The organism is Haemophilus parainfluenzae T3T1 (assembly GCF_000210895.1).
Classification (GTDB): Bacteria; Pseudomonadota; Gammaproteobacteria; order Enterobacterales; family Pasteurellaceae; genus Haemophilus_D; species Haemophilus_D parainfluenzae_A.
On the sequence record NC_015964.1, the window covers coordinates 115,343 to 173,013 of the forward strand.

General features: G+C 40.1%; 55 protein-coding genes and 1 other RNA gene (1 of these 56 cut by a window edge). 28 read left to right on the forward strand and 28 right to left on the reverse strand.

Annotated features, from left to right (window positions below; genetic code table 11):
• The 10 genes from PARA_RS00595 to lipA all read left to right on the forward strand — a co-directional run.
• A protein-coding gene (locus PARA_RS00595) for a putative transporter (RefSeq protein WP_014064071.1) crosses the window boundary here: on the forward strand, positions 1-347 show its end. It extends 1,306 nt beyond the left edge of the window; 347 of the gene's 1,653 nt are visible here — the last part of the coding sequence; its start codon lies beyond the left edge, outside the window; the stop codon is at positions 345-347.
• A gap of 153 nt (positions 348-500) precedes the next feature.
• Positions 501-809, forward strand: coding sequence for a ribosome silencing factor (gene rsfS / locus PARA_RS00600; RefSeq protein WP_005695495.1), 309 nt, complete (start codon positions 501-503; stop codon positions 807-809).
• 39 nt (positions 810-848) lie between these two features.
• Positions 849-1,316 carry a 23S rRNA (pseudouridine(1915)-N(3))-methyltransferase RlmH gene (gene rlmH, locus PARA_RS00605; protein WP_014064072.1) on the forward strand — a complete coding sequence of 156 codons (468 nt, stop codon included), beginning with the start codon at positions 849-851 and terminating at the stop codon, positions 1,314-1,316.
• A gap of 15 nt (positions 1,317-1,331) precedes the next feature.
• Entirely contained in the window at positions 1,332-3,308 is a 1,977-nt protein-coding gene (mrdA, locus tag PARA_RS00610) for a penicillin-binding protein 2 (protein WP_014064073.1), read from the forward strand.
• Positions 3,308-4,423: a rod shape-determining protein RodA gene (gene rodA, locus PARA_RS00615; protein ID WP_014064074.1), complete on the forward strand. Its 1,116-nt coding sequence runs from the start codon at positions 3,308-3,310 to the stop codon at positions 4,421-4,423. Before mrdA ends, rodA begins: the two co-directional genes overlap by 1 nt.
• 53 nt (positions 4,424-4,476) lie before the next feature.
• The gene (locus PARA_RS00620; protein WP_014064075.1) at positions 4,477-5,337 is read left to right on the forward strand and encodes a septal ring lytic transglycosylase RlpA family protein; all 861 of its coding nucleotides are present in this window, start codon (positions 4,477-4,479) and stop codon (positions 5,335-5,337) included.
• 21 nt (positions 5,338-5,358) lie between these two features.
• Positions 5,359-6,546 (forward strand): D-alanyl-D-alanine carboxypeptidase family protein, encoded by a 1,188-nt coding sequence (locus tag PARA_RS00625; RefSeq protein WP_014064076.1) that lies wholly within the window; start codon positions 5,359-5,361, stop codon positions 6,544-6,546.
• 107 nt (positions 6,547-6,653) lie between these two features.
• Complete coding sequence (gene ybeD, locus PARA_RS00630) at positions 6,654-6,932, forward strand: DUF493 family protein YbeD (protein WP_014064077.1); 279 nt, start codon at positions 6,654-6,656, stop codon at positions 6,930-6,932.
• Between the two features lies 1 nt (position 6,933).
• Positions 6,934-7,575 carry a lipoyl(octanoyl) transferase LipB gene (gene lipB, locus PARA_RS00635; RefSeq protein ID WP_014064078.1) on the forward strand — a complete coding sequence of 214 codons (642 nt, stop codon included), beginning with the start codon at positions 6,934-6,936 and terminating at the stop codon, positions 7,573-7,575.
• A 62-nt stretch (positions 7,576-7,637) separates the two neighbouring features.
• Complete coding sequence (lipA, locus tag PARA_RS00640) at positions 7,638-8,600, forward strand: lipoyl synthase (protein WP_014064079.1); 963 nt, start codon at positions 7,638-7,640, stop codon at positions 8,598-8,600.
• A gap of 70 nt (positions 8,601-8,670) precedes the next feature.
• Here lipA and PARA_RS00645 read toward each other — a convergent pair whose 3' ends face one another.
• The 4 genes from PARA_RS00645 to galE form a co-directional block, all read right to left on the reverse strand.
• Positions 8,671-10,695, reverse strand: coding sequence for a hypothetical protein (locus PARA_RS00645; protein ID WP_014064080.1), 2,025 nt, complete (start codon positions 10,693-10,695; stop codon positions 8,671-8,673).
• A gap of 97 nt (positions 10,696-10,792) precedes the next feature.
• Complete coding sequence (gene adk / locus PARA_RS00650; RefSeq protein WP_005695482.1) at positions 10,793-11,437, reverse strand: adenylate kinase; 645 nt, start codon at positions 11,435-11,437, stop codon at positions 10,793-10,795.
• 98 nt (positions 11,438-11,535) lie between these two features.
• Complete coding sequence (locus PARA_RS00655) at positions 11,536-12,810, reverse strand: MFS transporter (protein WP_014064081.1); 1,275 nt, start codon at positions 12,808-12,810, stop codon at positions 11,536-11,538.
• Positions 12,811-12,890: 80 nt separating this feature from the next.
• A complete protein-coding gene (gene galE / locus PARA_RS00660) occupies positions 12,891-13,907 on the reverse strand; it encodes a UDP-glucose 4-epimerase GalE (RefSeq protein WP_014064082.1) in 1,017 nt (338 codons plus the stop codon).
• Between the two features lie 204 nt (positions 13,908-14,111).
• Between galE and PARA_RS00665 the strand changes: the two genes are divergently transcribed.
• On the forward strand, positions 14,112-17,417 hold the full coding sequence (locus PARA_RS00665; protein ID WP_014064083.1) for a S8 family serine peptidase: 3,306 nt from the start codon (positions 14,112-14,114) through the stop codon (positions 17,415-17,417).
• Between the two features lie 587 nt (positions 17,418-18,004).
• Here PARA_RS00665 and PARA_RS00675 read toward each other — a convergent pair.
• A complete protein-coding gene (locus PARA_RS00675; protein WP_005695476.1) occupies positions 18,005-18,535 on the reverse strand; it encodes an inorganic diphosphatase in 531 nt (176 codons plus the stop codon).
• 197 nt (positions 18,536-18,732) lie between these two features.
• Between PARA_RS00675 and PARA_RS00680 the strand changes: the two genes are divergently transcribed.
• The 9 genes from PARA_RS00680 to secF all read left to right on the forward strand — a co-directional run bounded on the left by PARA_RS00680 (position 18,733) and on the right by secF (position 28,225).
• On the forward strand, positions 18,733-20,049 hold the full coding sequence (locus tag PARA_RS00680; RefSeq protein WP_005700018.1) for an NCS2 family permease: 1,317 nt from the start codon (positions 18,733-18,735) through the stop codon (positions 20,047-20,049).
• 179 nt (positions 20,050-20,228) lie between these two features.
• Complete coding sequence (gene yegQ, locus PARA_RS00685; protein ID WP_005695474.1) at positions 20,229-21,608, forward strand: tRNA 5-hydroxyuridine modification protein YegQ; 1,380 nt, start codon at positions 20,229-20,231, stop codon at positions 21,606-21,608.
• A gap of 193 nt (positions 21,609-21,801) precedes the next feature.
• Entirely contained in the window at positions 21,802-22,893 is a 1,092-nt protein-coding gene (queA, locus tag PARA_RS00690) for a tRNA preQ1(34) S-adenosylmethionine ribosyltransferase-isomerase QueA (RefSeq protein ID WP_014064084.1), read from the forward strand.
• A gap of 111 nt (positions 22,894-23,004) precedes the next feature.
• Complete coding sequence (gene tgt, locus PARA_RS00695) at positions 23,005-24,177, forward strand: tRNA guanosine(34) transglycosylase Tgt (RefSeq protein WP_014064085.1); 1,173 nt, start codon at positions 23,005-23,007, stop codon at positions 24,175-24,177.
• A 52-nt stretch (positions 24,178-24,229) separates the two neighbouring features.
• Positions 24,230-24,742 carry a hemerythrin domain-containing protein gene (locus PARA_RS00700; RefSeq protein WP_014064086.1) on the forward strand — a complete coding sequence of 171 codons (513 nt, stop codon included), beginning with the start codon at positions 24,230-24,232 and terminating at the stop codon, positions 24,740-24,742.
• A gap of 3 nt (positions 24,743-24,745) precedes the next feature.
• Positions 24,746-24,973, forward strand: a complete 228-nt coding sequence (locus tag PARA_RS00705; protein WP_014064087.1) for a sulfurtransferase TusA family protein — start codon at positions 24,746-24,748, stop codon at positions 24,971-24,973.
• 102 nt (positions 24,974-25,075) lie between these two features.
• Entirely contained in the window at positions 25,076-25,366 is a 291-nt protein-coding gene (gene yajC / locus PARA_RS00710) for a preprotein translocase subunit YajC (RefSeq protein ID WP_005695468.1), read from the forward strand.
• A 23-nt stretch (positions 25,367-25,389) separates the two neighbouring features.
• Positions 25,390-27,240, forward strand: coding sequence for a protein translocase subunit SecD (gene secD, locus PARA_RS00715; RefSeq protein ID WP_041918188.1), 1,851 nt, complete (start codon positions 25,390-25,392; stop codon positions 27,238-27,240).
• Positions 27,241-27,250: 10 nt separating this feature from the next.
• Positions 27,251-28,225, forward strand: coding sequence for a protein translocase subunit SecF (gene secF, locus PARA_RS00720; protein ID WP_014064089.1), 975 nt, complete (start codon positions 27,251-27,253; stop codon positions 28,223-28,225).
• 82 nt (positions 28,226-28,307) lie between these two features.
• Here the strand turns inward: secF and PARA_RS00725 are convergent, their stop codons facing one another.
• The 7 genes from PARA_RS00725 to PARA_RS00750 all read right to left on the reverse strand — a co-directional run bounded on the left by PARA_RS00725 (position 28,308) and on the right by PARA_RS00750 (position 34,779).
• Positions 28,308-29,348: an AI-2E family transporter gene (locus PARA_RS00725; RefSeq protein WP_014064090.1), complete on the reverse strand. Its 1,041-nt coding sequence runs from the start codon at positions 29,346-29,348 to the stop codon at positions 28,308-28,310.
• The gene (gene glnB / locus PARA_RS00730) at positions 29,348-29,686 is read right to left on the reverse strand and encodes a nitrogen regulatory protein P-II (protein ID WP_005697836.1); all 339 of its coding nucleotides are present in this window, start codon (positions 29,684-29,686) and stop codon (positions 29,348-29,350) included. Before glnB ends, PARA_RS00725 begins: the two co-directional genes overlap by 1 nt.
• A 1-nt stretch (position 29,687) precedes the next feature.
• Positions 29,688-30,281: a molybdopterin adenylyltransferase gene (mog, locus tag PARA_RS00735; protein WP_014064091.1), complete on the reverse strand. Its 594-nt coding sequence runs from the start codon at positions 30,279-30,281 to the stop codon at positions 29,688-29,690.
• 111 nt (positions 30,282-30,392) lie between these two features.
• Positions 30,393-32,963 (reverse strand): ATP-dependent chaperone ClpB, encoded by a 2,571-nt coding sequence (gene clpB / locus PARA_RS00740; RefSeq protein WP_014064092.1) that lies wholly within the window; start codon positions 32,961-32,963, stop codon positions 30,393-30,395.
• Between the two features lie 135 nt (positions 32,964-33,098).
• Positions 33,099-33,671, reverse strand: a complete 573-nt coding sequence (locus PARA_RS00745) for a 5-formyltetrahydrofolate cyclo-ligase (RefSeq protein WP_014064093.1) — start codon at positions 33,669-33,671, stop codon at positions 33,099-33,101.
• Positions 33,672-33,697: 26 nt separating this feature from the next.
• A non-coding RNA gene (gene ssrS, locus PARA_RS10215) (6S RNA) lies at positions 33,698-33,895 on the reverse strand.
• Between the two features lie 92 nt (positions 33,896-33,987).
• Entirely contained in the window at positions 33,988-34,779 is a 792-nt protein-coding gene (locus PARA_RS00750) for an outer membrane protein assembly factor BamD (protein WP_014064094.1), read from the reverse strand.
• A gap of 109 nt (positions 34,780-34,888) precedes the next feature.
• Between PARA_RS00750 and rluD the strand changes: the two genes are divergently transcribed.
• The gene (gene rluD / locus PARA_RS00755; protein WP_014064095.1) at positions 34,889-35,863 is read left to right on the forward strand and encodes a 23S rRNA pseudouridine(1911/1915/1917) synthase RluD; all 975 of its coding nucleotides are present in this window, start codon (positions 34,889-34,891) and stop codon (positions 35,861-35,863) included.
• Between the two features lies 1 nt (position 35,864).
• A complete protein-coding gene (gene pgeF, locus PARA_RS00760) occupies positions 35,865-36,602 on the forward strand; it encodes a peptidoglycan editing factor PgeF (RefSeq protein WP_014064096.1) in 738 nt (245 codons plus the stop codon).
• 48 nt (positions 36,603-36,650) lie between these two features.
• Here the strand turns inward: pgeF and ruvX are convergent, their stop codons facing one another.
• Genes ruvX through fadR form a run of 4 tightly spaced genes read right to left on the reverse strand, consistent with a single transcriptional unit; the run spans position 36,651 to position 39,151 of the window.
• Positions 36,651-37,070: a Holliday junction resolvase RuvX gene (gene ruvX, locus PARA_RS00765; protein WP_014064097.1), complete on the reverse strand. Its 420-nt coding sequence runs from the start codon at positions 37,068-37,070 to the stop codon at positions 36,651-36,653.
• Positions 37,070-37,630: a YqgE/AlgH family protein gene (locus PARA_RS00770; RefSeq protein ID WP_014064098.1), complete on the reverse strand. Its 561-nt coding sequence runs from the start codon at positions 37,628-37,630 to the stop codon at positions 37,070-37,072. The genes ruvX and PARA_RS00770 overlap by 1 nt, the downstream gene beginning before the upstream one ends.
• On the reverse strand, positions 37,630-38,364 hold the full coding sequence (rsmE, locus tag PARA_RS00775; RefSeq protein ID WP_014064099.1) for a 16S rRNA (uracil(1498)-N(3))-methyltransferase: 735 nt from the start codon (positions 38,362-38,364) through the stop codon (positions 37,630-37,632). The genes PARA_RS00770 and rsmE overlap by 1 nt, the downstream gene beginning before the upstream one ends.
• Before the next feature lie 58 nt (positions 38,365-38,422).
• Positions 38,423-39,151 (reverse strand): fatty acid metabolism transcriptional regulator FadR, encoded by a 729-nt coding sequence (gene fadR / locus PARA_RS00780; RefSeq protein ID WP_014064100.1) that lies wholly within the window; start codon positions 39,149-39,151, stop codon positions 38,423-38,425.
• A 134-nt stretch (positions 39,152-39,285) separates the two neighbouring features.
• Here fadR and nhaB point away from each other — a divergent pair, with 134 nt between their 5' ends.
• Both nhaB and dsbB read left to right on the forward strand, forming a co-directional pair.
• Positions 39,286-40,824 (forward strand): Na(+)/H(+) antiporter NhaB, encoded by a 1,539-nt coding sequence (nhaB, locus tag PARA_RS00785; protein WP_014064101.1) that lies wholly within the window; start codon positions 39,286-39,288, stop codon positions 40,822-40,824.
• Positions 40,825-40,843: 19 nt separating this feature from the next.
• Positions 40,844-41,377, forward strand: coding sequence for a disulfide bond formation protein DsbB (gene dsbB, locus PARA_RS00790; protein ID WP_014064102.1), 534 nt, complete (start codon positions 40,844-40,846; stop codon positions 41,375-41,377).
• A gap of 74 nt (positions 41,378-41,451) precedes the next feature.
• On the opposite strand, the gene PARA_RS00795 is transcribed toward dsbB, so the two are convergent.
• The 10 genes from PARA_RS00795 to PARA_RS00840 all read right to left on the reverse strand — a co-directional run bounded on the left by PARA_RS00795 (position 41,452) and on the right by PARA_RS00840 (position 53,293).
• The gene (locus PARA_RS00795; RefSeq protein ID WP_014064103.1) at positions 41,452-41,727 is read right to left on the reverse strand and encodes a DUF1294 domain-containing protein; all 276 of its coding nucleotides are present in this window, start codon (positions 41,725-41,727) and stop codon (positions 41,452-41,454) included.
• Positions 41,728-41,830: 103 nt separating this feature from the next.
• Positions 41,831-43,537 carry a tetratricopeptide repeat protein gene (locus tag PARA_RS00800; RefSeq protein WP_014064104.1) on the reverse strand — a complete coding sequence of 569 codons (1,707 nt, stop codon included), beginning with the start codon at positions 43,535-43,537 and terminating at the stop codon, positions 41,831-41,833.
• Positions 43,538-43,886: 349 nt separating this feature from the next.
• Positions 43,887-45,152: a serine hydroxymethyltransferase gene (glyA, locus tag PARA_RS00805; RefSeq protein WP_014064105.1), complete on the reverse strand. Its 1,266-nt coding sequence runs from the start codon at positions 45,150-45,152 to the stop codon at positions 43,887-43,889.
• Positions 45,153-45,267: 115 nt separating this feature from the next.
• A complete protein-coding gene (locus PARA_RS00810; RefSeq protein ID WP_014064106.1) occupies positions 45,268-45,837 on the reverse strand; it encodes a hypothetical protein in 570 nt (189 codons plus the stop codon).
• Positions 45,838-45,933: 96 nt separating this feature from the next.
• Entirely contained in the window at positions 45,934-46,479 is a 546-nt protein-coding gene (locus PARA_RS00815) for a hypothetical protein (protein WP_014064107.1), read from the reverse strand.
• A 63-nt stretch (positions 46,480-46,542) separates the two neighbouring features.
• The gene (locus tag PARA_RS00820; protein ID WP_014064108.1) at positions 46,543-47,766 is read right to left on the reverse strand and encodes a DUF711 family protein; all 1,224 of its coding nucleotides are present in this window, start codon (positions 47,764-47,766) and stop codon (positions 46,543-46,545) included.
• Between the two features lie 24 nt (positions 47,767-47,790).
• On the reverse strand, positions 47,791-49,080 hold the full coding sequence (gene purD / locus PARA_RS00825) for a phosphoribosylamine--glycine ligase (RefSeq protein WP_014064109.1): 1,290 nt from the start codon (positions 49,078-49,080) through the stop codon (positions 47,791-47,793).
• Positions 49,081-49,234: 154 nt separating this feature from the next.
• Positions 49,235-50,833 (reverse strand): bifunctional phosphoribosylaminoimidazolecarboxamide formyltransferase/IMP cyclohydrolase, encoded by a 1,599-nt coding sequence (gene purH, locus PARA_RS00830; protein WP_014064110.1) that lies wholly within the window; start codon positions 50,831-50,833, stop codon positions 49,235-49,237.
• A 184-nt stretch (positions 50,834-51,017) separates the two neighbouring features.
• Positions 51,018-51,416, reverse strand: coding sequence for a DoxX family protein (locus PARA_RS00835; RefSeq protein WP_014064111.1), 399 nt, complete (start codon positions 51,414-51,416; stop codon positions 51,018-51,020).
• Between the two features lie 110 nt (positions 51,417-51,526).
• On the reverse strand, positions 51,527-53,293 hold the full coding sequence (locus PARA_RS00840; RefSeq protein WP_041918189.1) for a protein-disulfide reductase DsbD: 1,767 nt from the start codon (positions 53,291-53,293) through the stop codon (positions 51,527-51,529).
• 180 nt (positions 53,294-53,473) lie between these two features.
• Between PARA_RS00840 and arcA the strand changes: the two genes are divergently transcribed.
• The 4 genes from arcA (at position 53,474) to ykgO (ending at position 55,356) form a co-directional block, all read left to right on the forward strand.
• Positions 53,474-54,187 carry a two-component system response regulator ArcA gene (gene arcA / locus PARA_RS00845; RefSeq protein ID WP_014064113.1) on the forward strand — a complete coding sequence of 238 codons (714 nt, stop codon included), beginning with the start codon at positions 53,474-53,476 and terminating at the stop codon, positions 54,185-54,187.
• 112 nt (positions 54,188-54,299) lie between these two features.
• Entirely contained in the window at positions 54,300-54,782 is a 483-nt protein-coding gene (gene smpB, locus PARA_RS00850) for an SsrA-binding protein SmpB (RefSeq protein ID WP_014064114.1), read from the forward strand.
• Between the two features lie 160 nt (positions 54,783-54,942).
• The gene (locus PARA_RS00855) at positions 54,943-55,209 is read left to right on the forward strand and encodes a type B 50S ribosomal protein L31 (RefSeq protein WP_014064115.1); all 267 of its coding nucleotides are present in this window, start codon (positions 54,943-54,945) and stop codon (positions 55,207-55,209) included.
• 9 nt (positions 55,210-55,218) lie between these two features.
• Complete coding sequence (gene ykgO / locus PARA_RS00860) at positions 55,219-55,356, forward strand: type B 50S ribosomal protein L36 (protein ID WP_005695435.1); 138 nt, start codon at positions 55,219-55,221, stop codon at positions 55,354-55,356.
• A 51-nt stretch (positions 55,357-55,407) separates the two neighbouring features.
• On the opposite strand, the gene cgtA is transcribed toward ykgO, so the two are convergent.
• Both cgtA and PARA_RS00870 read right to left on the reverse strand, forming a co-directional pair.
• Positions 55,408-56,580 (reverse strand): Obg family GTPase CgtA, encoded by a 1,173-nt coding sequence (gene cgtA, locus PARA_RS00865; RefSeq protein ID WP_005697855.1) that lies wholly within the window; start codon positions 56,578-56,580, stop codon positions 55,408-55,410.
• A 27-nt stretch (positions 56,581-56,607) separates the two neighbouring features.
• On the reverse strand, positions 56,608-57,525 hold the full coding sequence (locus PARA_RS00870; protein WP_014064116.1) for a DMT family transporter: 918 nt from the start codon (positions 57,523-57,525) through the stop codon (positions 56,608-56,610).
• Positions 57,526-57,671: the final 146 nt, after the last annotated feature.

The window sequence follows — 57,671 nt, forward strand, 5'->3', positions numbered from 1 at the left end:
TTGGTATTGTGCTCTTCCTTGCTGTAGTCGGTTTAAAATCTGGCGGTAGCTTTGTTGACACACTCACCAATGGTTCAGGTCTTGAATGGATGGGCTACGGTATTTTTATCACACTCGTACCATTAATGATTGTAGGTGTTATTGCGCGTTTATATGCCAAATTAAATTATCTTTCACTTTGTGGTTTATTGGCGGGGTCGATGACTGATCCGCCAGCGCTCGCTTTCGCAAACGAACTGAAAGAAGGAAGTGGTGCAGCATCCCTTTCCTACGCGACGGTTTATCCTCTCACAATGTTCCTGCGGATCATTTCACCACAATTGTTAGCGATTCTTTTATGGGTTTAATACCCTTTTAAACTTGGGGCACTATCACTGCCCCAATATTTATTGCCAAGCACTGTTACAACCATAAAACAATTCAAATAAAATCCGCCCTAAGCCTACCCCTTTCCCTCATTCAATGATAGAATTCATCGCTTTATTTAAATAGGAAAAGAAATGTCATTAGTTGAATTTGTAATTGATAAACTCGATGATTTAAAAGGCACCGAAATTGTGCATTTTGATGTAAAAGGCAAATCATCGATTACTGAAAATATGATTATTTGTACTGGTACATCTAGCCGCCAAGTGTCTGCTATGGCAGATAATCTTATTGCAGAATGTAAAAAAGCCGGTTATGAAACCTTTGGTGAAGAAGGTCGTAATACGGCTGATTGGATCGTGGTCGATCTCGGTCAAACCATCGTACACATTATGCAACGTGATGCACGTGAGATGTATCAATTAGAAAAACTTTGGGCATAAGGTGCGGTCAATTTTGACTGCCTTTTAAAAGGGAAAAGGATGAAAATCACATTAATCGCTGTGGGCACAAAAATGCCAGCTTGGGTGACAACTGGATTTGAAGAATACCAACGTCGTTTTCCTAAAGATATGCCTTTTGAACTTATTGAAATCCCCGCAGGCAAACGTGGCAAAAATGCTGACATTAAACGCATCTTAGAACAAGAAGGCAAAGCAATGTTAGCGGCTTGCGGAAAAGGCAAAGTGGTGACATTAGATATTCCTGGCAAACCTTGGACAACACCACAACTTGCTGAGCAATTAGAAGGCTGGAAAAATGATGGTCGTGATGTCTACTTACTCATTGGAGGACCTGAAGGTTTATCCCCTGAATGCAAAGCTGCGGCGGAGCAAAGCTGGTCACTTTCACCGCTCACAATGCCGCATCCATTAGTGCGTGTTGTGGTAGCAGAAAGCTTATACCGTGCCTGGTCGCTGACTACAAATCATCCTTATCACAGAGAATAACGCGTTACATTACCGATGAATTTAAAGAAATTCTTTGCAGCCCCAACCAACGAACCGATCCGCGATAAAAAAGCGGAGCGGAACCTGTTTGCGCGTCGAACATTGGTAGCATTCATCGGTATTTTAGCCCTAAGTGGTGTGCTATTTGCTAATATTTACCATCTCCAAGTGGTGAATTACGACATGTACCAAACTCGCTCAAATGGTAACCGTATTAAATTGCTTCCACTTCCTCCTACTCGCGGATTGATTTATGACCGTTACGGTGAATTACTGGCAGAAAACCTCACCTTTTTCGGTTTATATATCGTGCCGGAAAAAACGGAAAATTTAGACCGCACTTTTGAAGAATTGCGCTATATTGTGGGGCTCACAGACGAAGACATTGAGCATTTCAAAAAAGAACGTCGCCGTGGCACACGTTATACACCGATTTTACTCAAACCAAGCTTAACGGAAGAACAAATCGCCCGCTTTGCAGTAAACCAGTATAAATATCCAAGCCTTGATGTTCGTCCTTATTTCAAACGAAATTACCTATATGGCGAAGCCATGACTCACATTTTAGGTTATGTGGGACGCATTAATGACCGAGATGTTGAGCGCCTAAAAAAAGAAGAAAAATTTGCTAACTATTCCGGTTCTACGGACATGGGGAAACTGGGTATTGAACGTTATTACGAAGAACAACTCCATGGTACAACCGGTTTCGAAGAGGTTGAAATTAATAACCGTGGTAAAGTTATTCGTAAACTACGTGAACAACCAGCCACCGCGGGTAAAAGTATTCATCTGACTATCGATTTTACTCTTCAACGCTATATTATGTCGCTCCTTTCAGGTCAAAAAGGCGCTGTTGTTGTGCTTGACCCGAAAGACAACAGTGTATTAGCGATGGTTTCAACACCAAGCTATGATAATAATTTATTCGTGGATGGGATTTCCGCTAGCGATTATAAACGCTTATTAAACGACCCTGCTCGCCCACTTTATAGTCGTGCAACACAAGGGGTCTATCCACCAGCCTCTACGGTAAAACCATTTGTTGCTGTTGCTGCATTAACGGAAGGGGTGATTACGCCTCATACCACCATTTTTGACCCAGGTTACTGGATGCTTCCAAACTCGACAAAGCGTTTCCGAGATTGGAAAAAATCAGGGCACGGCTATACGGATTTAAATAAAGCCATTACGGAATCATCGGATACCTTCTTCTATCAAACCGCCTTTAATTTAGGCATTGATCGTTTCTCTATGTGGATGAAACGCTTTGGCTTTGGTATGCCGACAGGTATTGAAATTCAAGAAGAAGCTGCGGCCAATATGCCGAGTAAAGAATGGAAACAAAAACGTTATAAAAAACCTTGGGTACAAGGCGATACGATCTCTGTGGGGATTGGACAAGGTTATTGGACGGCTACACCATTACAAGTGGCAAAAGCGACCTCTATTGTGGTCAATAACGGTAAAATTCATACGCCTCATTTAATGAAATCAGTGGAAGGCTCTATCATTGAGCCCTATCAAGACCCACTTTTATATGAGGATATTACTGATCCGAAACAAGCTTATTGGGATGCCGCTAAACGCGGGATGTTTAATGTCGTGAATTCTGGTGCAGGAACAGGACGAAAAGCCTTTGTAGGCACTAATTACCATGTAGCTGGGAAATCCGGTACTGCACAGGTATTCAGCTTAAAAGAAAACCAAAAATATAATGCTGCAGGATTGAAAAAAGAATTGCATGATCATGCTTGGTTCACTGCTTATGCACCTTATGAAGATCCGAAATTAGTTGTCACCATTATTTTAGAAAATGCGGGGGGCGGCTCAAGTAATGCCGCGCCAATTGTGCGTCAAATTATGGATTTCTACCTAAATAAACGCTTGCCGCAAATTGAACGTCAACAAAATGCTGAAAAAGAAAAGATGACGGACCAAACTGAGTTAGACACACCATTGCAAGAACCCCAACCAAGTGAGAATGAATAATGGAAGAAAAAGTGCCTTTATGCTTGCGATTATGGCAACGCTTACACATTGATTTCTTATTATTTATTGGTTTAGCTGCCATTACTGCCTATGGTATGCTTGTGCTTTATAGTGCATCTGGTGCCAGTGAAGTCATGTTCCAAAACCGTATCATTCAGGTCATATTAGGTTTTGTTGTCATGATGATTATGGCACAGCTCCCCCCTAAATTTTATCAGCGCCTGGCCCCTTATTTATACTTGGTTGGCTTTATTATGCTGATTTTAGTTGATGCCTTCGGTACAACGAGTAAAGGGGCACAACGTTGGTTAGATCTTGGTTTTATTCGCTTTCAGCCGTCTGAAATTGTCAAACTCGCGGTACCATTAATGGTCGCCGTGTATTTAGGTAATCGTCCATTACCACCTAAAATGAGCGAAACCTTTATTGCTATCGCCATGATTATGGTGCCAACTTTACTTGTAGCCATTCAACCAGACTTAGGGACATCAATTCTGGTTAGTGCATCGGGCTTATTCGTGGTATTCTTAGCAGGCATGAGTTGGTGGCTTATTCTTGCTGCGGTAGTTGGCTTAGCGGCATTTATTCCAATCATGTGGATGTATTTAATGCATGACTACCAACGCATGCGTGTATTAACTTTACTTGACCCAGAGAAAGATCCGCTTGGGGCGGGTTACCACATTTTGCAATCCAAAATTGCCATCGGTTCAGGCGGTATGTCAGGCAAAGGATGGATGCAAGGAACACAATCCCAATTAGAATTTTTGCCTGAACCACACACTGATTTTATTTTTGCCGTGATGAGTGAAGAACATGGAATGGTCGGCTTTCTTATTCTGATGGCAATTTATTTGTTTATTATTATCCGTGGCTTAATAATTGCAGTGAATGCAGAAACCTCTTTCGGGCGTATTCTTGCCGGTGCCACTACGCTGATTTTCTTTGTTTATGTCTTCGTGAATATCGGTATGGTGAGCGGTATTTTGCCTGTTGTAGGGGTGCCTTTACCACTCTTTAGCTACGGCGGTACTTCATATGTAGCCATCATGGCGAGCTTTGGTTTAGTGATGTCCATTCATACTCACAAACCACGCTTTATGAAAGGGAACTAATTTCCCTTTTGGCTTTCTTATAAAGAACACCGATAATCTTGAAAGTAATAAGTATGACATTAAAAAACATCTTAAAAACGACCGCACTTTTCACCTTAACAATTGGTACAAGTATTGCCGCTTTTGCTAATACACAGAAGATGTATGGCATTCAAGGTGATTCAATGTCGATTACCACGACCGTTCAAGCACCACAAAGCTACCAAGTGGATGGTAAAACATACACGACACAAGGTGATGAAGCGAAATCCTATTCAAAAGAAGGGACAGCAAGCTATTACCACCATAAATTTAATGGTCGTAAAACAGCTAATGGTGAACGCTATAATTCGGCACTGTTCACCGCTGCCCATAAAACGTTGCCTTTAAACTCTTATGCAGTTGTCACAAACTTGCATAATAATCGCAAAGTGATCGTGCGGATTAATGATCGCGGACCATTTAGCCATAAACGCATTATTGACTTATCACATTCTGCAGCCAAAGAGTTAGGCCTTATTTCTCGTGGTACAGGACAAGTGAGAATTGAAGCACTGCATGTGGATCATAAAGGTCAAATTTCAGGTGCTGGCGTAAAAACATTAGCTAAGCATGCTAAAACACAAGAAGCCAATGATCGTTTAGTCACCGATAAAAATAACGAAAAAAAAAATCAAAACTTAGACACCACCACAAACGATGCAAAAACTGTCTTCAAGCTAAAACTTCTCGCAGTGTCGTCAAAAAATCAAGCCGAAAGCATCATAAACAGACTCGATCTAGACGGCATAAAGGCAGAAATTAACCAAAATGGACAAAACTACGAAATTCATTTTGGTCCGCTAGCTGATCAAGCTGATGTTAATCAATTAAAAACAAAATTACAAAAAACGACCAATGGACAACCAGTAATCGTTTATACTTATAAAAACTAATACGCTATTAAAGGAAAAACTATGTTAAAACAATCTGCAAAATTGAAAAAAATTGTTCTATTCTCGGGATTAATGGCAGCCTCAACATTCGCTGCAGCTGAAGATCTTCAATACGGTATTGCTGTACCAGAAGTGAATGCGCAAACCTATGTTTTAATGGATTACAATTCTGGTGCGGTGCTTGCATCACTTAATCCAGATCAACGCCAATACCCTGCTTCATTAACTAAAATGATGACTAGTTATGTGGTAGGTGCTGCATTAAAACAAGGCAAAATTCATAATGAAGATATGGTCACCATTGGCGAAAGTGCTTGGGGAAGAAACTTCCCAGATTCTTCAAAAATGTTCTTAAATTTAAATCAACAAGTATCCGTAGGTGATTTAAACAAAGGCATTATCATTGTTTCAGGTAATGATGCTTGTGTCGCAGTGGCAGAACATATTTCTGGTACCGTGGCTAACTTCGTTGATACCATGAATAAATACGTTCAACAATTTGGCTTAAAAAATACCAACTTCACTACGCCACACGGTTTAGACGATCCAAACCAATATTCAACCGCACGTGATATGGCGATTATTGGTGCGCACATTATTCGTGATTTACCGGAAGAATATAAAATCTACGCAGAAAAAGACTTCACCTTTAACAAAATCAAACAACCTAACCGTAACGGCTTACTATGGGACAAAACCATTAATGTGGACGGTATGAAAACAGGTCACACTAGCCAAGCAGGTTATAACCTTGTTGCATCGGCGACAAGTCCAAATAATATGCGTTTGATTTCTGTTGTGATGGGCGTACCAACCTATAAAGGTCGTGAAGTAGAAAGCAAAAAGCTCTTACAATGGGGTTTTGCTAACTTTGAAACATTAAAAGCCCACAAAGCCAATGAAAAAATTTCAACACAATCGGTTTACTACGGTGATAAAGGTGAAATTCAACTTGGTTTATTACAAGATGGCTTTATTACTGTGCCAAAAGGCAAACAAGCAGACTTAAAAGCACGTTACGAATTAGATAACAAATACTTACAAGCACCTTTAACAAAAGGTCAGGTTGTTGGTAAAATCGTTTATCAACTAGATGGCAAGGATGTGGCAATTGTTAATCTTCAAGCATTAGAAGACGTGCAAGAAGGTGGTTTCTTCGGTAAAGGTTGGGACTGGTTAGTGTTAACAATCAAAGGATTATTTGATTAAAGGCCTTGAAAATTAACCGCACTTCCCCATTTATATCACATCAATAAATTCGTAAGGTGTGTGAACTTAACTGATTCATGCACCTTACTCTTAAATAAGGATGCAACATGACAAACGAAAATGATTATGAAAAACTAAAAGAGTTAATGGAATTCCCCGCTGCAATGACATTTAAAGTCGCAGGTGTTAACCGTGAAGGCTTAGCGCAAGACATCGTTGCGGTGATACAAAAATATTTACCGGGTGATTATATTCCAAATGAAAAACGCAGCAGCAAAGGAACCTATAATTCTGTTTCAATTGATATCGTGGCACAAAACTTTGAGCAAGTAGAAACGCTTTACAAAGAGCTTGCTAAAGTTGAAGGTGTCAAAATGGTTATCTAAGATGAACAAAACAGATTTAATTGTCCGTCAATTAGGATTACAAGATTATCGAGAGATCTGGCACAAAATGCAGGAATTCACCGATAATCGAAATGCAGAAACAACTGATGAAATTTGGCTTGTCGAGCATCACCCTGTTTTCACACAAGGCCAAGCCGGCAAACCAGAGCACTTATTACAAAGTAGTAATATACCTGTTGTTCAATCAGATCGTGGCGGTCAAATTACTTATCATGGTCCAGGTCAGCAGGTGATGTATGTGCTCATTGATATTAAACGTCATGAACATTTAAATGTCCGTCAATTAGTGACCGCACTTGAACAATCTGTCGTGGAAACCCTCGCAGACTATGGCATCGAAGGTTATCCAAAACCCGATGCACCAGGCGTATATATTGATGGCAAAAAAATCTGTTCATTAGGCTTACGTATCCGTAAAGGGTGCTCTTTCCACGGTTTGGCATTTAATATCAATATGGATATCAATCCTTTCCATTACATTAATCCTTGTGGCTATGCAGGGCTTGAAATGTGTCAGCTTGCTGACTTTATTGGTAAAGAAAAGGCTACACTTGACAAGGTTTCCCCCAAATTAATTAAACACTTTGCCGAACTTTTGGGCTATAATGTTACAAATTTATAACATTCACTTTTATAACACATTTAAAAATGCCTGAATCAGGCATTTTTCTTTAGGAAAGAACAATGTCAACGCCTTTTAAAATGGAACGCGGTGTGAAATACCGTGATGCAGCCAAAACATCAATCATCCCTGTTAAAAACATCGATCCTAATCAAGAATTATTGAAAAAGCCGGAATGGATGAAAATCAAATTGCCGTCTAGTTCATTAAAGATCGAAACGATTAAAAACGGGATGCGTCGTCATGGCCTACATTCTGTCTGCGAAGAAGCGTCTTGTCCAAATTTACACGAGTGCTTTAACCACGGCACGGCAACTTTTATGATTTTAGGGGCGATTTGTACTCGTCGTTGCCCTTTCTGTGATGTTGCACATGGTAAACCATTACCACCCGATCCAGATGAACCACGTAAATTAGCTGAAACTATCCAAGATATGAAGTTGAAATATGTGGTAATTACCTCTGTAGACCGTGATGATTTACCTGATCGTGGTGCAGGTCATTTTGCTGAATGTGTAAAAGAAGTGCGTGCATTAAACCCTGGCATCAAAATTGAGATTTTAGTGCCTGATTTCCGTGGACGTATTACTCAAGCCTTAGAAAAATTAAAAGACAATCCACCAGATGTGTTCAACCACAACTTGGAAAATGTGCCACGTTTATATAAAGAAATTCGTCCGGGCGCTGATTATCAGTGGTCTTTAAAATTGCTTCATGATTTCAAAGAAATGTTCCCAAACATTCCAACTAAATCAGGTTTAATGGTGGGATTGGGTGAAACCAATGAGGAAATTCTTCAAGTAATGGCAGACTTACGTGCAAACGGCGTAACCATGCTTACACTGGGTCAATATCTCCAACCAAGTCGCCATCACTTACCGGTTGCGCGCTATGTGCCACCAGCCGAATTTGATGAGTTCCGTGATAAAGCTAATGCAATGGGCTTTGAACACGCGGCCTGTGGCCCATTTGTTCGTTCTTCCTACCATGCTGATTTACAAGCAAGTGGTGGATTAGTGAAGTAATCAAAAACAGCTAAAAAAATGACCGCACTTTGAATCTCAAGTGCGGTCATTTCTTATATTATCCTTTCAACTAGTCAGTTGCTGCTGGCTTCTCTTCTTCGCCCTCATCACTCTCCATCATGCTTTCTTGACGAAGATCTTCAAGGGTTCGACCATTAATTAAGTAGCCATTTTCTGTTTTTTCCACTCTAGAAACGTAATTATCACCTTCTTCCACAAATTCTCGGTGAAGTTTTCCATCATATTTCACAAAGCTACTTAAGTATTGCCAAAAGTATGAATTTTCCTTAATCGCTAAGGCTTTTTCATTTTGGTCATCAAACAACATTTTATTTAATGTCAAATTAAATGTTCCTTCAATATTATCTGGAATCATATCTGATGAATCATCTTCTGGTACTTGGGGCACAATACCACTGACTTCCAATTTAACTGGATAAGCAGTGGTTTCAGGATAAGTATTTAAATTGAAATTTAACGTTGCATTATCAACGATTAAATCGAGCTCTTTCCATGAGTTTTTAATGTATTTCTCAAATGTGGCTGACGTTAAATGCGTGTTACACAATGCACCATAAAAAGGTGCTGAGCAAAATCTTGCTGATAAATGCGCTTTGCTATGATTAATTTTAAATGGTGCATCAACCGCTAATTTTTCAAATTGGAACCCTGCACTTGGGTAACTAGCTTTATTCGCAGACAATGTGATATGTTCATTATATTGATCATTGTCTAGTGTTTCCGTCTTATCACTGGCTGATACGTCATCAAGCACTAAATCGGCCATATTAAATGATTTTAATGCGGCTTCAATATTGGTTTTACCACTAAATTCTTTTACCCATTTATCTTTGGCATTTAAGAAATCTTTATTATCTTTTGCAGGCGCTTCTTTCTCTGCAATGGTATCTAATAAAAACGGTACAAACGCCAGTTCATTTGCCACATTGTAATCATCTAACTGAATATTAACCTTACCACCTTTGGCTTCCCATTTACGTTCTTCATCAGCAGGCGTTTGCTTCACGCTTTCAACATTCAGTTTAAAATCCACATTGGCTTTAGTTAAATCCGTATTCGCCAACTTAAGTTCAAGACCTGCATTTTGTAAGTTAAAGTAAGGTTGATTATTTTTAGGCACATTAACAGAAAGCACAGATAACGAGCTATCAAAACGATCATTTTGTGTAAAAATTTTTGTTAACAAATTGACGCCATCTTTAATGCTTAATGAACCATCACTTAATTTTTTAAATTCATGATGAAAATTGATCGAACTTGGCACTCCATTTTGCTTAACTAATAAATTTAAACCACCTGCTGTTGCTTGACTTTCTTCCGTCGTGCGGCTTTTATTGGCTACGCGCAAAATATCACTGCTGAATTTTGTGCTCAGATCACGTTTATCTGCCTCGCCTGGTTTTACATCAAAATGGTAAGTCGCATTTTTAAGGTAAATATGTGTATTTTCACCATTTAACAACGCTAATTCGGCATTTTTCGCGGTTAATTCTATACTTGATAGGTCATAATGATTTGCACCGACAGGCACAAGGCGAGCTTCACCTTCAATTTGTTCTAGTTTAGTATCTTTATCGTAATTAAAACCGCTTAAGGTTGTTTTCAGCTCAACTTCTTTATTTTTTAAGAAATGAAGACCGATAGAAAGGTTTTGGGACTTATTCGCGAAATCGCGGAATTCCGTCAAAATATCAGACTGTAAATAATCCCCTACTGGCGAAAATTTACTATTAATCGTGTTTTTATCAATCGAGATATTTAATGTTTTATTTAGTTGACGAACTAATTGATCGGATAACTGTGACTCAGCCGTAATAAAGAAAGGTAACGCGGTAAGCTTGGTTGAAATCACACTCGTGTTTTTCGACTCACTATTTTTTACGCTAAAGATTAACTCACGAATAAAAAAGTTTTTCGCAGTTTGTGTCACGTTTAATGTTGCTTGATTATCCAAAGAGTAAGGGAAATTTTTTAATACCTGATCAATTTTGTGATTAGTATAAAATTGTGCGCCGATCCCAAGTGCCACTGCAATAGCCGAAATCGTCAATGTTATTGTTTTTTTCTTGCTCATAACGTCCCCAGATGCGATCTCAATTTACGATCTCAAAATCCTTTTGAAAAATTAACCGCACTTTTCTCTTCAAAGTGCGGTCAGTTTTCAATCTTTTTTAGCCTAAGATTTTATCTAATTCTTGGCTTACAGCTTCCACTTTTTGAGTACCATCTAAACGGAAATATTGCGTATTACCTGCTTTCGCTTCAGCTTGGTAATAATCAATTAATGGACTGGTTTGTTTGTGGTAAACCGCTAAACGATCTAATACAGTTTCTGGTTTATCATCGGCACGGATAATTAAATCTTCACCCGTTACATCATCTTTACCTTCCACTTTTGGTGGGTTGTAAACGATGTGGTAAGAACGGCCAGACGCTTGGTGTACACGACGGCCACTCATACGTTCAACGATCACTTCATCCGGTACATCAAACTCTAAAACGTAATCAATTTTCACGCCAGAATCTTTTAATGCATCCGCTTGTGGAATCGTACGTGGGAAACCATCTAATAAGAAACCATTTGCACAATCTGGTTGAGAAATACGATCTTTTACTAGCGCCACGGTTAATTCATCTGGCACTAATTTCCCTTCATCCATTAATGCTTTTGCTTGTTTGCCTAATTCTGTACCCGCTTTAATCGCTGCACGGAACATATCCCCTGTTGAAATTTGTGGGATGCCAAACTTGTTCATAATAAATTGTGCTTGGGTGCCTTTTCCTGCACCAGGTGCACCTAAAAGAATAATTTTCATACGAATCTCCAATAAATAATAGACCTGTTTAAAATACCGTTAAAGCCTTGTTTGGTCAAATGATTTTGCTGTTAATTTTGACCGCACTTTATTTTATTTTAAGCTTTTTCATTTCCTTTTTCATTCCATGGCGCCACCCAGAATAAACAAATCATTCCTGGGATAGCGAGGAATAAACAAATCCAGAAAAAATGATAGTAACCTACTGCTTTGACTAAGTAACCCGATAACATACCAAGCCCTTTACTCGGTAAAGCAGAAAGACTGGTAAATAAGGCTAACTGAGTGGCAGTATAAAGCGGATTGGTTTCACGAGCCATAAAAGCAACAAAGGCAGCAGTGCCCAGACCGACACCGATATATTCACCCGCAATCACGAAACCTAATTTCCAAAGTTCAGCTGCACCGATTTGGTCAAAATGCCCAAATGCCGCTAACCAAATAAATCCACCAATAGTAATCCATTGGATAAAACCAAATACCCATAATGCGCGGTTAATGCCTAGGCGTAACATAATCACGCCCCCCACGAGACCGGCAGAGATACTCGCCCAAAGTGAAGTGCTTTTTACCACCAACGCAATATGCTCTTTTTCAAAGCCCATGTCATAGACGAATTTCGTTTGTAACGTAGTGGCAAATGAATCACCAAATTTATACAAGAACAAAAAGAGTAAAAAACCGATGGCTTGGGCGACACCTTTGCGTTGGAAGAACTCTTTCAAAGGTATCCAAAACACCATATAGAAAGGTTGCTCACGATCGACCTGTGCAATCTGCGGTTCTTTTGCTAAAAAGAGCGTCATAAATATGCCCGCTAACATACAAAGTGCGGTCAATAAAAAGACGGTTTCCCATGGATAAATCGTCGCTAAATAAAGCGAGAGCCCCCCTGGAATTAAGCCTGCAACGCGATAAGCATTAATGTGGATGGTGTTCCCCAATCCTAATTCATTATCCGTTAAAATTTCACGACGATAAGCATCGAGTACAATATCTTGTGTCGCAGAGAAAAAGGCAATAAATGTGGCAATTTTAGCTACCGTACTTAACTCAGCCACGGGATCAAACTGACTAATCGCATAAAGGGAAATCAGCAAAACCACTTGAGAAATTAATAACCAACTACGACGACGCCCTAAAAAATGCGGGAAATAGCGGTCTAATAACGGTGCCCATAAAAACTTCAAACCATATGGCACCATCACCCCTGTCAATGCACCGATTAATTCAACGGAAAGTTTCTTATCTGTCAGCCACACTGGCAACATTTGCAATAACACGAAAAGTGGTAAGCCCGAACTAAATCCAGTGAAAACACAGATCAGCATTTTGCGGGTAAATATTTGACTAGAAAGGGATTGTTCTGACATAAAGTGCGGTTATTTTTGAGCGTGTTTTATCTGATTGAAATATTAAGGGCGGAATGATACTCCGCCCAACAAGAGTGAGATTAATCTCGGTATCCTTTCGGATTATTTTTTTGCCAATTCCAGGTGTCTTTCATCATTTGCTCAAGACCACGTTCTGCTGTCCAATTTAACTCTTTTGCTGCAAGACTTGGATCGGAATAGCATGTTGCAATATCGCCTGGACGACGTGCAACAAGACGATATGGAATTTTAATATTGTTCGCTTGTTCAAACGCTTTCACCATATCAAGCACAGAATAACCAGTACCTGTACCTAAGTTATAAATGTGTAACCCTGCGTCATTTTCATGGCGATTTAATGCTTTTAAGTGACCAATCGCTAAATCCACCACGTGAATATAATCACGAACACCTGTGCCATCATGAGTATCATAATCGCTACCAAATACGGAAAGTTGCGGTAATTTACCGATCGCAACTTGGCTGATGTAAGGCAATAGGTTATTTGGGATACCGTTTGGATCTTCACCAATCAAGCCGCTTGCGTGAGCGCCTACTGGATTGAAATAACGTAAGATTGTCATACTAAATTGTGGTTCAGCTTTCGCAACATCGGTCAGAATTTGTTCCACCATGTATTTAGAGGTACCGTAAGGGTTGGTTGTACCGCCCACTTTGCAATCTTCTGTAATTGGAATAATTTCCGGATCACCATAAACCGTTGCTGATGAACTAAATACAAAGTTCCACACGCCTGCTTTTTTCATTTCTTGAATGAGAACAATTGTACCTGCAACATTATTCATATAGTATTCAGCGGGTTTTTGAACACTTTCGCCCACGGCTTTTAAACCTGCAAAATGGATTACCGACTGAATGCTGTTTTCAGCAAAGATTTTTTGTAATAAAGCACGATCTAAAATATCGCCCTCATAAAATTTCACGTCTTTGCCTGTGATTTCTTTTACACGTTCTAAAGATTTTGGGGAGGAATTGCATAAATTATCCAATACCACCACTTCTTTATTTGCATTTAATAATTCCACTACGGTGTGTGAACCGATATAGCCGGCTCCACCTGTTACTAAAATCGCCATGGTTTGCTCCTTAATCAGTTTGTTCGCAGATTATAACATTGATTTCTACGATACATAAATTTATCCCCTTTTTTGACCGCACTTTGGTGTGATCGTTGTCACAGAATAAACATTTTTCTATAGGAATTTGATTTGGGTCATTGAAGCGCCTCTCGATGAGGCGAATAATAGCCTGTGAAAATCAAAAAAATAAAGGAAAACAACATGAAACCTCAAATACTTCAAAAAACCGCACTCGCATTACTCGTTGGTTGGTATGCGGCCAATGCAGCCGCTTATTCTGAACAAGGCCAAGCCGGTAATACCAAAAGCTGGGAAAGCGCTGAATACCTCAAAGACTGGGGCTTAACCTCAATGAATGCCTCTACTGCTTATGCCCTTGGTTTTAATGGTTCTGGCGTGAAGATCGGCGTGATGGATTCTGGCGTGCTATTAAACCACCCTGAATTTCAAGACGGTCGAATCCATGTTGTAAAAACAGAAGGGGCTTATAGCAAAGACGGGGTACGTTATCCCGATGCCAAATTTGGTTTTGGTGGGTTGAACAAAGAGCAACCTTTTGATAGTAACGGAAAACGTAACTTTGATAAAAACAATGATGGCAATTTTGTTAAAGGTGAGACATTTAGTATTGATGGTGGATGGCATAAAGGCATCAATGACGCCCATGGAACCCATGTGGGCGGCACTATGGCGGCTAGCCGTAACGGCGAAGGAATGCACGGGGTGGCCTTTGGGGCGAATCTGTATTCGGCGAATACTGGCGGTACCGATAATATGACTTATGGACCAAATCAGGACTATGAGTTTTTCTTGCAAGGTTATTCTCAATTAGCAGCAAATGGCGCCAAGGTTATTAATAATAGTTGGGGATCGAACCGCCGTGTCAATTCCGCTTTTGCAGGGGCGAAAGGTTATTCTACTGATTCTGCATCAAACTACCAATGGAAGGAAATTACCGAGTATGGCGTTGCGATGATGGATATTGCCAACATTACTGAAACCACGAATGAAAAAGATGTAATGTATTTAAAAGATCGTGGGGAAGCGGCCAAGGCTTATTATCAATTTGCTACCCAGAGAGAAAAAAGTTTCTTAGATGCCGCATATGAAGTGGCTAAAGAAAAAGGCTTAGTTCAGGTATTTACCGCAGGGAACCGTAGTTTGATGGCTGAATCCTTTACCCGTGCATCTTTACCTTATTTCCGTCCCGATGCTGAAAAATACTGGGTAAATGTTACTGGTCAACGGGGCGGTGACGGTTATCCAAATGATGAGACGCCAACCAACAAATGGTGGAGCAAATATTATGATTATGCAAGTGGCAGTTACGGAGCCGCATCCTCGGATATTCAGATTTATAACTACGCGGGTGATGCTAAATGGTGGACGATCGCTGCACCGGCAACGAATATTTATTCCGCGTATGTACACATTATGAATGAGGATGACTACGGGGCAGTCAATAACGACAATTACGGTAGTCCGATTTATAAATCCTCTGGTGGTACATCTATGGCAGCTCCGCATGTGAGTGGCGCTCTTGGTGTAATTTTATCCCGTTATCCTTATATGAGTGCGGATCAAGCACGCGATGTTATGCTCACCACTGCGAGACAAACCACACTTCGTAAAGGGCTTGAAGGCAAACCGTTAGAACGTTGGGAAACTGAACAAGGTGTACCAAGTAACGTTTGGGGTTGGGGTATTTTAGATCTTGGCAAAGCGATGTTTGGCCCAGGTCAATTCTTAGGAAACGTTAACATCAATCTCAATCAAAATGATGTTTGGTCAAATGATATTAGCGATAAAGCCATCAAAGCACGTCAAGTCGAAGATCAAGCTGAAGCCGCCACTTGGACAACACGCAAAGCAGAATTACAAGCATTAATGCAAAATCGTGCGGGCGCAACAGCAGAAGAAAAAGCGGAATATCAAGTAGGTTTAGCGCGTGAAGCTGCGCGTAATGAACGTGCCGCACAAGGTTATGTCGGCGCATTAACTAAAAATGGGGCGGGCACCTTAACCCTCACTGGCAATAACAGCTTCACTGGTGCAATTACTGTAAATGAAGGTCAACTTTCAGGGTTAAATCAATCCCTTGGTTCAGCACAACAAGTCATCGTAAAACAAGGTGCAACATTGGAAGTGTTACCAAAAGCGGAAATCACTAAACCAAGTGAGAATGGATTTGTCACCGAAACCTTAACCAGCACCGCGAAAACGGTCACTGCGACAGTGGAAAAAGGTGGTCGTTTCTTACTGAATAATGGTATTGCTAACGTCAATGCCACCTTTGCAGACGGTTCTATTTTAGTGCCAAATAAATTTGATGAAGAAATTCTGCCTCAATTACAACAAGATCCACAAAAAGTAGTTTCAGTACAAGGTTCTGGCTCATTTGTAGGAGCTGAAAATGCGGTAGTTGAAATACCTCGCACTTATGATTTCCTTACGGTGAAAAATGAAAGTAATGCGAATACGTTGAAAGTGACCGTTCAGAAAAAAGCCCTTGCATCTGCAGCAACCACTGAAAATGAAGCGACTATCGCCAACACCTTAGATGCAGCAACAAACAGCCCTGCTTACCAAAACCTTGTTTTGGGAACTGAAGAGAATGCTCGCCAAGCCTTTGCTCGTTTAAGCTATGATGAAGATCTCGCTGCCCAACAACACAATGTGTTAAATGGCTTATTGCTTCGTCAGCAACTTGCCCAACCAGGTGCAGTAAGAGCACAACTTAATACCGGCACACAAATTTGGACAAGTGGCACCTTCACCCACTTCAGCACGGATAGTTTAAGCAGTCATGCGTACAATCAACTTGTGGGTATTGATGCAACCATTGATACAAACAAACATTTAGGTGTATTTGTTGGTTCAACACAAAACAGCCACAAAATTGACCGCACTTCGAAAGATCGTGCCGTACATTTAGGCTTAACAGCTGAACATCGTTTCAACGTGTTAACACCAAAAATTGGCTTTATTCAAAGCTGGGGAAAACACGAACAACGTGCTGAATTTGCACAAGGGGTGAAAAGCCATAGCCAAACACAAAATGTCTTTGCTGAACTTGCCTACACAGGCTTAAAAGGGGAACATTTTGCAATTGAACCTTATGCTGGCGTAAGCTATATGCACATCAAAAACAAAGGTGTGACAAAAGGCGAAGTGCAGTTAAAAGACAACAATCGAGATTTAATCGTCACTTCTGTGGGTTTACGTCCATCCATTCCATTTGCAATCGGTGGCGTTCAATTAAATCTATTAGGTGATGTGGCTTATCATCGTTTCCATAAAGATAAAGCCGCTGAAGGTAGCTTAGTTATCAATAACCAAGGTGTAGCGAATCTTTATGGTAAAGAATTGAAAAATGTCGTCACGACAGGTGTGGCACTACAAGCGCAATTTACACCAGTATTGAGTATGAAAGTCGGCTATCAAGGTGCTTATAACCACGATACGAAAGCGAATAATGTTAATGCAGAACTACGTTTCTCATTTTAACGATATTCAATAATACAAAAAGTGCGGTCAGTTTTTGAGAAGCTTTAAAACTCTTTGAAAATTGACCGCACTTTATACTTTGATGATTTAACTTGCATACTATTTAAATTTTAAAATAGACATAACTAGTTTTTATTATCTTATATTATACAGTTACTATCTTGTTTTACTTTTACCCTTTTGTATTCTAGATAGCCAAAAGTGCATAGGTAAAATAATTATGTGTAATTTAATCGATGCTTCAAGAGACTTATATAAAAGTCTGCCATATTGAATATTATCAATTCCAACATCTAGATTTATATAAACTAATGCCAAAAAAAATAAAATAAAGGCAGCAAGAAAAGACAAGAACGTTAGAATAATATATCTCATTTCTTTTCCTTTTAATTTGTCATGTACTTAAATAGAAAATAGGATATCTAGCATTAGCCTTTTCATTACTTACTTCCTTTTTGAGACTCATTACGAGTACGATTAAATACATGCTGGTTATAGGGGCGTAGCTCATTTTAATTGAGCTTTTATTCATCTATAAAAACAAAAGGCATCTACTTGATGCCTTTTTAATTCATTAACATGAAAAATTAACGTTCATTCCAACGTTTGATTGATTCACGAATCACTTCTTTCGCTTCTTCTACATCACCCCAGTGAGTTACTTTCGTTGAACCTGGTTTTTTCAATGCTTTGTAGTTATTGAAGTGGAATTCAATTTGTTTGATTAATTGCGCTGGTACATCGGCAAGGCTGTTGTATGCATTGCCGGTATCGCGATCATCTGCTGGCACACAAACAATTTTATCGTCCACTTCACCATCATCAACGAATTTCATCACACCGATTACTTTTGCTTCTAGGAATACACCAGTTGCAAGTGGTTGGCGAGTTAATAATAAAACATCTAACTCATCGCCATCTTCGTCTAAAGTTTGTGGAATGAAACCATAGTTAGTTGGTTTTGCGAAGATCGCTGGCTCAACACGGTCTAATTGGAACGCGGCAACTTTACGGTTCCATTCGATTTTGTGGCAGCTACCTTCTGGAATTTCATTTACCACATTGATAATGCCGGCATCTACATCGCCTGGCGTTAAAATTTGATTAAAATCAGCCATTGTTTTTCCTTTTTTGATTACGTTAAAAACTTTCAAAGTATAGCAGTTTTTGGCCGATAAAAAAATATGGGAAAAACATCTTCAAAAGCGACCGCACTTTCCTATCCAACGTCAATAAAACAATTACGCAAACGTTTACTTTTAAATGATTTACTATAAAATAGCACATCTTTTTGATTATTAACCTAGGGGACTTTATGTCAAGTTTAGAAAAAACCTTTGAACTCAGCAAACGCGGTTCAACGGTTCGTCAAGAAATCATCGCGGGTTTAACCACCTTCTTAGCCATGGTGTATTCCGTGATTGTTGTGCCTAAAATGCTTGGTGATGCAGGCTTTCCAGCAGAATCAGTGTTTATCGCAACCTGTTTAGTCGCGGGGCTTGGTTCTATCTTAATCGGCTTTTGGGCAAATGCGCCAATGGCAATCGGCTGTGCCATTTCATTAACTGCTTTCACCGCATTTAGCTTGGTAATTGGTCAACATGTTTCTATTCCTGTGGCATTAGGTGCCGTATTCCTCATGGGTTTAGTGTTCACCTTAATCTCGGCAACAGGTATTCGTTCATGGATCTTACGTAACCTGCCATCAAGTATCGCGCACGGTGCAGGGATCGGGATCGGCTTATTCTTACTTTTAATCGCCGCAAATGGCGTAGGCTTAGTGGTCGGCAACCAAGCGGGTCTACCGGTTAAATTAGGCGACTTCACCTCATTCCCTGTAATGATGTCCTTAATCGGTCTTGCATTCATTATCGGCTTAGAAAAAATGAAAGTGAAAGGCGGGATTTTATGGGTCATCATCGCGATTACTATCGTCGGTTTAATCTTCGATCCAAACGTAACATTCAATGGCCAAATCTTCAAAATGCCAACCTTTGGTGAAAACTCACTTTTTTTACAATTAGATCTCCAAGGTGCATTACAACCTGCCATTTTACCGATTGTCTTTGCTTTAGTGATGACGGCGGTATTTGATGCAACAGGTACTATTCGTGCTGTTGCAGGTCAAGCTGACTTATTAGATAAAGACGGACAAATCATCAACGGTGGCAAAGCCTTAACCTCTGACTCTGTAAGTAGTTTATTCTCAGGCTTATTTGGTACAGCTCCGGCAGCCGTTTATATCGAATCTGCAGCAGGGACAGCCGCTGGCGGTAAAACAGGTATCACCGCTATCGTCGTCGGCGTATTGTTCTTATTAATGTTATTCTTCCAACCACTTGCCTTCTTAGTGCCAGGTTACGCAACTGCACCGGCGTTAATGTATGTGGGCTTATTAATGCTAAGCAATGTAAGCAAATTAGACTTCGATGATTTCGTGGGTGCAATGAGCGGCTTAGTTTGCGCGGTATTCATCGTACTCACGGCAAACATCGTGACCGGTATCATGCTTGGCTTTGCGGCATTAGTGATTGGTCGCATCGTAAGTGGCGATGTGAAAAAACTCAACATCGGCACAATTATCATCGCCATTGTCCTTGTCGCATTCTATGCTGGCGGCTGGGCGATTTAATTAAATATCATCATGATAAGGCGAACGAATAGTTCGCCTTTTTTATTTCTAGCCTAAAAAACAATCGAAAAACCAACCGCACTTTTACTTTACAAATCCCTAAATCCGCCTAAAATACAGGCCTTTAATACGGCTTGCCAAAAGCAAGCTACTGACCTGAAATCAGACAAGAGAACATTATGACAACCCCATTTAAACCTGAATTACTCTCCCCTGCGGGCTCCCTTAAAAACATGCGCTATGCTTTTGCCTATGGCGCAGATGCCGTTTATGCAGGCCAACCACGTTATAGCTTACGTGTACGCAACAATGAATTTAATCATGCCAATTTAAAAATTGGGATCGATGAAGCCCATGCACTTGGCAAAAAATTCTATGTGGTCGTGAACATTGCTCCGCATAACTCCAAACTCAAAACCTTTATCAAAGATTTACAACCTGTGATCGACATGGGCCCTGATGCCTTAATTATGTCTGACCCAGGCTTAATCATGTTGGTGCGTGAAAACTTCCCGGATATTGATATTCATCTTTCTGTACAAGCGAATGCGGTAAACTGGGCTACGGTAAAATTCTGGAAACAAATGGGGTTAACTCGTGTGATTTTATCGCGCGAATTGTCCATTGAAGAGATCGCTGAAATTCGCCAACATGTGCCAGATATCGAACTCGAAATTTTCGTACACGGTGCATTATGTATGGCGTATTCTGGCCGTTGCTTACTTTCTGGCTATATCAACAAACGCGACCCAAACCAAGGCACTTGCACTAATGCTTGCCGTTGGGAATACAAAATGGAAGAAGGCACGACGGATGAAGTGGGCAACATCGTACCGAAAATCGATCCCGCTCAACAAATTGAAGTGAAAAACGTGGCGCCAACTTTAGGTGAAGGTGCGGTAACAGATAAAGTCTTCCTTTACACCGAATCACAAAAACCCGATGAACAAATGACGGCGTTTGAAGATGAGCACGGTACTTACTTTATGAACTCGAAAGATCTGCGTGCCGTACAACACGTGGAAAAATTGACCGCACTTGGTGTGCATTCTTTAAAAATCGAAGGCCGTACTAAATCATTCTATTACTGCGCAAGAACCGCACAAGTTTACCGCAAAGCCATTGATGATGCGGCAGCAGGAAAACCATTTGATGAAAGCTTAATGGATACCTTGGAATCCCTTGCTCATCGTGGTTATACCGAAGGATTCTTACGTCGCCATACGCACGATGAATACCAAAATTACGAATACGGCTACTCTATCTCTGAACGCCAACAATTTGTCGGTGAATTTACCGGTAAACGTAATGAACAAGGTATGGCTGAAGTGGCGGTGAAAAACAAATTCTTGCTTGGTGATGAAGTGGAAATGATGACTCCACAAGGCAACATCGTCTTTAAAATTGAAAAAATGCTCAATCGTAAAAATGAAAATGTGGAGGCCGCACTTGGCGATGGCCACTTTGTCTTTTTAGATGTGCCACAAGACATCCAACTTGATTATGCATTGTTGATGCGTAACTTGGTCAACACCAACACACGCAACCCACACAATTAATTTGTTAAAAAATTGTTGCATTTGTTAATAAATGCACTATAATACATCCCATACCTGATTTGTTAATTCAACAACTCATAGTATGACTCCAAATATTTTGCCCTTTCACCTTTTTGAAAGGGCTTTTTTTCTTGTTCTTTCCTCCGAATAGCTCTAGACTATGCCCCATTTTTAGCTTTCATGATTTACAATTATGCGTGTTTCTGACTTTCATTTTGACTTACCTGATGAGCTGATTGCTCGTTATCCTAAAGAAGATCGCTCTTCTTGCCGTTTGCTACAACTCAATGGTGAAAACGGGGAAATTTCTCACCGCACTTTTACCGATGTATTGGATTTAATCGACGAAGGTGATTTATTGATTTTTAACAATACGCGCGTGATCCCTGCTCGTATGTTTGGTCGTAAAGCCAGTGGCGGGAAAATTGAAGTGTTGGTTGAACGCGTATTAAGTGAACATCATTTTTTGGCGCATATTCGTTCATCAAAAGCTCCGAAAGAAGGTGCTGAATTATTTTTAGGTGAAGATAAACTCGGTGAAAATAAGGGCGTAGAAGCAATTATGATTGGTCGTCAAGATACGCTTTTTGAAGTGGAATTAGCGGATAAAAGTCGCAATGTGCTTGATGTGTTGCAAGAAATCGGTCATATGCCTTTGCCACCTTATATTGATCGCCCTGATGAAGAAGCGGATCAAGAATGCTACCAAACCGTGTATAACAAAGTGCCTGGTGCAGTCGCCGCCCCAACAGCGGGATTACACTTTGATGATGAGCTTTTACAAAAATTACACGAAAAAGGCGTTAATTTTGAATTTGTGACTTTGCACGTGGGGGCGGGTACATTCCAACCGGTACGAGTTGAAAATATCGAAGATCACATTATGCACGCGGAATATGTGGAACTTTCTCAAGAAGTCTGCAATGCCATTATTGAAACGAAGAAAGCGGGTAAACGTGTCATTGCAGTAGGTACAACATCGGTGCGTTCTGTTGAAACCGCTGCCCTATCAGCAGAAGAAAATGGCAACCCAGATTTAATTGAACCTTATTTTTCTGATACGTCCATTTTTATTTACCCGGGTAAATCGTTCCGTGTGGTGGATGCGTTGATTACTAACTTCCACTTACCGGAAAGTACGTTGATTATGTTGGTGTCTGCCTTCGCAGGCTTTAGTCACACCATGAATGCCTATAAAAGTGCAGTCGAAAATCGCTACCGTTTTTTCAGTTATGGCGATGCAATGTTCATTACTAAAAATCCCAATGTGAAAGGGTTAGAATAAGTGGTTTGACTTATTTTCAACCAACTCATAAAATACCTACCAAGAAGCCTGTACTAACAGGCTTTTTTATTGAATAACAACCTTCGAACTGTTTATTCGTTGAGGAAAAAAATGAAATATGAATTAGATAAAACCAGCGGTAGTGCACGTCGTGGTCGCTTGGTATTTGAGCGTCCACAAGGCACGTTCAGCGTAGAAACCCCAGCATTTATGCCAGTAGGTACTTATGGCACGGTAAAAGGCATGACACCAGAAGAAGTGCGTGCGACAGGTGCAGAAATTTTACTTGGTAACACCTTCCATTTATGGCTTCGTCCAGGCCAAGAAGTCATGCGTAAACACGGTGATTTACACGATTTTATGCAATGGCATCGTCCAATTTTGACTGACAGTGGCGGTTTCCAAGTATTTAGTTTAGGTAAATTACGTAAAATCACCGAAGAAGGCGTGAAATTCCAAAACCCAATTAACGGAGAACGCATTTTCCTTTCGCCTGAAAAATCCATGGAAATTCAATATGATTTAGGGTCTGACATCGTGATGATTTTCGATGAATGTACGCCTTATCCAGCGACTTTCGATTATGCGAAAAAATCCATGGAAATGTCTCTTCGTTGGGCAAAACGCAGCCGCGATCGCTTTGATGAATTAGGCAATAAAAATGCACTATTCGGTATTATCCAAGGCGGCGTATTTGAAGAATTACGCAAAGTATCACTAGAAGGCTTAGTGAATATTGGCTTTGACGGTTATGCGGTGGGCGGTTTAGCGGTAGGCGAACCAAAAGAAGACATGCACCGTATTTTAGAATACATCTGCCCACAAATCCCGGCTGACAAACCGCGCTATTTAATGGGCGTGGGTAAACCTGAAGATTTAGTGGAAGGCGTACGTCGTGGCATTGATATGTTCGACTGTGTAATGCCAACCCGTAACGCTCGTAACGGTCATTTATTCGTGACAGACGGCATTGTCAAAATCCGTAATGCAAAATATCGTGATGATACGAGCCCGTTGGATCCAGAATGTGATTGCTACACCTGTAAAAACTACACCAAAGCGTATTTATATCATTTAGATAAGTGTGGTGAAATTTTAGGTGCGCGCTTAAATACCATTCACAATTTACGCTATTATCAACGTTTAATGGCGGAAATTCGTCAAGCTATCGAAGACGATCGTTTTGATGATTTTGTGGTGGAATTCTATGCTCGTATGGGCAAACCTGTTCCACCATTACAGTTAGATCCTACTCAATCTTCTGAAACACAATTATCAGAATAACACATGCAAAGTGCGGTCAAAAATGACCGCACTTTTTAACAAAGGAAACCTTATGCAAATCCTCGAACCTCAACAATTTGCCACTTGGAATGAGCCGATTGATATGCTTTATGCCTGTCATAGCAAAGTGAGACGCTTTTGTAAACAGCTCACCATTCTTCCTGGTTATTTAGAAAAGAATGGCGTGAATCAAGCTGTATTAAATGATGTGAAAACCATTTTGCAGTATTTTAATCACGCGGCACCCCTTCACCATGATGATGAAGAAAAAGATTTTTTCCCCGCTTTAATTGAAAAAGCACCTCAAGCGAAAGAATCGGTGGATGAATTAGAGCGCCAACATGTTACTTTGCATGAAAATTGGGCAAAGCTTTCGGAGCAGCTAGAAGAATTAATTGCAGAGAAACGTACTGATGTAGATGAAAGACTGATTACGCTGTTTGTAGCGAGCTATGATAGACATCTTGCCCTTGAAGAGCCGTTATTTGAGCTCGGGAAGCAATATTTATCAGCAGAACAATTGACAGCAATGGGCAAAATTATGTTTGCTCGTCGCCAAGCTTAAATCATGAAATATCAATTAAATTTGACCGCACTTTCCTGCCCGATTCCGCTTTTAACGGCGAAGAAGGCTTTGGCAAATTTAGCGCCGAATGATGAATTAGTTTTGCAATTAAATCGTCAAAGTGCGGTGGAAAATTTTGTTGTTTTTTGTGAAGAAAATCAATGTGAATTAGTGGATCAACATTGGCTTTCTGAGCAAATCTTCGAAGTTTGCTTGAAAAAAATCAATTAATCCAAAAATTCTAGGTGTTATTGCCTTCATCGGCTTTTACTGAATGCCGTTTTATGGTATTTTACGCACACTTTTAACTTTTCATTTTATAAGGAAAACACAATGGAAGCACAAAGCCCAATGTCCACGTTATTTATTTTCGTGATCTTCGGTTTAATTTTTTATTTTATGATTTACCGCCCACAAGCGAAACGTAACAAAGAACACAAAAAATTAATGTCTGAATTAGCGAAAGGCACTGAAGTATTAACCGCTGGTGGTTTGATTGGTAAAATCACTAAAGTAACCGAAGGTGCTGAAATTGTTATCGCTTTAAACGATACCACTGAAATCACGATTAACCGTAACTACATCGTTTCAGTATTACCGAAAGGTTCTGTAAAATCTCTCTAATTTAAATTCCTAAAGGGAAAACTATGTTAAATCGTTACCCATTATGGAAGAATCTAATGGTGATCCTTGTGGTCGCCATTGGTGCTTTATACTCTCTTCCAAATATCTATGGTGAAGACCCTGCGGTGCAAATTTCTGGTACTCGCGGACAACAAGCAGACACCACCGCATTAACTGAAGTACAAAACGTACTAAAAGAAAATAACCTTCCAACCAAATCTATCGTTCTTGAAAATGGCTCTATTCTAGCCCGTTTCACCAACACAGATGACCAACTTCTTGCCAAAGATAAAATTGCAGAAAAACTTGGCACTAACTACACCACGGCATTAAATCTTGCACCGGCAACACCGGCTTGGTTAAGTAGCATTGGTGCAAATCCAATGAAATGGGGTTTGGACTTACGTGGTGGTGTACGTTTCTTGATGGAAGTGGACATGAATTCTGCGCTTGCTAAACGTCAAGAACAGTTACAAGACACATTACGCAACGAATTACGTAAAGAAAAGATTCAGTTTACGGCAATTAAAAACGGTGACAAATTTGGTACAACGGTCACATTAGAAAACGCTGACCAAATGTCGAAAGCAGCGCGTATTATTCGTCAATTACACCCAACATTAGACGTATCTGATATTGGTGACAACACCTTAAATCTTGCCCTTTCTGAAGCATCATTAACAGAGTCTCGTAACTTAGCGATCGAGCAAAACTTAACGATTTTACGTAAACGTGTCGCTGAATTAGGCGTAGCTGAAGCCGTTATCCAACGTCAAGGTGCTGAACGTATCGTAATCGAATTACCGGGCGTTCAAGATACGGCACGTGCAAAAGAAATCTTAGGGGCAACCGCAACACTTGAATTCCGTATTGTGAATTCATTAGTGAACCCTGAATCAGCAGCGCGTGGTATGTTACCTTCTGACACTGAAATCAAATATGACCGTCAAGGTAGACCTGTTGCACTTTACAAACGTGCGGTATTAGGTGGTGAACACATCATCAACTCAAGTTCTGGTTTAGACCAAAACACCAGCACACCACAAGTAAGCGTGACCTTGGACAGTGAAGGCGGCGAAATCATGTCGCAAACTACCAAGAAATACTATAAAAAACCAATGGCAACCTTGTATGTAGAATACAAAGACAACGGTAAAAAAGACGAAAATGGCAAAACCATTTTAGAGAAAAGTGAAGAAGTAATTAACGTTGCTACTATTCAAGGTCGCTTCAGTTCTAACTTCCAAATTACGGGTGTAAGTAGTTCTGCAGAAGCACAAAACCTTTCTATGTTATTAAAATCAGGTGCATTAATTGCGCCAGTGCAAATTGTAGAAGAGCGTACAATCGGTCCTTCTCTTGGTGCACAAAACGTAGAACAAGGTATTGATGCAAGCTTCTGGGGCTTAATTGCGGTAATTGTCTTCATGCTGGTTTACTATAAAGTCTTCGGTATTATCGCAAGCTTTGCCTTGGTGATTAATATCGTTTTATTAGTCGGTTTGATGTCTATCCTACCTGGTGCAACACTCACCATGCCGGGTATTGCGGGTATCGTATTAACCCTGGGGATGTCGGTGGATGCCAACGTACTTATTTTTGAACGTATCAAAGAAGAGATTCGTAATGGTCGTCCAATCCAGCAAGCCATTAACGAAGGTTATAACGGTGCATTCACCTCTATCTTCGATGCGAACTTAACCACAATTTTAACGGCAATCATTCTTTATGCTGTGGGTACCGGTCCAATTCAAGGCTTTGCGGTAACCCTTGCATTAGGTGTGGCAATTTCAATGTTTACAGCGATTACCGGAACACGTGCTATCGTGAACTTCCTATACGGCGGTAAACGTCTTGAAAAATTATCAATTTAGGTAGGATAAGATGAGATTATTTGCAAAAGATAAAAACGGACATTTTATCCGTGAAGTGAATGGGATTAAATTGCCATTCCCTCTCACTGAATTTATGAAAGTGAGATTTGTGGGATATACCTTTTCCATCATTTTAATGGCGATTTCCCTCTTCTTCATTGTGACAAAAGGCTTCAACTGGGGCTTGGATTTTACCGGTGGTGTGGTATTTGATACGCACTTCTCACAACCAGCTGATTTAGAGAAAATCCGTGGCACATTAAATCAAAATGGTATTGCAAGCCCGATTGTACAAACAACGGGTTCTGTACAAGACGTGATGATCCGCTTACCAGCTGATAATAACGATTCTGCTATTGGTGATCACGTTAAAAGCATGCTCCAAACAATTGACCCTAATATTCATATTAACAGTATCGAATTCGTCGGTCCAAACGTCGGTGAAGAACTGGCTCAAGGTGCAGTTTACGCGACCCTTGCAACCCTAGCAATGATGTTAATTTACGTAGGTTCACGTTTTGAATGGCGTTTAGGTTTTGGTGGTATTGCCTCACTTGCGCATGACGTGGTGATTACACTCGGTGTTTTCTCTGCATTACAAGTCGAAATGGATTTAACCTTCGTGGCGGCAATTCTTTCTGTTGTAGGTTATTCTATCAACGATAGTATCGTGGTATTCGACCGTGTGCGTGAAAACTTCCGTAAAATTCGCCGTGTAGAAACCATCGATATTATTGATATTTCCTTAACGCAAACCTTATCGAGAACCATCATGACATCTCTCACAACACTTCTTGTTGTGATTGCCTTGTTCTTCTTTGGTGGTCCATCAATTCATAACTTCTCATTAGCGTTATTAATTGGTATCGGTTTTGGTACTTATTCATCAATCTTTATCGCGATTGCGATTGCTTATGACATCGGCCTACGCCGTGAACATATGATTCCACCAAAAGTGGATAAAGAAGTAGATGATTTACCTTAATCTATTAAACATCAGATAAAAAGAAAGCCACCATAACGGTGGCTTTTTTATTGCTAAAATTATGACATTTTATGACCGCACTTTAGTCGTTTACATCACCTAATAAAGCCGCATATTTCTTCGTTGATTCTGAGCTTTCCAAGGTAATTTTAAACGCCATTGTCAGCGGCACTGAAAGTAACATACCGACCGTACCGAGCAACCATCCCCAGAAAAGCAATGAAAAGAATACGACCAAGGTAGAAAGACCTAAGGTTTTACCCATCATTTTCGGTTCAATAATATTACCGATCACAATATTTAATACAATAATACCGACGGTTACGCCCATGCCTACACCGAATCCATTCAGCAATAACGCTTGAACAATAATAGGCACAGCTGCAATAATTGAACCGATATTCGGAATATAATTTAATAGGAAGCTTAAAGTTGCCCATAAAATCGCATATTGCACACCCGTTATGTCCAACAAAATCCACGTCGAGACGCCGGTAAGTAAACTAATCACCGTTTTCACACCAAGATAACTAATCACACCGTCTAAAATACGATCGATGTGATGTTCTTCCGCGACAACATCATGCTCATTGTCACTTAAAACTAAAGCAAGTTTATGCTTCATGGTTGGTGCTTCAAGCAGCATAAAAATCACCGCTAAGATCAACACAAAAACATTCGTCACCACGCCAGAAAAGTTTAATAATAAACGGCTCACAAAGTTCATGATCACACTTGGATCAAAATGCTCCATAATGGCTTCGCGAGAAATCACAATCGGCAATTTTAGTTTTTGAGCTAACGCCATGACGTCATTTATACGTTCCGAAAGCAGCACTTTATATTGAGGAATCGAGCGTGTAAATTCTTGCACACTGCTATTAATTAATCCCGCCAGGAAAAAGAATACGATTAAAATTAAAATAAACAGCAAGGCAATCGCAATACCATGCGGTACTTTGCGTTGTGTCATCGCTTTAATTACCGGCGAACAAATAATGGCGATAAATAATGCCAATAAAAAAGGCACGACAATCTCCGCCGCCAGTTTAATTCCCGCAAACACAATCACTAAAGCTGCCATAGCGACTACAGTGCGGTTAAAATTTAAGTTTTTTTCCACTAAATGGCTTCCTCATTTTCTTCGCCCGTACGAACACGAATCACGCGTTCTACATCATAAACAAAGATCTTCCCATCACCGATTTTCCCTGTTTGGCAAGTTTCAACAATGGTTTCAAGGCACTGTTCAAGTAAATCATCTGGCACGACAATTTCCATTTTCACTTTAGGTAGAAAATCCACCATATATTCTGCACCACGATAAAGCTCTGTATGCCCTTTTTGACGACCAAAACCACGAACTTCAGTCACGGTCATTCCGCTAATGCCGATATCAGATAAATTTTCACGCACATCATCTAATTTAAATGGTTTAATAATGGCTTCGATTTTTTTCATCTTATTTCTCCAAATTTTCACGGCGCGCGGCTTTCGGGCGGAAGCTTGTAATCACTTCAGGCTTGGTATCAATATAAATACCATCGATTAATTGCAAGCAGTAAGGCACTGCACTAAAAATCCCTTTTACTAAGACTTTACCTTTCTCATCTTTCACACCTTCTAAGGTTTCTTTGATAGCCTTTGGCTGCCCTGGTAAATTCAAAATTAAACTATTTTTACGAATCACACCAACTTGACGAGATAAAATTGCGGTCGGTACAAAATGTAAACTTACTTGACGCATTTGCTCACCAAATCCTGGCATTTCACGATCAGCTACTGCTAACGTGGCATCAGGTGTCACATCACGTTTTGCTGGCCCTGTACCGCCCGTTGTGAGCACTAAATGACAATGGTGCTCATCCACTAATTCTTTCAGCGTTTGTTCGATTAATGGTTGCTCATCTGGAATTAATCGCGTTTCCACTTCAAAAGGATCCACCAACGCTTGCTCTAACCATTGTTGTAATTCTGGAATCCCTTGATCTTGATACACACCACTTGATGCACGATCTGATACTGAAACCAAACCAATTTTTAAAAGTGCGGTCATTTTTTTCCTCATTTTTATACGCAATACACAGCGTCATTCTACCCTATTTTATCTTTTACCAAAGCATAAAAAAGCCATTTAGCTTTCACTAAATGGCTTTCATTTTACAAATTATTGTTTGGCTTGAACTTTGCCATCTACATAATCGATTGTGACTACTTTGCCTGGTAATAATTGACCAGATAGAACTTGTTGTGCCAAGCTGTTTTCGATCTCTTGTTGGATTGCACGTTTTAATGGACGCGCCCCATAAATTGGGTCGTAACCCACTTCACCAATGAAATCTAATAAAGCTTCAGTAAACACTAATTCGTAACCACGAGTTTCCATACGTTTTGCTAAACGTTCTAATTGGATGCTTGCAATCGCACGGATATTTTCTTTATCAAGTGGATGGAATACCACAGTTTCGTCAATACGGTTGATAAATTCTGGACGGAAATGTTGGCTCACCACTGACATCACTAAGGCTTTCATTTCGCCATAGCTTTCGTTTTTGCTACCTTGGATTAAATCAGAACCCAAGTTAGAGGTCATAATCACAACGGTATTACGGAAGTCCACAGTACGACCTTGACCATCAGTTAAACGGCCATCATCCAACACTTGTAATAAGATGTTGAATACATCCGCATGTGCTTTTTCCACTTCATCGAGCAAAATTACTGAATATGGACGACGACGCACTGCTTCAGTTAAGTAACCACCTTCTTCATAGCCGACATAACCTGGAGGCGCACCGACTAAACGAGATACGCTGTGTTTTTCCATAAACTCTGACATATCAATACGTACCATCGCATCTTCGCTATCAAAGAGGAATTTCGCCAAGGTTTTACAAAGCTCAGTTTTACCCACACCAGTTGGACCTAAGAATAAGAAAGAACCAATTGGGCGGTTAGGATCTGAAAGCCCTGCACGGCTACGACGAATCGCATTCGCAACAGCATCAACCGCTTCTTCTTGACCGATCACACGTTTGTGCAATTCTTCTTCCATGCGTAAGAGTTTTTCTTTCTCACCTTCCATCATTTTAGAAACTGGAATACCTGTTGCTTTAGAAAGTACTTCCGCAATTTCTTCATCCGTCACACGATAGCGTAATAGACTCATTTCTTTGCCTTCACCGGTTTCAGCGGCAGCAAGTTGTTTTTCCAATTCTGGAATGCGACCATATTGAAGCTCAGACATTTTACTTAAATCGCCTGCACGACGCGCTTGCTCCATTTCAGTTTTTGCCGCATCTAACTCTTGTTTGATGTGTTGTGAACCTGAAAGAGTCGCTTTTTCTGATTTCCAAACTTCTTCAAGTTCAGCATATTCGCGTTCTTTATCTGCAAGCTCTTTTTCTAACATCTCTAAACGCTTACGGCTTGCTTCGTCTTCTTCTTTTTGTAATGCTTGTTGTTCCAATTTTAATTGGATGATACGGCGTTCAAGACGATCGAGCGGCTCTGGTTTAGAGTCAATTTCCATACGGATGCTCGAAGCAGCTTCATCGATTAAGTCGATGGCTTTATCCGGCAATTGACGATCAGAAATATAACGGTGTGAAAGCGTTGCAGCTGCCACGATTGCTGGGTCAGTAATATCCACATGGTGATGGATCTCATAACGCTCTTTCAAACCACGTAAGATCGCAATGGTATCTTCCACGCTTGGCTCGTCCACAAAGACTTTTTGGAAACGACGCTCAAGTGCCGCATCTTTCTCGATATATTGACGATATTCATCTAGTGTTGTTGCACCCACACAGTGTAATTCACCACGCGCTAAACTTGGTTTTAATAAGTTACCCGCATCCATTGCACCGTCAGTTTTACCTGCACCAACCATAGTATGGATTTCATCAATAAAGAGGATCACGCGACCTTCTTCTTTTGATAACTCATTTAAAACGGCTTTTAAACGCTCTTCAAATTCTCCGCGGTATTTCGCACCGGCAATCAAGGCGCCCATATCTAAAGAAAGTACACGTTTGTTTTTTAAACCTTCAGGTACTTCACCATTAACAATACGTTGTGCCAAACCTTCCACGATAGCGGTTTTACCTACACCAGGCTCACCGATTAATACTGGGTTGTTTTTGGTACGACGTTGTAATACTTGAATCGCTCGACGAATCTCTTCATCACGGCCAATCACCGGGTCGAGTTTGCCGCTTTCAGCACGAGCTGTTAAATCAATAGTATATTTTTCAAGAGCTTGTCTGCTTTCTTCTGCATTTTGATCGTTCACGCTTTGTCCTCCACGAATATGTTGGATCGCCTGTAAAATTTGTTCTTTTTTCGCACCACATTTTTTCAAAATGTCATTTAATGCGCCTCGCTCTTCAAGCGCAGCTAATAAGAACAATTCACTGGAAATAAATTTATCTTGTTTTTGTTGAGCTAATTTGTCACATAAATTCAATAAGTTAAGTAATTGACGGGAAATTTGCACATCACCGCCATTACCCGACACTTGTGGCAATTTATTCAATTCGGCATTTAATTCATTACGCAATAATGCCACGTTCACGCCACTGGTCGTTAAAATTGGTGCCATTGAACCGTCTTGTTGATTTAAAAGTGCTGTCAATAAATGCACTGGTTCGATAAACTGATTATCTTTACCTAGCGCCAATGATTGTGCTTCACTGAGTGCTTGTTGGAATTTTGTGGTAAATTTTTCAATATTCATATGCTTATCTTCTCCTGATTAAATTCTTGGGGTCATCCCCTTTACGAGTTATTAAATAAGACCCTTTTTTGGTATTTCAAGAGAAAAAATCAACAATTTTTAATTTTTTCTATCAAACTTTACTTCTTGATAGGTTTAAGCGACTAAGATTTGATGAAGTGGCACGTCCCACGCTTCAGTTGGAAGCTGTTCGACTTGCTGACATTGATGGGCTAATCCCACAGGGATAAAAGAAGAATTTCGCCAATTTTGTAAGGTACGATCATAAAAACCACCGCCCATGCCAAGGCGATTACCTTGTTTATCAAAAGCGACAAGTGGTGTAAAAAGAATATCTAATTCATCCAAAGGCAATACGTTTTGCACATTGAGTTTGGGCTCCCAAATGCCAAATTTATTTTTCAGCATTGGTGTATCTGGCAAATAACGTAAGAACAAAAGATGATTCGGATTGAAAGGGTGTAATACCGGCAAATAAACGTGCTTATCTTGTGCCCAAAGGGTTTTGATAAGTTTCTCTGTGGAGATTTCACCATCAAAGGAAACATACAAGGCAATATGCTGCGCATTTCGTTCTTCAATTAATGCAAGAGATTGCTGAGTGATGGAATCTTCCGCCTGTTGTTGCTGAAGTGCGGTCAAATTTGCTCGTGTTTTACGAATTTGTTGACGGAGTTGATTGCGAAGCGTTTGCTGTGTTGATTTCATTCGATTAGAAAGAATGGACTTTAAAGGAAGGTCCCAGAGTGCCGCTACGAGTAGTAGTCCTTGAACCCGACGGTCCAAGGAAACCGGTAAGGCCATTTTTAGGTTTCTTTAGTCCAATGACGAAGTCAAAGGTCAAGCCTACACACCAATGGCGGGAAACCGATTTATAAAGTTCTAAGTATCGGCTCAGGGACATAACCCATCCACGAACACCCCAGGAAATCTTTTAAATTTATACTAGCTCAATTTGATTAGTTTGACTAGCCTTTATTTGAATAATTTTGCTTATTCAAGCTCGTCCCACAAGGGACGAGAATTATTTTTTAACCGGTTGAGTTAAATCAGATTCTTCCGGTTTTTTCACTTCCGCAAATTGTTTATCTTTATTCGCATCGATAACTTGCTGAGTTTGGTTCGCTAATTGTTGTAAACCCATTTTCTCGTATGCTTCTTTCATTAAGAATAAACCTTCGTAAGTTGCTTTTGCATCCGGATATTGTTGCAACATACCTACTACACGGTTTGATACCGCGACCCACGCATCACGTTTTGCATAGAATTTCGCAATTTCTAATTCATGACGTGCCAATGAGTCTTTAATATACGCCATACGCGCTACTGCATCTTGTGAATATGGGCTATTTGGGAACGCACGCACTAAGCTTTGGAAGTTTGAAAACGCCGTTTTCATTGAAGTTGTTTCACGCGTTGCACGATCGATGCCAAAGAAATCTTGAATCATGTTATCGGCCGTTGCTAAGTTTGTTAAACCCGCCATATACACTGCATAGTCACGGTTTGGACTTTGTGGGAATTGCTGTAAGAAGTTATCTACGGTAACCAACGTTGCTGTGTAATCTTGTGTTTTATAGTTTGCATAAATTAAATCAAGCATTGCTTGTTCTTGGTAAGTACTACCAGGGAAACGCTCTGTCGCTGCTTTTAAATAACGAATCGAGTCAGAATAGCTTCCTTCTTGTAATGCAGCCGCGCCTTTTGCATAAAGCTCATCAACAGAAGCTTGCTCCACTTCTTTATTACCACTGCTACAAGCTGCAATAGCGAATGAGGTAAGTGCAATAAGCACGAGAGATTTTATTTTACGCATTCTTTTTTCCTTAATTTTTACGAAAATCAATAAATAAGTTACAATTAACGAATATTGTATAGAACATTACACAATAAGCCAACTTTTTAAATTTTTAGATGGATTTTTTATGCCACAAATGACCTTAACGGCTGAAATTCAGCCCGAGCAAATGGGACAGCGTTTAGACCAAACCCTCGCAGAGTTGTTCCCTGAATATTCCCGTTCGCGTTTAAAAACCTGGATTGAAGCAAAACAGGTAAAAATGAACGGTGAAATTGCCGATATTCCACGTGCAAAAGTTTATGGTGGAGAGCAAATTGAAATTTCGGTAGAAGTGGAAGATGAAAACCGTTTTGAGCCACAAAATATTCCGCTCAATATCGTTTATGAAGATGACGATATTATCGTGATTAACAAACCTAAAGATCTCGTGGTTCATCCCGGTGCGGGCAATCCGGATGGCACAGTACTTAACGCGCTACTCTATCACTATCCACCTATTGCCGAAGTACCGCGCGCAGGAATTGTTCATCGTTTAGATAAAGACACAACGGGTCTCATGGTTGTCGCTAAAACGATTCCCGCACAAACCAAACTTGTACGTGACTTACAAAAACGCAAAATCACTCGTGAATATGAAGCCGTCGCCAGTGGCATTATGACCAAAGGCGGCACAGTAGATCAGCCAATGGCTCGTCATGCGACAAAACGCACATTGATGGCGGTTCACCCAATGGGTAAACCGGCTGTGACGCACTATCGCATTATGGAAAATTTCCGTAATTACACGCGTTTACGCTTACGTTTAGAAACAGGCCGGACTCACCAAATTCGTGTGCACATGGCGCATATCGCACATCCATTATTAGGTGATCAAACTTATGGCGGTCGTCCTCGTCCCCCTAAAAACGCAAGTGAAGCCTTCACTGAGGTACTACGCAATTTTAAACGTCAAGCCTTACATGCGGTTATGTTGCGCTTAGCTCACCCGATTACAGGTGAAACGATGGAATGGTATGCGCCATTGCCAGATGACTTTGTCGAATTACTTCATGCCTTAAAAGCGGATTATCTCGAACACAAAGACGAATTGGATTATTAAGATGAAAACCATTGTTCCAAACTGGACTGTTCCACCACACATCCAAGCTTTTACGACCACAAGAGAAGGGGGCGTAAGCCTGCCGCCTTTCGAGAGTTTCAATTTAGGCGATCATGTCGAGGATGATAAAAGTGCGGTCAAAACTAACCGCACTTTATTGGTCGAAAAATTTAATCTGCCACATTTCCCGTTGTTTTTAACTCAAACACACAGCACTCGTGTAATCACAGTGCCTTATGAGGGCAATAATTTAGAGGCTGATGCAGTTTACACCAATCAACCTAACCAAGTATGTTTGGTGATGACGGCTGATTGCTTGCCAGTTTTATTCACCAATAAACAAGGCACTGAAGTGGCTGCAGCCCATGCGGGCTGGCGTGGACTCTGTGATGGGGTATTAGAAGAAACAGTGAAATGTTTCCAATCAGCCCCCGAAGAGATTATTGCGTGGTTTGGACCTGCTATCGGCCCCAATGCATTCCAAGTTGGCAAAGAAGTGATTACGCAATTTATGGCTTTTGACCCAATTGCAGAAACAGCTTTTCGACCAGATCCGAATGAATCAGGAAAATACCTCGGCAATCTTTATCAAATCGCCACACAACGCCTCAATAAATTAGGTATCACCCAAATTTACGGTGGGGAGCATTGCACATTCACTGAAAAAGAAAGCTTCTTTTCCTATCGTCGAGATGGCAAAACAGGCCGAATGGCGAGTCTGATTTGGATAAAAAAATAAACCTATCAATACAACAAACCGCACATTAAAGTGCGGTTTATTTTTGGCTTATTCTGAATAGTTTTCGAACCAACTTTCTAAAATCAAACAAGCAGAAATCCCATCGACTTTACCCTTATTGAGAGCACGATAACCGCCACGCTGGAAAATTTCATCGCGTGCAGAAACCGTTGTTAAACGCTCATCTTGCAGTTCTACTTTAATCCCGAAACGACCATTTAAGCGATTAGCAAATTTTTTCGCACGAAGTGTTAAATCTTGCTCAGTGCCATCCATATTTAAGGGCAATCCCACCACAATAACATCGGGTTTCCAATCCTTTAAACATTTTTCAATGGCATCCCAATTGGGAATCCCATCTTGGGCTTTAAATGCAGGCAAGGCTTGCGCTGTACCCGTAATACTTTGCCCAACCGCACAACCGATACTTTTTGTGCCAAAATCAAACGCGATTGCCGTGATACCCATTAACTATGCCCTACTTGTGAAAAGACAAAATTATGAGGATTGATCCCCAATAATTGATTCGCTGCAGGATAACGATCTTCATAAATGGTTTCAAATAAAATGGTGTCTGAAGCAGGTGCCACTAACCAGGCATTATCCGCAATCTCTTGCTCTAACTGCCCTGCAGTCCAACTTGCACAACCGAGAGCCACAAGATATTTGTCGGGCGCATCCTCTGAACCAAAGGTTTCTACAATATCTGCCGAAGTGGTCAGAAACATCTCATCAGTAATTTTATAACTATGCTCAAATTCTTTCGCGGCTTTCTTATGCAGAATAAAACCACGCTCAGAATGTACCGGCCCACCTGCAAGCACAAGTTCATTGCTAAAAGTGCGGTCATTTTTCATCATAAAATTCATTTTTGAATACAACTCAGCAATACTTAAATCGGTGGGTTGATTAATCACTAAACCCATCGAACCTTGCTCATTATGCTCGCATATATACACCACGGTATTTTGGAAATAATCCTCCAATTGTGGCATCGCAATTAAAAATTGCCCTTGTAAATCCATCATTATCCCAAATCTCCAAAACAAATTTGTAACGCACTAATTGCCGCTAAAGAGGCTGTTTCTGTACGCAACACACGCTTTCCTAATAAAATTTCAGTAAATCCTTGTTGTTCAGTTTGAGCAATTTCTTGAGGTGATAAACCACCTTCTGAACCAATAAGCAAACGAACACCTTCTTTTGGAATGGAAGGCAAGGTTTTAATAGAATATTGGGCTCTTGGATGTAAATTCAATTTCAGTGCGCCATCATTTTCTGCACACCAATCTTGCAACTTCATTAACGGACGAATTTCTGGCACAACGTTACGACCACATTGTTCACAAGCGGCAATAGCAATTTTTTGCCATTGTTGGATTTTCTTATCCATGCGTTCACCATCCAACTTCACCCCACAGCGTTCCGACCATAATGGTGTAATCACATTCACGCCCAACTCTACGGATTTTTGAATGGTAAATTCCATTCGATCGCCACGCGAAATAACCTGCCCTAAATGAATCGATAAATTCGACTCCTTATCACTCAATTCACAACCAAGAATTTCCACTTTAACGGCTTTTTTGCTCGCTTCAATAATTTTTGCTGGATAAATATGATTACTTCCATCAAATAATTCAATTTGCTCACCTTCAGTCATACGCAGTACACGTCCTACGTGATTAGCTGCATCCTCTGAAAGTTGGCAAGTAGATTGATTTTTAAGGGATTTTGGATGATAAATTCTTGGAATACGCATAATATTGAGTCTTTGATATAAGGAAAAAGTGCGGTCATTTTCAACCGCACTTTTAATATTATTCTGTTGCTAAATCTTTTGGCAAGCTTTCTAAAATGGCTCGCCAGTAAGCGGAAGTCACTTGCTTGTGTTTACGAATACATTCCACCACTAAATCGGATTGACCTCTTTCACAAATATCACGCAATTCTACATAAAAATCATGTGTCACTTGACGATGTTTTTCGTCACTAAAGAATAGCAAACCAATTTTATGATAAACCCCACGTAAACTATTAAAAATTAAACGATAGAAAGGTTTATTAGCCATTACTGTAAATTGACGGAATAAGGCATAGTCAAACTCCATGTAACTTTCAGCGGTGTTTTCTAATGAATCTAGCCCTTTAAACAAAGCAACCGAGGCTTTAGGCGAATTTTTTACGGCCTCATAAATATAAGATTCTGACATGCGACTACGCAATGACAACATATTTTCAATGATTAACGGCGCACTTTGGCGATCTAAGGTAATTAAGGTTTCAATGATGCTCGGACCTGCAGTATCCCAAATATCATTGACTTTTGTCGGCTTGCCGTGTTGAATGGTAAGCCAACCATCACGAGCCAAACGCTGCAATACTTCGCGTAATGTGGTGCGTGTTACGCCGATTTTATCAGCTAAATCACGCTCAGAAGGAAGATTGGTGCCTGCGGGAAATACATTATCCCAAATACTTCTAACAATATATTCTTCGGCAAGAGCGGCTGGGCTTTGAGCCCGTAAAAGGGTATTATCTGTTTGCATGAGTATGAAATAAATATAAAAAAATCTAAAAAGATCAAAAAAATGTGATTTATTCAATAAATCTTTAACTGGTCTATTATCCTTTAAAGCAGTATATATTACAATGACAAGACTATAAAAAAACGGAGTTCGATATGACTTACACACAAGCATTCATGAAAAACTTTCTGGGCGCAAGTCCAGATTGGTATAAATTAACCATTATTGCCTTCTTGGTAATTAATCCAATTTTATTCTTTTTCGTCAGCCCATTTATTGCTGGCTGGCTACTCGTAGCTGAGTTTATTTTCACCCTAGCCATGGCATTAAAATGCTACCCTCTTCAACCAGGTGGTTTATTAGCATTTGAAGCCATTGCCATTGGCATGACGAATGCCGAACACGTTAAAGCGGAGATCCTGGCAAACTTTGAAGTGGTTTTACTTTTAATCTTCATGGTCGCTGGTATTTATTTTATGAAGCAACTTTTGCTTTATGTGTTCACCAAGTTATTAGTCCGTATCCGTTCTAAAATCGTACTTTCTATCGCGTTCTGTTTTAGTGCTGCATTTCTTTCAGCTTTCTTAGATGCACTTACTGTTGTTGCAGTAATTATCAGCGTAGCTATGGGTTTCTATGGGGTTTATCACAAAGTCGCATCTGGTAAAACACTACAAGATGCGGTTGATATTTCTGATGATAACAAAATTAAAAATCACGAAACTCTCGAAAAATTCCGCTCTTTCTTACGTAGCTTAATGATGCATGCTGGTGTCGGTACTGCACTCGGTGGTGTAATGACCATGGTGGGTGAACCACAAAACTTAATCATTGCAGAACAAGCCAAATGGAATTTCATTGAATTTTTCTTCCGTATGGCTCCTGTGACAGTCCCTGTATTTATCTGCGGATTACTCACTTGTATTTTAGTCGAAAAATTTAAATTATTCGGTTATGGTGAAAAACTACCGGAAGAAGTATGGCAAGTCTTAGCGGATTTAGATCGTGAAAACGCACAAAAAATGTCTAAACAAGATAAGATTCGTCTTTCTGTCCAAGCGGTTATCGCGGTTTGGTTGATCTTAGGTTTAGCCTTCCATTTAGCGGCTGTAGGCATGATTGGTTTAAGTGTGATTATCCTTGCAACAACCTTTACTGGTGTAACTGATGAACACGCTATTGGTAAAGCATTCCAAGAAAGTTTACCTTTCACTGCATTATTAGTCGTATTTTTCTCTGTCGTTGCGGTGATTATCGATCAAAAACTTTTTGCGCCAATTATTCACTTTGTATTAAGTTCTGAAGAGAAAACACAGTTAGCATTATTCTACGGTTTCAATGGTTTACTTTCTGCGATTTCTGATAACGTATTCGTAGCAACAGTTTATATCAATGAAGCGAAACATGCCCTTGCGACAGGCTCAATTGCACCGCACCAATTTGAATTACTTGCGGTAGCAATCAATACAGGTACAAACTTACCTTCTGTCGCTACACCAAACGGTCAAGCCGCGTTCTTGTTCTTATTAACGTCATCGCTTGCACCGTTAATTAAACTTTCTTATGGTAGAATGGTCTACATGGCATTGCCTTACACTATCGTATTAACGCTAGTTGGTTTCCTTGCAATCGAATTTATCCTACCAAGAATGACGATTTGGCTTGCAAACCTTGGCTTAATTCTTCCAATTTAATGAAGCATAAGGAGAAAGAATGCTCGACTTTTTTAAGCAATTATCCCTTAAACGTTCAGCGTGGATCTTTTTGGCATTTTCCGCATTTGCCTTAGAATCGACTGCACTTTACTTTCAATACGGCATGGGTTTACAACCTTGCGTACTTTGTGTTTACGAACGTTTAGCTATGGTAGGGTTATTTATTGCTGGTTTTATCGGCGCCTTAGCCCCTAGTTCGCTTATTGTCCGCATTCTTGCTCTTATTGTGGGTTTATTTAGTGCAATCAAAGGATTAATGATTTCCATTCGTCACCTTGATTTACAAATGAACCCTGCGCCATGGAAACAATGTGAATTTATACCAAACTTTCCAGAAACGTTACCATTCCATAAATGGCTACCTGCGGTCTTCAATCCGACAGGCAGCTGCAACGAAAGCCAATGGTCACTTTTCGGCATCACGATGGTGCAATGGTTGGTATTTATTTTCGCTGTCTATGTCATTGTGTTGGGATTAATTACACTTTCACAAGTGAAGAAAAGTCGAAATCGACGCCTCATTTTTAAGTAGTCTAATCGCATACTAAAAAGCCTAGAGATATTCTCTAGGCTTTTTTCTTACTGAAAGTCATTCTGTACTCAACATTATTCAAGAAAGAAATACCAATAAGGCATTAAGATCAACCAAATAAAAGCACTGAGAATAACAACAAATTTAAAACTAAAGTGTTTGGTTTTATGACGAAAGCGTTTCATCCCGCAATAAACACCAATAAACCCACCAAGCAGGCTTAATAGAAAGAAAGTATTTTCAGAAATTCGCCAGCCGTGACGAACCGCGCGGACTTTGTCTTTCCACATTAAAAAATAAGCAGCGATATTTACCGCCGCTAACATCACCAATAAAAGCTGAATCAGCATTATGCGTAAACAAGAAGATCAAAAATAATAGTTCATTTTAACATATTGATCTGGTATTACGCCTCTCCTTTTGCATGAACAAACATCAAGTAAGGTGTTATTTTTATAGCATCTCACAGGCTTTTTCATATCCAGCTTCACAGGATTTTTTAAACCATTGATCGGCAAGTTTGCTATTGCGTTTTGTGCCAAAGCCATTGTCATACATCGCACCTAAATTATACATTCCCTCAGGACTGCCGTTTTCAGCAGCAAGTTGGAAATACAAAAAAGCTTTGGCATCATCTTTTGGTGTGCCGAACCCATTAAAGTGAAGAATGCCTAACTCATTTTGCGCTTCACCGTTCCAACTTCCGCCTGCTAATTCATAACATTCCCGCGCAGCTTGGTAATCTTTAATGGTATCACTATAAGTATAAAGAAATCCAAGTTGGTAATAAGCTTCTTTAATGTCTTTTTTCGCGGCCTTTTTATACCATTTGATCGCTTCTAATTCATCTTTTCTAACTAAATCACCTGAACTATATTCAAATCCTAAATTATAGTAAGCCAGCCCATAACCTTGTTCTGCACTACGATGTAGCCATTTCATCGCTTCTTCGCTATTTTGTTCAACTCCTTCGCCTTTTGCATAGCGATTGTACAGACTATTTTGTGCATCAGCATCACCTTGTTCCGCAGCGGCTTTATACCATTTAAAGGCTTCTTCATTATTCTGTTCAATTTCATCCCCTCGAACGTAAGCCATCGCTAAATCCTTTTGTGCCTCAAGATTGCCTTCTTTAGCTCGTTCAAGTAATGCACCAAAATCATCACGCACAGCAAGACGACTTTGCAGCTGTTGCATTGAGCGTTCGACATCCTCTCCAGCTTCTTTTGCAAGTAGATAAAACTCTTGAGCTTTTTCTAAATTTTGTGGCACATTACCTAGCCCATCCTGGTAAATCTCAGCCAATTCCCTAGCCGCATCCCTCATTTGGTATTCTGCTGCTAGCTCTAGCCATTTCAGGGCTTTCTGGCTATCTTGTTGAACGCCCTCACCTCTTTTATAAGCATTACCAACATAGTAATAGGCATCAATTAAGCCATTTTCAGCAGCTTTTAAATACCATTTGAAGGCTTGCTTTTTATCCCCTTTAAAACCGTGTAAATTTGCTAAACCATACATTGCATGGGGAAGCCCCATTTCAGCAGCTTTGGTTAGGTATTTTTGCGCTTCAACATAATTGGTTGGAATATCCTCGTGAGCGTTGTAGAGCGTCCCAAGGTTATTATAAAGCGTCATTAAATCTTCATTGGTTAAATCTTGTTTATTCTTCTCAGCAAGCAAGTAATATTCTAATGCTTTAGGATAATTAATTGGAACTTCATATCCTATAACGCCATCATATACCTGCGCTAAGAGGTATGAAGCAAGCCCATGATTGTCATATTTCTCTAGCATTTGCATGCCTTTAAATGTGTCTTGCTCCACGCCAATGCCTAAAAGATAGAATCGTCCCAAACTAATTGTCGCTCGTTTATCGCCTTGACGAATGCCTTGCTCAAACCATTCCACTGATTTTTCAGGTTCGCCCATATTATCATAAAGCGCACCAATATTATTTGCCGCCAATGGATAACCCAATGCATTCGCGCGATGATATAACGTCATCGCTTTATCGTAATCGACTTCTTCCCCTTTACCAAGAGCATATACTCTCCCCAACTGATATATTGCCTCTGCATCACCTTGTTCTGCATGTTGCTTTAAGGCTTCAAGACTATTTTTGTCAGTCGAGCGAAATAAACTTAATAATGTTTTAAACATGGGACTTCCTTTGGGAGATAAATGTATTTCAATTGAATCGAAAGTGCGGTTGGATTTTTAACTAAATTGGATAATAGGCTCAGCACCGTTAAACCACTATCGTGGCAATTTAAGTAAGCATAATGGAGACTGGTTTTTACCCGGGCTTTTTAGGCTGAAGAATTAATATATTTATCGTTTAGTTGAGCTACCAAATAATATAGTATTTTATTCAACTATTCAATTACTCAGAAAAATAGCACTATAACATCAACTAATTAGCCTTTCCCTATAAATCATAAAAAAATTGAAATAAAAAACGGCAACATCCTTTATTGATGTCACCGTTTCTTTTAACAACGATTAAAAATTAGCTTGCGTAAACAGGAAGACGTTTGCAGATTGCCAATACTTTTTCTTTGGTTGCTGCAATCACTTGTTCTTCGTTTTCTTTGCCTAATGCATCTAATACATCACACATCCAGCCAGCTAATTCACGACAGTCTTGTTCATTAAAACCACGACGAGTCACTGCTGGTGTACCGACACGAATACCAGAGGTCACAAATGGTTTTTGTGGATCATTTGGTACAGAGTTTTTATTCACTGTGATATTCGCTTTACCTAACGCGGCATCCGCTGCTTTACCAGTTAAGCCTTGTTTGATGAAGCTCACTAAGAATAAATGGTTTTCTGTACCATTTGAAACCACGTCATAACCGCGTTGTTTAAACACTTCTACCATTGCTTTCGCATTTTTAATCACGTTTGCTTGGTATTCTTTATAAGCTGGTTCTAACGCTTCTTTGAAACATACCGCTTTCGCCGCAATAATGTGAACTAATGGACCACCTTGGTTTGCAGGGAAAACAGAAGATTGTAAGCGTTTATAAAGCTCTTCATCACCACAAGAAGAAAGGATTAAACCACCACGCGGACCACCTAAGGTTTTATGGGTAGTTGTTGTGACAACATGTGCGTATGGTAATGGGTTTGGATATAAACCTGCTGCGATTAAACCTGCAACGTGCGCCATATCCACAAATAAATACGCGCCTACTTCATCCGCGATTTCGCGCATTTTTTTCCAATCTACCACTTGAGAATAAGCAGAGAAACCCGCCACAATCATTTTTGGTTTGTGCTCTAATGCTTTTTGACGCACATTTTCATAGTCAATTAAACCATCAGCAGTGATACCATAAAGTACAGAATTATAGATTTTACCGGAGAAACTCACTTTCGCCCCGTGGGTTAAGTGACCACCGTGTGCTAAATCCATCCCTAAAATGGTATCGCCCGCATTGATTAATGCACCATATACCGCCGCATTAGCTTGTGAACCAGAATGTGGTTGTACGTTTACATAATCCGCACCAAACAACTCTTTAGCACGATCAATCGCTAACTGCTCGACAATGTCTGCGTACTCACAACCGCCGTAGTAACGTTTACCTGGGTAGCCTTCAGCATACTTGTTAGTAAACTGTGAACCTTGCGCTTCCATTACGCGTGGACTCGCATAGTTTTCAGACGCGATAAGCTCGATATGCTCTTCTTGACGACGATTTTCGTCCTGAATGGCTTGCCATAGAACCGGATCGTAATCAGCGATGTTCATACTTTTTTTAAACATTGTGTTTTCCTCGTTGTTTGCATTATTTGTGTATAGTTTACCTGTTTCTAGGCAAAAACTTAATCAAAAATTTCGACCATATTTTTCATTATTACAATGAAAAACATTCATTTATCTAAATCGAGCCTTTTTCTTTCACTAATTTTTCAATTAATTTAACTTCTTTTGTTTTCTCACCAGCACCGAGTTTACGGCATTGGCTGGTTTCTTTCGTATAAGTATTAAAATTTGTCATCCTTGTTGGACTTTTCATTTTAATCTTCATATCCAAATGATCACCACAACGATCACAAGGTGAAACAAATTCCTTATCTAATTCTTTAAATTCTGGAGATTGTTCAATAATTTTCGCGACTTGTGGTGAATGGGCTGTTTTAAATAGACGATCGGTAAAATCATAACTTAACTTACCATCACTCGCCTGCCATTTAGCTTTAGCTTGCAATAAATAACGCATCCAGCCTTCTTTTGTATCAATCTGTGAAATACCGCGTAGAAGCACAGTTTGATCCGCTCGATAAGTGACATAATCAAAATGCTCAACTGGCAAAGGTGCCTTGGCGGCGGGTTTCACATGACAAATCCAATCCCCCACCAACGCTTTTTCCTGTTCAGTTTGCTGATGCGCCGTTGCACATCCCGATAGCAATACAGCGACAAGACTACCTAATACTAATTTTCTCATAGTAATACTCCTTTTATTAAGTTGATTTCCGCACTATCAAAAATAAAGTGCGGTTAAAATCACGTTTGTTTTGTATCAAGCTTAAAATAATTGTATTTATTTCTTCACAAACCACTGATTCAATAACTGAATATCTTTGTCATTCTCTGTGACTCGTCGGCAAGTCGCAAAATCCTTATCTAAAATAAGTTGATTGCCATTCTGTTTAAGTTCAATTGGCATATTCACGTGATCGCCTGATTTGCTATAAAACGTAGCTAATTGCTCTTTTTCTTGTTTTTGTAATTTCTTATCTTGCTTGATGGCTTTCGCCACATTATTACTGTGCGCAGGCACCATCGCGCGATTAACAAAATCAAAACTCAAGACATTATTTTGGCTCTGCCATTTCACCTTACCTTTTGTTAAATAACGAATAGTTGTCTCTTTATCCAATTCAATGTAGGAAATGCCTCGCAAGGCGCCTGTTCCATCTGGCTTTAAGACAAAGTGATCTAAGCGATCGTAAGTTTGTTTATCTTGTGTCGGGATAGTATGACAAATCCACTCGCCATCTAATGTTGAACTTTGTGAGACATTTGAAGCCCCCGAGCAACCTGTTAATAATGCAGCAACAAGGCTACCTAATATTAATTTTCTCATGAGATACTCCTTTTATTGACAGTAGGGATAACGTTGTTCACAACAAAATAGGGAAATTTTCGTTTAATCAGGAATGTGTAAAAGGCGGCAGTTACATAAATCATCACTCTCAAATTCTGATATTTCACCTGCAACCTTATTCGGAATTGGGAATAAGCGTACAGTTAGTGGTTTATTTAAGCGAAATGCCATTGTTCCTGTATCGCGCATAATAGCGGCAATGCTTTCTGCCTTGACATCTCCCGCCACTGGGACTGTGTCTAAACCGATACCACATACTGCACTATAAGTCAGTAAAGCACGGATATCAAAATAGTGTTTTTGTGTCCCTTCGGCTAAACCTAAATCTTCTGTCACCGCCAACATCAATCCAGAAAACCCAACCAATGGCACATGTTGGATTGATTTAAACACTGTTGTCAGTAAAGCAGAAACCTCTACTGAACCAGCTGCACCAAAATAAGGCAATCCCATTAATTCATAGATTTTTGTCATGGATGAACAATTTTTAGATGGTGCCGCCGAACTATCAATGCCTGCAAATTCAAATTCACCCGATAATTTGACTGCACTTAACACCTCTAATACTTGATCTACATGATATTGCAGGGCTTGCGACATAGCTTGATAGCAATCAGCATAAAATTGATTATGAGGCGATTTTGGCACAGATTTTAATACTTCGACTAATAAATCGGGTGTTTCGAACCCAATGACAAAACTGTTTGGCAAATGACTTAGATGATAACCGGCGGGGAAATAAGGAATAAATGGCTTGCAGTTAAAATTCACCGTAAAGTTAAAATTACCTTCGCCACGTGGTGTGATGTTTGCAATTTTTTGTACGGCATAAACAGATTGCTCAATGAGTTCATTATCTAACACACCATTTTCATCTAATGGTACATTTACACAAGCATTACACAAGTCGCCATAAGCCGCGATTAACTCTGGCAATAACGCAATTTCCTCTTTATTTCTCGCTGCGCCTATTGCAAATCGAAGGCGAATTCCACTTTCATTAAATTTATTCAATAATTCCGTTAAATACTGCAAATCTGCTTTTGCTGTCTGCAAATTGGTTAAATCCAAATATTCACCAAAGGGATTGGTGATCACTCGAATCGATTGCAAGGTATAACCTGCTTTCTGCACAGCTGGCAATAATAAATCCACATCACGTTTCACCGAATAAAGGGCGCTTTCCCATTGGGATTTATCTTTATGTAATGTCAGAAAAAAACTTATTGTGCGAAGACGACATAATTCTTTATTTTTATAATCCATACGATTCCTTAACATTAAATGTCGTTATTTTTGCTGCTCACGTTCAACAGCACGATAGCCAATATCTCGACGATAAAAACGTCCAGTCCATTGAATTTGCTCAGCGAGTTTTAAGGCTTTTTGTTGCGCATCAAATACGCTTTCGCCTAATGCAGTAACACAAAGCACGCGACCACCATTTGTGACTAATTTTCCTTCTTTTTCTGCGACGCCCGCTAAGAAAACTTTCTCATTTTCGACCGCACTTTGTGGTAAACCGCTAATCACATCGCCTTTACGATAATCGCCTGGATAGCCTTCCGCGGCTAACACAATACCTAAGGACGCTTTTGGATTCCATTGGGATTTCACTTCATCCAATTTTCCCTCGCAAGCTTTAAGGCAAAGCTCAATGAGATCTGATTCAAGGCGTAGCATAATTGGCTGTGTTTCTGGATCGCCAAAACGGCAGTTAAATTCAATTACTTTCGGCTGACCATTTGACATGATCATTAGTCCTGCATACAAGAAACCGGTGTAAACATTGCCTTCTGCCGCCATACCATTAACCGTTGGATAAATAACTTCACGCATAATGCGATCATGAATTTCAGGTGTCACCACTGGTGCAGGCGAATACGCCCCCATGCCACCAGTATTTAAACCTGTATCATTTTCGCCCACGCGTTTATGATCTTGACTGGTTGCCATTGGCTCGACGTTTTTACCGTCCACCATGACGATAAAGCTGGCTTCTTCGCCATCTAGAAACTCTTCAATCACCACTCGGCTACCCGCTTCACCAAAGGCATTGCCTGAAAGCATATCACGTACAGCGTCTTCCGCTTCTTGCAATGTCATTGCAACGATTACCCCTTTACCCGCCGCTAAACCATCCGCTTTAACGACAATTGGTGCACCTTTCTCACGCAAGTACGCCAATGCAGGTTCTACTTCGGTGAAGTTTTGATATTCTGCCGTTGGGATTTTATGACGAGCGAGGAAATCTTTGGTAAATGCTTTTGAACCTTCCAATTGTGCAGCCGCTTGAGTTGGGCCAAAAATTTTCAATCCAGCAGCCCGAAATGCATCAACTACCCCAATCACTAATGGTGCTTCAGGGCCAACAATGGTTAATCCAATTTGTTTATCTTGAGCAAATTTCACTAAGGCAGGGATATCTGTCGCAGAAATATTCACGTTTTCTACTTTGTGTTCCAATGCGGTACCTGCGTTGCCCGGTGCGGCAAAAACTTTATCTGCTAATGGAGATTGTGCTGCTTTCCATGCTAAGGCGTGTTCACGACCGCCATTTCCGATGATGAGGATGTTCATATTGCTCCTTGTATCTTTTTAAATTTAATCCCCTCTTTAGCAAAGAGGGGAAGGGGAGATTTGGCAGAAGTTATTTCAACCTCATAGTATATTTAGCATCGTTTAAATCTCCCCCTCGCCCCCTCTTTGCTAAAGAGGGGGATAGTTAGATAAATTAATGTCTAAAATGACGCATTCCAGTTAATACCATCACCATATTATGTTCATCCGCTGCATCGATGACTTCTTGATCGCGCATTGAACCACCTGGATGGATAACACATTGAATCCCTACTTTCGCCGCCGCATCAATACCGTCACGGAATGGGAAGAACGCATCAGATGCCATCACACAACCGGCTACGGTTAAACCTTCATCCTGTGCCTTAATACCTGCAATCTTCGCAGAATATACGCGGCTCATTTGGCCTGCACCAATGCCGATAGTTTGATTGTCTTTGGCATAAACAATAGCATTGGATTTCACAAATTTCGCTACTTTCCAGCAGAATAATAAGTCTTTTAATTCTTGTTCAGTTGGTTGACGTTTACTTACCACTTTTAAATCATCCACGCCAACCATGCCTAAATCCGCATCTTGTACTAATAAACCGCCGTTTACACGTTTGAAATCTAGACGTTCAGAACGTGAAGTCCATTCACCACATTCAAGTAAACGAACATTTTTCTTACGTTTCACCACTTCTTGCGCTTCAGCTGATACTTTCGGCGCAATAATCACTTCAACAAATTGGCGTTCTACAATTTCAGTCGCAGTTTTTTCGTCTAATTCACGGTTGAAAGCAATAATGCCGCCAAATGCAGAAGTTGGATCGGTTTGGTAAGCACGGTTATAAGCTTCTAAAATATCTTTACCTAAAGCCACACCACATGGATTAGCGTGTTTAACGATCACGCAAGCCGGCTCATCAAATTCTTTCACGCATTCAAGTGCTGCATCGGTGTCAGCAATATTATTGTAAGACAAGGCTTTACCTTGTAATTGATGAGCGGTGGCTACGCTCGCTTCTTTCACATTTAAATCAACGTAGAAAGCCGCATTTTGATGGGAATTCTCGCCGTAACGCATGGTTTGTTTGCGCACGAAGTTAAGGTTTAAAGTACGTGGGAATTGACCGCACTTCGCATTCGCGTCTTCTTCCTCTGCCACATGATACGGTTTCACCATTTGTCCAAAATAGTTGGCAATCATAGAATCATATTGAGCGGTATGTTCAAATGCTTTAATCGCAAGGTCAAAACGAGTTTCAAGTGTTAGGCTGTTTTGGTGTTTATCCATTTCAGCAAGAATGGCGTTGAAATCATGATTATTCACCACGATCGCCACATCTTTATGGTTTTTCGCTGCAGAACGCACCATGGTTGGCCCACCGATATCGATATTTTCTACCGCATCAGCCAAGGTGCAATCTGGTTTAGCCACGGTAGCTGCAAATGGATATAAATTCACAACGACCATATCAATGCCTTCAATGCCATGTTGCTGCATGATAGCATCATCTGTACCACGGCGACCAAGAATCCCGCCATGCACTTTTGGATGCAAGGTTTTCACACGACCGTCCATCATTTCAGGGAATCCCGTATAATCAGACACTTCAGTCACCGGCAAACCATGCTGCTCCAACAATTTTGCGGTACCGCCTGTGGAAAGTAGTTTTACACCTCGCTGTACTAAGCCTTGAGCAAATTCTACGATACCGGTTTTATCAGAAACACTCAGTAAAGCCTGACGAATTGGACGATCTGTCATTACATTTTCCTTTCATTAAATGGTTAAAAATAAGCGCGGGGAATTATAACGCAAACGTTTGCGTTTATGTAGAAAAAATTTTCCTGGTAAGCGCACTTCAAGGTTCGACTGCTTATTATTTAGGAGGTTTAAAAAATAAAAAAGCCCGCAAAATGCGGGCAACCTAACAGTGTGAATAATGTGATTAGCGTTTGCGGTTATCTAAAGAAAATGCACCGGCACCAGCAAACACAAAATAGAAGAACACGAGAGAGTAAAGTAAAGCAAGTTCACCACCGTTCGCGATTGGGAAGAATAAATTCCCTTTACCTGCAACGTGCATAAAGAAATACGCATAAGCCATTTGACCCGAAAGGATAAATGCCGCAGGGCGAACAAATAAACCTAAAATTAATAGGATTGAACCGACAATCTCGATTACTCCACCGACAATCATCATTGGATCACCCACTGCGCCGTTACCGCCCGTCATTGAAATTGGGAATTCCCAGAATTTCGCTGTGCCGTGTAAGATAAACATATACGCAGCGATGATACGTAATAAAGCTAAAACATACGGAGAGTATTTTTCTAAATTTTTCATAAAGTTTTCCTAATAAAAAGTAATTTGAGAACGGGGTGTATATTAATGATTAACTCAAAGCCAAACAATACCTCAAATCGAAAAGGACTTTTTACTATTAGGAAATAATTTTACGCTTTACTGATTTTCTCAATCCATTGTAAAAACTCAACGGGCGGCATGAATCCGTTAACACGACTTCCCTCAATTTCTTTTCCATCTCGGTTAAAGAACAAAATAGTCGGTAAACCTAACACTTTATATTTTGCCATTAAAGCGCGGTTTTCTTCGGAGTTTTTTGTCATATCAACCTGAAGGAGCAGCATGTCACCAAAGGCTTTTTGGACACTAGGATCACTAAATGTTTCTTTTTCAAACTCTTTACAAGCCACACACCAATCCGCATAAAGATCGAGCATCACAAGCGATTTGTTATTTTCTGACAGTGCTTGTTGCAATTCAGCTTCGCTTCCCACTTTCTTAAATTCAACATGAGAAACTGCCTTATTTTCGACCGCACTTGGTACTGAGCCTTCACCCCAAATCCAAGCTTGAAGCGGTTTAACACTAATCATAGCTGCCACTAAAAAGAAAATTCGGAATACCCAACCTGTGCCATTTTTTGGCATTTGGAAAGCAAACCAAATGAAAAATGCAGTACCCAGCATCGCCCATAATCTTGGTGTCCATTCATCCGGCAAAATACGAGAAATTAAGAATACTGGTAACGCGAGCATCACAAAGCCAAAGAGCTTTTTAACGGTTTCCATCCACATGCCTGATTTAGGCAGGATTTTATTCCCAAATAAAGTGATTAAAATCAGCGGTACGCCCATGCCCAACGCAAGCAAATAAAGCGTGATCGCGCCAGTAAATAAATCCCCACTCTGCGCCACATAAAGCAATGCGCCAGAAAGCGGTGCTGACGTACAAGGCGAAGCCACAAGCCCTGCAATCATCCCCATTAAGAACACGCCACCAAAGGCACCGGCTTTTTGCTGTTGGCTAAGTAAAGACAGTTTTGTTTGTAAGGAGCTTGGAAGCTGTAAGGTAAATACACCGAACATCGACAATGCTAACAAAACAAAGATGATTGATAAGCCAATCATCACGTAAGGATGTTGCAACGCCACTTGGAATGGCAAACCAATTGCCGCCACAATCAAGCCTAGCAAGGTATAAGTCAGTGCCATCCCCTGCACATATACAAAACTTAATGCGAAAGCGCGCCACATATTAGGGCGTTGATTTTGACCAATCACGATCGCTGAAAGCAACGGCAGCATTGGCAACACACAAGGGGTAAAAGCCAAACCTAAGCCCAATAAGAAAAAGCCAAATACGGCATATTTACTGTTAAATAAACTTTCCGCTAAACGGTCTTGCTCAGCTTTAGGTTGTGCTGAAAGTGCGGTCGATTTTTCCGATGTTTTTTCAGTATTAGCGACCTGTGCGATAGGTAAATCGGCTACTTTGATTTCTTTCACTTCAGGGGGATAACAAAAGCCCGATGTACAACCTTGGTAAGCAATTTCAACCACATCTTCTGCTTTTAATGGTGGGTGATTTACTTTAAAAATAGCTTGCACAGGCTTTTTGAAAATCTTCATTAAGCCAAAATAAGGATCGTTATAATCTTCAGGGGAAATAGAAAATATCGGCACATCAAATGATGAGGTTTCCGCTTGGTTGAGATTCACGGAAATTTTCTCTTGATAGAGATAATACCCTTCTGCTATCGACCAATTGACGATCACATTTTCTTGATTCTCGCTTTTCGCAGCTGAAAATTGAAAAGCGTCATCCACAGGTAAGAAAGCCGGTTTCTTATCAAAAAGACCGGCTTGAGTGGAAAGTGCGGTAAAAATAAAAAATAAAAAAAGAAGAATTCGCTTCATCATAAAGTTCCAACTATTGTTCCTACTAAAATTCTAGCATAGATGAGCGGAATGTTAATAATTTATGACTTAGATCATAAAATTAAATGTAATTTAAAAAAAAGACTGCACATTTCTGTTGTTACAGCAATGTTACAATTATAGAATATGCCCATAACGAAGTATAACAAGGAGCAATGAATGGCTACCCCAAAAATTCTCATCGTGGAAGATGAAGCGGTAACCCGTAATACGTTAAGAGGAATTTTTGAAGCTGAGGGCTATGAGGTATTACAAGCACAAGATGGTGCGGAAATGTATCGTCAGTTAAACTCAGAAACGGTCAATCTCATCGTATTAGATATCAACTTACCTGGTAAAAATGGTTTATTACTGGGGCGTGAATTACGTGAGAAAGCTGCAATTCCATTAATCTTCCTCACGGGACGAGATAACGAGGTCGATAAAATTTTAGGCTTGGAAATTGGGGCAGATGATTATCTCACTAAGCCATTTAACCCAAGAGAGCTCACCATTCGTGCGAGAAATTTATTACATCGTACCATGACACTAAATGGCAAAGAACCCCATTTACAACGTGAGAACTATCGTTTTAATGGGTGGACGCTGGATTTAAATAGCCACAATTTAATCACACCTGAAGGCGTTGAATTTAAACTGCCTCGTAGTGAATTCCGTGCCATGTTGCATTTCTGCGAAAACCCTGGCAAATTGCAAACTCGTGAAGAATTATTGCTAAAAATGACAGGACGTGAATTAAAACCACAAGATCGTACTGTGGATGTGACAATTCGTCGCATTCGCAAACATTTTGAAGATCATCCTAATACCCCAGAAATCATTGCTACCGTGCATGGTGAAGGCTATCGTTTCTGTGGTGAATTAGAAGAATAATCTATCATTTAGTAATAAAAGGCTGAGTCAAATCAGCCTTTTGTTTTTTGCTATCCACGGCGAGATTCGGTAAAATCAACACCAATTTAAGATTAATGAACAACGGATAATAATGACCAAGAAGAAAGTCAAAGTCGGCTCCAATACCATTGCGTTAAATAAACGAGCTCGACACGAATATTTTATTGAAGATGAAATTGAAGCCGGTCTTGAATTACAAGGTTGGGAAGTGAAATCAATGCGCGCAGGTAAAGCCAATATCAGCGACAGCTATATCATTTTTAAAAACGGGGAAGCCTATTTATTTGGTGCGACCATTCAACCATTAAGCTTGGCTTCTACTCACGTGGTTTGCGATCCGACGCGTACACGTAAGCTTTTATTGAATAAACGTGAACTGGATAATCTTTTCGGTAAATCAAGCCGTGATGGTTTTACCATTGTTGCCCTTTCTCTTTATTGGAAAGGCCCTTGGGCAAAGATCAAAATCGGCCTTGCGAAAGGTAAAAAACAACATGATAAACGTGATGATATTAAAGAGCGTGAATGGAAAGTGGCGAAAGAGCGTATTATGAAAAACGCGCACCGTGGATAACTCCCCCTCCAAACAGACAAAATGCCTTTCAACCGAAAGGCATTTTTCTTTTTCTCAATATGAAAAAAATTCTCATGGTTATGAATAAAATTATATTGATAATCATTCTCTTTTGAATTAGTATCTTCGCCCAATTCTTTTCGTTATATAAGGAGCTCTAATGAAAAAAGGCATTCACCCTGAAAATTATCGTACCGTTTTATTTTATGATTCCAACGCGAAACAAGGCTTTCTGATCCGTTCTTGTGCTAAAACTAACAACACCATGAAATGGGAAGATGGTAATGAATACCCTGTATTTATGTGTGATACTTCATCTGCTTCCCACCCGTTTTATACTGGTAAAACTCGTCAAATTGGTAACGAAGGTCGTGCAAGTGAATTTGCAAGCCGTTACGGTAAATTTGGCGCATTTAAATCAAAATAGGAATATTCAATGAAAGTATTATCTTCACTCAAAAGTGCAAAAAACCGTCCTGGCTGCAAAATTGTTCGTCGCCACGGTGTCGTTTATGTCATTTCGAAAACCAACCCTCGCTTTAAAGCGCGTCAAGGTGGGAAAAAGAAAGGTTAACCCCAATAAAAAAAGAGCGGTCAAATTTCCGCTCTTTTTTTCATTTAGGCATTAAGGTTTGTAAATAAACTCAACGCCTTCTTCATCTTCTTCGTCCCAATCATCCCAGTCGTCATCTTCATCATCAAATTGATGCTCAGCGAGCTGTTCTTGATGGTAGTCTTCCCATTTGAATTTCACTTCTTCTGGTTTATTTTCTTCTACTTCCGCATCACGTGGATTTGCTTCAATGAAATCCATAATATCACGACAAAGTGGTGGCACATTTTTACCGGTTGCGGCAGAAATAAGGTGATAGCCTTCTTCCCAACCAAGACGTTCGGTAATCTCTTGTGCTCGTTCATGTGCCTCTTCTTCAGTCATCGTATCAATTTTATTGAAGACTAACCAACGCGGTTTATCTGCCAATTTTTCGCTATATTGGAATAATTCAGACTCGATGATCGCAATATTATCCGCAGGATCGGATTCATCAATTGGGTTAATATCCACTAAATGAATTAACACACGACAACGTTCCAAGTGTTTTAAGAAACGAATTCCTAAACCTGCACCATCTGATGCGCCTTCAATCAATCCAGGAATATCTGCCACTACAAAGCTATGGCTCTCATCCACTTTCACTACACCTAAACTTGGCACTAAAGTGGTAAATGGATAATCAGCAACTTTTGGTTTTGCAGCTGAAACGGCACGAATAAAGGTCGATTTACCTGCATTTGGTAAACCTAACATCCCGACATCCGCAAGAAGCATCAATTCTAATAATAAATCACGTTTTTCCCCAGGTGTCCCCATGGTTTTTTGGCGAGGTGCACGGTTCACTGAAGATTTGAAACGTGTATTACCTAAACCATGATAACCACCTTTCGCCACTAACATTTTGGCACCATGCTTTGTTAAATCTCCAAGCACTTCTTTGGTGTCATTATCAATTGCACGCGTTCCCACCGGCACACGTAATGTAATATCTTTACCGCGACGACCTGTACAATCTGAACTATGCCCATTCTCACCGCGTTCTGCGGCAAAACGTTTCGTAAAGCGATAATCGATCAAGGTATTTAAATTTTCATCTGCAACCAAATAAACATCACCGCCATCACCGCCATCACCGCCATCAGGGCCGCCTTTTGGGATAAATTTTTCACGGCGGAAACTTACACAACCGTTTCCACCATCCCCTGCTTCCACACGAATCAGGGCTTCATCAATAAATTTCATAAAAACTCTCCAATATTTAACCGCACTTTACTTTGATTGCGGTAATAACTTATGTCCGATTGCCGACAAAATTGCTCCGCATACTACAACAAACGCCCCGATATAGCTAATCATATTTAATTCTGGCGCAGCAAAATTATCAGGGCTCGCATAATGCGCAAGATGAGCAAAGAAAATGGTAAATAGCGGTACCAAGGTAATCACAACGCTTACTTTAGAAACTTCCCAACGATTAAGGGCTTCAGCATAAGCGCCATAACCAAATAAGGTATTTAAACAACAATAAACCAAACAACCAAACGCTAACGGGCTGAGTTCTCTCACTTGTGAAAATTCAGCAATAGGCGTAAATACCAAAAGACAACCAAAATAAATCATTAATAAAATTTGTGGTGAACTAAAACGACGAAGCATTAATTTCTGTGCCATACCATAAGCCACCCAAATTAACGAGCCAGCCAGACTTAATAATACGCCTGTTAAATAGCGACTTTCTCCTTGAAACCCATCTAGCTTATCATTGAAGAAAAGCACTAACCCTACAAGTAATAAGACTAAACCTATTTTTTGGTGTAATCCGAGCTTTTCTTTAAAGACAAAAAGACCACAAATCAACATGCCAAAAGAGGAAAAGTGAATAAAAATTTGAGCCGAAGAAGGATCGATAAACTTAAGTGAGCTATTAAATAAGAAGAAGTTACCAGACAACCCTATGACACCAATGACTACCAACCAAATAAATTGACCACCTTTCAAAAATTGTGGCAATTTTTTCTTATAGGCAAGCAAAATAAAGAGTGCTAAAAATGCCACAATAAAGCGATACCACACGATCGTTTGTGGTGTCATCACGGATAAAACCTGTTTTAACGCAATGGGTAAAGATCCCCATGCCATCGCTGTAATTAAAGCAAATAGAAATCCTAAAAGAGGTTGTTGTTTCATGATGTCTTCCTTTATTTGGCTAAAGCACAGTTAGGAATTCAGGTAAATTTCATTCTAAGAAATATTGAAGAGAATGAATGACAGTGCCAAGATAACAGATTTGATTAATGATTGTAAATCACAGGTAAGAAAACAAAGAAAACGCC

Bases quoted from the DNA above. Each gene is read 5' to 3' on its own strand.
- purD (WP_014064109.1), bottom strand. From the start codon at position 49,080: ATGAACATCCTCATCATCGGAAATGGCGGTCGTGAACACGCCTTAGCA.
- galE (WP_014064082.1), bottom strand. From the start codon at position 13,907: ATGGCGATTTTAGTAACAGGTGGAGCCGGCTATATCGGTTCACACACC.
- adk (WP_005695482.1), bottom strand. From the start codon at position 11,437: ATGAAAATTATTCTTTTAGGTGCACCTGGTGCAGGAAAAGGCACCCAA.
- PARA_RS00625 (WP_014064076.1), top strand. From the start codon at position 5,359: ATGTTAAAACAATCTGCAAAATTGAAAAAAATTGTTCTATTCTCGGGA.
- secD (WP_041918188.1), top strand. From the start codon at position 25,390: ATGTTAAATCGTTACCCATTATGGAAGAATCTAATGGTGATCCTTGTG.
- queA (WP_014064084.1), top strand. From the start codon at position 21,802: ATGCGTGTTTCTGACTTTCATTTTGACTTACCTGATGAGCTGATTGCT.
- rodA (WP_014064074.1), top strand. From the start codon at position 3,308: ATGGAAGAAAAAGTGCCTTTATGCTTGCGATTATGGCAACGCTTACAC.
- tgt (WP_014064085.1), top strand. From the start codon at position 23,005: ATGAAATATGAATTAGATAAAACCAGCGGTAGTGCACGTCGTGGTCGC.
- PARA_RS00620 (WP_014064075.1), top strand. From the start codon at position 4,477: ATGACATTAAAAAACATCTTAAAAACGACCGCACTTTTCACCTTAACA.
- PARA_RS00815 (WP_014064107.1), bottom strand. From the start codon at position 46,479: ATGAGAAAATTAATATTAGGTAGCCTTGTTGCTGCATTATTAACAGGT.
- PARA_RS00835 (WP_014064111.1), bottom strand. From the start codon at position 51,416: ATGAAAAATTTAGAAAAATACTCTCCGTATGTTTTAGCTTTATTACGT.
- clpB (WP_014064092.1), bottom strand. From the start codon at position 32,963: ATGAATATTGAAAAATTTACCACAAAATTCCAACAAGCACTCAGTGAA.
- lipB (WP_014064078.1), top strand. From the start codon at position 6,934: ATGAACAAAACAGATTTAATTGTCCGTCAATTAGGATTACAAGATTAT.
- fadR (WP_014064100.1), bottom strand. From the start codon at position 39,151: ATGCAAACAGATAATACCCTTTTACGGGCTCAAAGCCCAGCCGCTCTT.
- glnB (WP_005697836.1), bottom strand. From the start codon at position 29,686: ATGAAAAAAATCGAAGCCATTATTAAACCATTTAAATTAGATGATGTG.
- PARA_RS00810 (WP_014064106.1), bottom strand. From the start codon at position 45,837: ATGAGAAAATTAGTATTAGGTAGTCTTGTCGCTGTATTGCTATCGGGA.
- nhaB (WP_014064101.1), top strand. From the start codon at position 39,286: ATGACTTACACACAAGCATTCATGAAAAACTTTCTGGGCGCAAGTCCA.
- pgeF (WP_014064096.1), top strand. From the start codon at position 35,865: ATGAAAACCATTGTTCCAAACTGGACTGTTCCACCACACATCCAAGCT.
- PARA_RS00795 (WP_014064103.1), bottom strand. From the start codon at position 41,727: ATGCTGATTCAGCTTTTATTGGTGATGTTAGCGGCGGTAAATATCGCT.
- smpB (WP_014064114.1), top strand. From the start codon at position 54,300: ATGACCAAGAAGAAAGTCAAAGTCGGCTCCAATACCATTGCGTTAAAT.
- secF (WP_014064089.1), top strand. From the start codon at position 27,251: ATGAGATTATTTGCAAAAGATAAAAACGGACATTTTATCCGTGAAGTG.
- PARA_RS00870 (WP_014064116.1), bottom strand. From the start codon at position 57,525: ATGAAACAACAACCTCTTTTAGGATTTCTATTTGCTTTAATTACAGCG.
- PARA_RS00665 (WP_014064083.1), top strand. From the start codon at position 14,112: ATGAAACCTCAAATACTTCAAAAAACCGCACTCGCATTACTCGTTGGT.
- rlmH (WP_014064072.1), top strand. From the start codon at position 849: ATGAAAATCACATTAATCGCTGTGGGCACAAAAATGCCAGCTTGGGTG.
- PARA_RS00700 (WP_014064086.1), top strand. From the start codon at position 24,230: ATGCAAATCCTCGAACCTCAACAATTTGCCACTTGGAATGAGCCGATT.
- purH (WP_014064110.1), bottom strand. From the start codon at position 50,833: ATGACAGATCGTCCAATTCGTCAGGCTTTACTGAGTGTTTCTGATAAA.
- dsbB (WP_014064102.1), top strand. From the start codon at position 40,844: ATGCTCGACTTTTTTAAGCAATTATCCCTTAAACGTTCAGCGTGGATC.
- PARA_RS00770 (WP_014064098.1), bottom strand. From the start codon at position 37,630: ATGATGGATTTACAAGGGCAATTTTTAATTGCGATGCCACAATTGGAG.
- PARA_RS00840 (WP_041918189.1), bottom strand. From the start codon at position 53,293: ATGAAGCGAATTCTTCTTTTTTTATTTTTTATTTTTACCGCACTTTCC.
- PARA_RS00855 (WP_014064115.1), top strand. From the start codon at position 54,943: ATGAAAAAAGGCATTCACCCTGAAAATTATCGTACCGTTTTATTTTAT.
- yegQ (WP_005695474.1), top strand. From the start codon at position 20,229: ATGACAACCCCATTTAAACCTGAATTACTCTCCCCTGCGGGCTCCCTT.
- PARA_RS00705 (WP_014064087.1), top strand. From the start codon at position 24,746: ATGAAATATCAATTAAATTTGACCGCACTTTCCTGCCCGATTCCGCTT.
- rsmE (WP_014064099.1), bottom strand. From the start codon at position 38,364: ATGCGTATTCCAAGAATTTATCATCCAAAATCCCTTAAAAATCAATCT.
- arcA (WP_014064113.1), top strand. From the start codon at position 53,474: ATGGCTACCCCAAAAATTCTCATCGTGGAAGATGAAGCGGTAACCCGT.
- lipA (WP_014064079.1), top strand. From the start codon at position 7,638: ATGTCAACGCCTTTTAAAATGGAACGCGGTGTGAAATACCGTGATGCA.
- ykgO (WP_005695435.1), top strand. From the start codon at position 55,219: ATGAAAGTATTATCTTCACTCAAAAGTGCAAAAAACCGTCCTGGCTGC.
- rluD (WP_014064095.1), top strand. From the start codon at position 34,889: ATGCCACAAATGACCTTAACGGCTGAAATTCAGCCCGAGCAAATGGGA.
- rsfS (WP_005695495.1), top strand. From the start codon at position 501: ATGTCATTAGTTGAATTTGTAATTGATAAACTCGATGATTTAAAAGGC.
- PARA_RS00680 (WP_005700018.1), top strand. From the start codon at position 18,733: ATGTCAAGTTTAGAAAAAACCTTTGAACTCAGCAAACGCGGTTCAACG.
- yajC (WP_005695468.1), top strand. From the start codon at position 25,076: ATGGAAGCACAAAGCCCAATGTCCACGTTATTTATTTTCGTGATCTTC.
- ybeD (WP_014064077.1), top strand. From the start codon at position 6,654: ATGACAAACGAAAATGATTATGAAAAACTAAAAGAGTTAATGGAATTC.
- PARA_RS00820 (WP_014064108.1), bottom strand. From the start codon at position 47,766: ATGGATTATAAAAATAAAGAATTATGTCGTCTTCGCACAATAAGTTTT.
- mrdA (WP_014064073.1), top strand. From the start codon at position 1,332: ATGAATTTAAAGAAATTCTTTGCAGCCCCAACCAACGAACCGATCCGC.
- PARA_RS00675 (WP_005695476.1), bottom strand. From the start codon at position 18,535: ATGGCTGATTTTAATCAAATTTTAACGCCAGGCGATGTAGATGCCGGC.
- PARA_RS00745 (WP_014064093.1), bottom strand. From the start codon at position 33,671: ATGAAATCAACACAGCAAACGCTTCGCAATCAACTCCGTCAACAAATT.
- ruvX (WP_014064097.1), bottom strand. From the start codon at position 37,070: ATGGGTATCACGGCAATCGCGTTTGATTTTGGCACAAAAAGTATCGGT.
- PARA_RS00800 (WP_014064104.1), bottom strand. From the start codon at position 43,537: ATGTTTAAAACATTATTAAGTTTATTTCGCTCGACTGACAAAAATAGT.
- glyA (WP_014064105.1), bottom strand. From the start codon at position 45,152: ATGTTTAAAAAAAGTATGAACATCGCTGATTACGATCCGGTTCTATGG.
- cgtA (WP_005697855.1), bottom strand. From the start codon at position 56,580: ATGAAATTTATTGATGAAGCCCTGATTCGTGTGGAAGCAGGGGATGGT.
- PARA_RS00750 (WP_014064094.1), bottom strand. From the start codon at position 34,779: ATGCGTAAAATAAAATCTCTCGTGCTTATTGCACTTACCTCATTCGCT.
- PARA_RS00655 (WP_014064081.1), bottom strand. From the start codon at position 12,810: ATGTCAGAACAATCCCTTTCTAGTCAAATATTTACCCGCAAAATGCTG.
- mog (WP_014064091.1), bottom strand. From the start codon at position 30,281: ATGACCGCACTTTTAAAAATTGGTTTGGTTTCAGTATCAGATCGTGCA.
- PARA_RS00645 (WP_014064080.1), bottom strand. From the start codon at position 10,695: ATGAGCAAGAAAAAAACAATAACATTGACGATTTCGGCTATTGCAGTG.